We start from the raw sequence: 56741 nt of genomic DNA, 5'->3' as shown, positions 1-56741 counted from the left end.
CTTGACCGCGATGGGTGTGGCTGCCTTGACCGCCTCGACGAAAACCCGGATCTCTGCTTGAACGACCGGCCAGGGACGCGGCTCCGTCGTCGTCCGCTCGTAGTGGGACCCGATCGTCCGTCCGGCGGCCGAGTTGACGATCCGCACGGCACCCAGGACCTCGTACGCCATGGAGTCGAACGCGAAGTCGTCTTGCGGGTCGTCCGTCTCCGAGGCCCACAGCTCCAGCGCCCGGGCCAGTTCGGCCACAGGAAACGACGGCTCGGCGAAGATGACGTCCCGGCCTTCGCGCACGGAGAAGTCGGCTTCCACATCCGGCAGGAAATCTGCGCCCGTCAACGACCCCAGGCGGTGAGCGGCCCGCAGGAGCTCGATACGACCCGGCAGATCGGGTGCGCCCACGGTGCCGAAGTGCAACATCGCCGTTGGCTCGTCTGCGGCCTCCACCATAGCCACCATGCTCCCTCGTCACCGGCAGGCAGCAGGAGCTGCTCGTGCCGGATCATCTCAGACGGGAGCACCCCGTTGGCCACGGCTCCTCACACCCCCCGCGCCACCCCACGCCCAGCCTCGACCCGCGGAGCCCCGCCGCCGCCCGCACGCCCCCGCAGGAACACCTTGATGATCTCCTCGATCACCAGCAGGCTCAGCGCCAGCGCGATGCAGATACCCCATTGCCGCCCGTCGAGCTCGGTCGTACCGAAGACCGTCTCGAGCAGCCCGATGGTGGTCACCGCGACGATCGCCAGCAGCGCCAGGCCGTAGCGCCGTAGCTGGGCGGCGCCGGGTATGGCGTCGCGGTCGAAGATCGTGCCGAGCTGGTCGCGGGAGAGCAGGCCCGCGACGACGTGGAAGAGCGACAGCGTCGTCAGCAGCATGGTGGCCGCGACCACGGCGCCGGCGTCGGCCCCGATCTGGTACGCCCAGAGCGAGCCGGCCGTCATGACGGCGCCCTGCACGCAGAGCCGCACCCAGGCCGTCCTGGACAGGACCGGCGCCCCGACCGGACGCGGGGGCCGGCCCATCAGGCCCTTGGTCGGCTGGTCGAAGCCGAGCGCGATGGCGATCGGGATGTCCACGACCATGTTGAGCCACAGGATCTGCAGCGGGTCCAGCGGCGTGCCGGCCGCGATGTTCAGGATGCCGGCGAGCAGGAAGATCGCGATATAGGCGACCAGCGTGGACATCTGGAAGCGCAGGTACTTCACGAGGTTGTCGTAGAGGCTGCGTCCGTAGGAGACGGCGCTCACGATGGTCGCGAAGTTGTCGTCCGTCAGGATCATCACCGCGGCCTCCTTGGAGACCTCGGTACCCGTGATGCCCATGGCGACGCCGATGTCGGCGGCCTTGAGCGCGGGGGCGTCGTTGACGCCGTCGCCCGTCATCGAGACCACGTTGCCCGAACGCTTGAGCAGCTGCACCAGCCGGATCTTGTCCTCGGGCGCCACGCGCGCGATCACCCCGATGTCGTGGAGCTGGGCCAGCAGCTCGTCGTCGGTCAGGTCCGCGAACTCGTTGCCCGTCAGGGCGCGACCCTCGATACCCAGCTCCTTGGCGATGGCGGCGGCGGTGGAGGCGTGGTCGCCAGTGATCATCCGCACCCGGATCCCGGCGGAGCGGCACTCGGCGATCGCCGCTCGCGCCTCGGGCCGCGGAGGGTCGACGATGCCCACCATCGCGAGCAGCGTCAGGTCGGTGACCAGGGCGATCAGGTTCCTGCCGCTCACGCGCGCCGCCTCGAACGTCGCGTGGTCGATGTCCCGCTGGGCCACGACCATCACCCGCTCGCCGGAGTTCGCCATCCGGTCGTTCGCCTCGAGCGCCAGGCCGCGGTTCTGGTCGGTGACCGGCACGACGGTGCCGTCGGGGGACCGGTAGGCGGCGCCGCGGCCGATCAGCACGTCAGGGGCGCCCTTGACGTAGCAGCGCACCACGGGACGTCCGGCGTCGTCGGCCATCTCGTGGAAGGTGGCCATGAACTTGTACTCGGAGTCGAACGGCACCTCGGCGACGCGCGGGAAGTCGCGCCGGGTGGCGTCGATGTCCAGGCCGCCCTTGGCACCGAGCACGATCAGCGCACCCTCGGTGGGGTCGCCGATCAGGCTCTCGCCGTCGAGCACGGCGTCCGCGCACAGGACCATGGGCAGCAGGTACGGGTCGAGGTCGATGCGCGAGCCGCCCACGTGCCTGATCTCGCCGGTGGTGCCGTACCCCTCGCCCGTGACGGTGAAGGCGTTCTGCCCGGGGATCGCCAGCTCGCGGGCGGTCATCTTGTTCAGCGTGAGCGTCCCCGTCTTGTCCGAGCAGATGGCCGACGTCGACCCGAGCGTCTCCACCGCGGGCAGCCGCTTCACGATCGCGTGGCGACGCGCGATCTCGCGGGTGCCCATGGAGAGCAGGGCCGTCACGACGGCGGGCAGGCCGGTCGGGATCGCGGCCACCGCCAGCGCCACGCCGGTGATGAACAGCGCGTCGAACGACTCGCCCCGCACCAGCCCCAGCACCACGACGAAGACCAGGGCCACGGCCGCGATGGTCGCGATGATCTTGGACAGGCCGTCGAGCTGCTTCTGCAGCGGCGTCTTGTCCGTCTCGGTGCCGGCCAGCAGGTTCGCTATGTGGCCGATCTCGGTGTTCATACCCGTCGCGGTGACCACCATCTCGCCGCGGCCGCGGGTGACCGCGGTGTTCATGTAGGCCATGCAGGTGCGGTCGCCCAGCGGGACGTCGTCGCCCGCCACCGGGTCGGTCGACTTGCCGACCGGGAGGCTCTCCCCGGTGAGCGCGGCCTCCTCGATCTCCAGGGTGGCGGCCAGCGTGATCCGGCCGTCCGCGGGCACGCGGTTGCCCGCCTCCACCAGGACGACGTCGCCCGGCACCAGCTCCCCGGCGTCGACCTCGACGGCCTGCCCGTCACGCCGCACCCGCGCGACCGTCTTCATCATCTTGGCCAGCGCGGCGACGCTCTCCTCGGCCTTGGCCTCCTGCCGCAGGCCGATGACGGCGTTGAACAGCGTCAGCCCGGCCAGCACCAGCGACGTGCCGACGTCGCCGGTGACCAGGAGGTTCACCACCGCAGCGACCAGCAGGACGATCTGCATGAAGTCGCGGTACTGGCGCCCGAACGCTTGGATCGGCGACTCCTTCTTGGCCGCGGTCAGCTGGTTCGGCCCGTACATCTGGAGCCGCCGGCCCGCCTCGGCAGGGGCGAGGCCCTGCACCACGTCCACGTGGAGCCGGTTGGCGACCTCGATCGCGTGCGTGGACGCCGGGTCCACCGCGATCTGACCCACGGTCCGCGACATGGTCGCCTCCAGCGGCGCTCCTGTGGGCGTACCCCGGGGCAGGGCGGCGCCTCGTCCGCAAGGCCACGATGGCGGACGGCGGCTCGCGGGACCTCCCCCGAAACGGGCGACCGTGGTCCGAACCTGAGGATCTGGGGTTCCACGGCGGTCTGACCTGGGGTGACGCACGGGTGAGAGGGCCGGCGTGCGCCATGGGCACGTGCCACGATCGGTACAGGCCGCGCGCACCCCGGCCCTGGCAACGACGCCACGGACTCCGGAGCGGCTGCGGTGACGCTGACCCCAGGAGGCATCATGCGTCGGACTGCAGGTGCGAGCATCGCGGCTGGTGTCCTTGCCACGGCGTTGCTCGCCGGGGCGCCGGCGTCCGCCGCTTCGGGCGACCCGGCCTTCGGCTGGAGCTCCCCGGAGGGGGAGGTCCATCGGGACGTGGCGGTCTCCGGGTCGGGCCGCGTGTTCAGCGTGAGCCTGCCCGGGCCCGGCGCACAGGAGCAGTCGTGGCTCGAGCACGGCCGCTGGCTCGAGTGGTCACGCTTCGACGTACCCGCCAGCTCCCAGGGTGGCGTGATCGCGGGGCCGGGGAACTACGCGATGGCGGTCACGGGAAGCGTGTCCTGGCTGTTCAACGGGACGGGCTGGGACGGCCCCGTGACGATCACCGCGCAGGACGTCGCGCGGTCGAAGCTCGTGGGCAACAAGGACGGCGACGCCGCCCTGCTCTGGAGCGCTCCGGGCGGACGGTCGTACCTGAGCCGGCTGGACCGGGGCGGCACCTGGGTCACCCGCCGCGTCCCCTCGGTCCTGGTGGACGCGCCCAGGGACGTGGCCATCAACAACGCGGGCAAGGTCACCGTGGTCTGGGCGGCGCCGAAGGGGACGACGGCGGAGATCCGGCGGACCGTGATCCAGCCCGGGGCGACCACGTGGTCTCCTTCAGTCGCACTGGGCACCGTGGACCACCCCAGGCCGCGGCTCCGGCTCGTCACCGAGGGCGGCGGGAGGGAGACGCTGCTCGCGCGCGACACGCTCTGGCGCCAGTCGACCAGCACCACGATGCCGACGTACCAGTTCCGCACGAGCAACCGCGCGGAGCTCGCCGCCGGCGACTCCCTCACGCGGCTGGTCTGGGCGGGGACGGTCGGTGACGAGCACCGGTTCTACACGCGCTCGGCCGGGACGAGCTGGGGGCCTCGGACCCTGGTGTGGTCGTCGGAGGGCCCCTCGGACTGCCCCGAGAGCCCCTGGTTCGGCGTCGGCATGGTGCCGAGCGGGCGGTCCTACGTCGCGGTCGCCGTCCGGACCGACGTCGGCGAGACGACCGAGGTCTGCGGAGGCCCGTTCGCCACGTTGGTGACCCTTGACCGGTTCGACGGCTACCTGAACAGGGCCGGCCTCGACACCGCGCTGCAGACTACGCCGTACCAGATCGTGGGCGGGACGAGCGGCCCCGTCGTGGTGGAGTACGAACCGGGCAACTGGACGGTCGACTGGAGGATGCAGTTCCACGACCGCTGACGGCGCCGACGCCGGGCGCAGAGCCCACGAGAACCGCCACCGGCAGCGGAGGAGCAACGTTCGGTCGAATGCCTCGCTCAGTCGAACGCCGCGACCAGCCGCACGCCCTCGGACCCGAACCTGCCCGCGAGTGCGCGCATGACAGCCAGCACATGGCCCCACGGGGTGCCGTCGCCGAAGTAGGAGCCGAGGGTCACCGGTCGGTACCGATAGGTCGCGCCATCGTGCTCCCACGCCGCCGCTGCGGCTGGGGTCAGCGCGGCCGACACGGCGGCCGGTCCGGCGAAGTCGATCACGTCGGGTGTCCAACCGCGCGGTAGGAGCATCGTTCGGTACATCGGCGAGCCGTCGTTCGACTCGAGGTAGCCGACGACGTGCCCGAACGGTTTGTCCGGGTCGAGCGCAGCCAGCTCGTCCCACCCGATCCAGGAGGCGATCAGCTCTCCGGACTCGATGTAGACCTGGAGATCGTCGCGGAGGGCACCCGAGACGTCGTCGGGCAGCCCGCGCGCCGGTGCCAGAGGCTTGAAGCCGTAGCTGTTTCGGATACCGAAGAGGTAGGCGTAGCCCGGATAGGCGCCTGCCGGGCCGCCGTCCTCGAGGAGTGGGTACAGATCGAGGGCCGTGAACCACGGCTCGCCGTCGTACCAGTCGCTGTTCGCACCCGGGTGCCGAACCTCGATGGCGCCGTAGATGTCAGTGACCACCCGCGAAGCGTACGCACTGACGGGGTACCTGAATGCGCCCGGGTTGACCACAGCACTTGCTGCCAAGAGCCGGCCCGGCGTGGCAGCAACTGCTGTGCTGAACCGATGTCCGGTCCAGCGACGCGGGCACGAGATCTCAACGGGTCACGAGGGACCGGTTGTCAGATGTCGTAGGTCGGAGAGTGATTTAGTCTCTGACCTGTGAAGACACCTCGGTTTCGGGTGGGAGTTCCACACTGGTTACACGAAGCAACGAGTCGACGGCCTTCCGTGTGCGCTTGGCTACTACCCAGTGCAGGAACATGTCGTGCGTGACGGCGGGGGAGAGGTCGCGATCTTCGACTCCGCGGGCAAGGACGCCGAGCTGTTCCACTACGCCGCCGACGGCGCCCCCGACTCGGTCAGCTCGCGATTCCTAGCCCGGACCCGCATGTGGTTCGACAGCGTATGGAGCACTCTCGGCACCGAGGCGGCAGACGGGTGACAAAGGCCGCCGCAAACCTCGCCGCAGTACCCGGAGTGTTGCTGAACTTCGACGGACCTATAACTCCACTCATGCCTGCACCGGAAGGTGAGCAGGCGGCCGACGACGCCCGGACAGCGATGCGCCGGGCGGGGGTCGAGGTTCCCGACGACGTCGCCAATTCGACGGATCACCTCGCCGTTCTGCGAGCCGCAGCCGAGCTCGGTCCCGCCGTGGCGCGTGCCGTGGAAGACGCGTGCATCGCTGCCGAGATCCGTTGCGCCAGGACCGCCGTTCCCACGGTCGGCGCACATGACTTCCTCTGGCAGACGCTCCGAGATGATCAGCGTGTCGTCATCGTGAGTAACAACGCCCCCGAGGCGATCGACGCGTACCTAGACCGCTGGGAGCTCAATTCGCTGATGATTGCGGTACTTGGTCGACCCCGCTACCAGCCCGACCTGATGAAGCCGAACCGCTTCGTTGTCGACGCCGCACTCGAACTGCTCAACCTCGATGCCGCAGACACGGTGCTCATCGGCGACACCGTGCCAGACATGCAGGTCGCTCGCACAGTAGGCACCCGTGCCATCGGGTACGCGAAGCATCCTGAACGTTCCGGGGCTCTGGCCGAAGCCGGAGCCGACGCGGTGGTGCTCTCGATGAGCGAACTGCTCGACCCGGAGCGGTGACACTGCCGAATTGACCTCTTAGAGATCAAGCGCGCCGCTTCGCGGCGCGGCCGACGGGGACCCGCGACGGGGACCTCTGCGCTCTGGGCGCTGCGCGCCCTACGCGCATCCCCGACGCACCCCGCCGGCCTAGAAATCTTCGATGCTGACTCCGAGTCGTTCTCGCTCCGCGAGGGCGCGGTCTCGCGGAAGCCATTCGATCTCATAGCGGCCGACGTGGCTGTGCTTACGGCCCGTCTTCATCCCGGAGCCATCCGGCCAGTCGAAGTAGCCCACACGCATCTCCGCCACGTAGGTCCACGGCGCGTAGTCCTCGACCGAGTCCTCCTTCGTCCCGTCGCTCCACACCACCACGAGCCATATCCACGGCTGACGGCCGCCACGGGTGGTGAAATAGCCCAGCGAGGACGCCACGTGACCGACCGGCTCACCGTCGCGCGGCAGAACCACCAGCCCGTTGTGAAACAACTCCAATTCCGGCCCAAAGTCAGGCTCGGGCCGCGGCTCTACCCGAGGCGTGCGGCGGAACCACATACCGACCTCCCTGCTCCAGATTTCAACGCCTCCGGCGGACACCTCAGGAATCAAGAGGATCGAGGGAACCGCGATCCACCTGGGAAATTACACACGAGTTACACAGGAACACGAGAAACGGCGGCCGACGCCGCACAACGTCGCGAGACGTAAGTGCAGGTCAGCCGCCGTTTCGGGCATCTCAGCAGGTCACGGGGGACCGGCTGTCAGATGTCGTAGTAGAGCTCGAACTCGTGCGGGTGCGGCCGCAGGCGGATCGGGTCGATCTCGTTCTCGCGCTTGTACGCGATCCAGGTCTCGATCAGGTCCTCCGTGAACACGTCACCGGCGGTGAGGTACTCGTGGTCGGCCTCGAGCGCGTCGAGCACGCCGTTGAGCGACGTCGGGACCTGGGCGATCTGAGCGTGCTCCTCCGGGGGCAGCTCGTACAGGTCCTTGTCGACCGGAGCCGGCGGCTCGATGCGGTTCTTGATGCCGTCCAGGCCGGCCATCAGCATCGCGGAGAACGCCAGGTACGGGTTCGACGACGGGTCCGGCGCGCGGAACTCGATGCGCTTGGCCTTCGGCGACGTACCCGTGATCGGGATACGGATCGAGGCGGAGCGGTTACGGGCCGAGTAGACGAGGTTCACGGGAGCCTCGAAGCCGGGCACCAGGCGGTGGTACGAGTTCACCGACGGGTTGGTGAAGGCCAGCAGCGACGGGGCGTGCTTGAGCAGGCCGCCGATGTACCAGCGAGCCAGGTCGGACAGGCCGCCGTAGCCCTTCTCGTCGTAGAACAGCGGCTCGCCGTTCTTCCAGAGCGACTGGTGCGAGTGCATGCCCGAGCCGTTGTCGCCGAAGATCGGCTTCGGCATGAACGTGGCCGACTTGCCGGCCTCGAACGCGACGTTCTTGATGACGTACTTGAACTTCATCAGGTCGTCGGCGGCGTGCAGCAGGGAGTTGAACTTGTAGTTGATCTCCTGCTGGCCGGCGGTGCCCACCTCGTGGTGCGCGCGCTCGACGGAGAGGCCGACCTGGCCGAGGGTCTTGACCATGTCGTCGCGCAGGTCCGCGAAGCGGTCGCTGGGCGAGGTGGGGAAGTAGCCGCCCTTGTACCGGGTCTTGTACCCGAGGTTGCCACCCTCCTCCTCGCGGCCGGTGTTCCACGCGGCCTCGACGGAGTCGATGGAGTAGTAGCTCTCGTTCGACGCGGTCTTGAAGCGCACGTCGTCGAAGACGTAGAACTCGGCCTCGGCACCGAAGAAGACGGTGTCGGCGATGCCGGTCGACTTGAGGTAGGCCTCGGCCTTGGCCGCGATGTTGCGCGGGTCGCGGGCGTAGGCGTCACCCGTGAACGGGTCCACGATCGAGAAGTTCACGATCAGGGTCTTGGCCTTGCGGAACGGGTCGATGTACGCCGTCGCGATGTCCGGCACGAGCTTCATGTCGGACTCGTGGATCGCCTGGAAGCCACGGATCGAGGAGCCGTCGAACATGAGGCCCTCGCTGAAGGCGTCCTCGTCGAACTGCTCGACCGGGATGTTGAAGTGCTGAGTGACACCCGGCAGGTCGATGAACCGGACGTCGACGAACTCCACCCCCTCGTTGCGGGTGAAGGCAATCGCCTCCTCGGCGTTGTTGAACATCTGCGCTCCTTGCTCGCTCGATAAGTCCAGGGGGAGTCCGTCGCACGACGCCGAACGGCTGGGCAGGCTTGCACGCGGATCGCCACGAACCTAAGGGCAGGTGGTTTCTCTCGGGTTACTGATTGTTGCCGGAGTGTTTCTCACGCCTCTCGACCGTGTAACCGTGGGGAGATGTGCTGGTGCTAGCTCCGGCAGCGTTATCACAGCGTGCCAGAACTCACATGCCGCGGCCCGGCGGCGTCCGTCCATCGGACGGCCGTCGAGCGCGCAAAGGGGCGCCTCCCGTACGGGAGGCGCCCCCTTCGAGGTCAGGCCGTTCGACTGCCCGACGGCGTCCGCGGCCGGGCTGGTGCCGGCCGAGCGCCGGCCGGGTGCCGGTCAGCGACCGCGCATTCCCTTGCGGTCGGGGCGGGCGCGGGTCGGGTCGATGCCCTTGGGGATCGGCAGCTTCATGCCGCCGATCGCCTTGAGGCGCTTGCTGATCTCGGCCACCTCGGCCCGGGTCAGCGTCGACTTGAGCCGGGTGACGGCGCGCGCGACCTTGGTCAGCGGCACCTGCCCCTCGCCGTCGCCGCACTGGATCACGGTGACCGGCACGTTGGACAGGATGCGGCTGACCCGCTTGCGCTCCTGGTCGAGCAGCCGCGTCACGCGGTGCGACGGACCCTCGGAGACCAGCACGACGCCGGCCCGGCCCACACCCCGGAACACGAAGTCCTGGTTGCGGGCGTCGACGGCCACGGGCTCGTCCTCGAACGTCCACCCGCCGCGCACGGTGCCGAGCGCGGCGCGAGCCGCGCCCGGCTGACCGGCGATCTGCGTGTAGGCGGCCTTCTCCGCGCTGCGCGACAGCACGAACATCGCCGCCAGCACGCCGAACGGCACGCCGATGACGAGCGCGTAGACCCACGGGCCCGCGAGCACACCGATGAGCAGCGCCACCGCCACCACACCGACGAATGCGGCGAGCATCCACCAGGTGACGAGCGGGTTCTGCTTGCGGGTCATCTGGTAGACGTCCCACAGCTGGTGATACCAGCGGCGCTTCTTGGGCTTCTTCTGCTTGGTGACGGACGCGTCGTCGCGCGCTTCGCCTCCGGACGAGGTTCGGGCCATGGTCATCGATTCTAGTGCGCTGCGAGGGTTCGGCGTGCCGGGTCAGCGCGCCAGCAGGCTCGCCGCCTCCTGGCGGGAGGTGGTGGGCTGTGCGAGGTGCGAGAGCGCCTCGGGGATCGCGCGGCCGTGCTTGGTCATCGCCTGGCCCCACAGGCGGCCCGCGCGGTACGACGAGCGCACCAGCGGCCCGGCCATGACGCCGAGGAAGCCGATCTGCTCCGCTGTCTCGGACAGCTCCACGAACTCCTCCGGCCGCACCCAGCGGTCCACCGGGTGGTGGCGCAGCGACGGGCGCAGGTACTGGGTGATCGTGATGATGTCGCAGCCGGCGTCGTGCAGGTCCTGCAGCGCCTGCTTGACCTCGTCGACGGTCTCGCCCATGCCGAGGATCAGGTTGGACTTGGTGACCAGGCCGGCGTCGCGGGCCCGGGTGATGACCGAGAGCGACCGCTCGTAGGTGAACGCCGGGCGGATCTGCTTGAAGATGCGCGGCACGGTCTCCACGTTGTGCGCGAGCACCTCGGGGCGGGACTCGTTGACGGCGTCGAGCAGCTCGGGGATGGCGTTGAAGTCCGGGATGAGGAGCTCCACGCCGGTGCCGGGGTTGAGCGCGTGGATCTGGCGGACGGTCTCCGCGTAGAGCCAGGCGCCGCCGTCGGCCAGGTCGTCGCGGGCGACGCCGGTGACGGTCGAGTACTTCAGGCCCATGGTCCGCACGGACTCCGCGACGCGGCGCGGCTCGTCCTTGTCGAAGTCGGCGGGCTTGCCCGTGTCGATCTGGCAGAAGTCGCAGCGGCGTGTGCACTGGTCACCGCCGATGAGGAAGGTGGCCTCGCGGTCCTCCCAGCACTCGAAGATGTTGGGACAGCCGGCCTCCTCGCAGACCGTGTGCAGGCCCTCACCCTTCACGAGCGATTTCATGTCGCGGTACTCGGGTCCCATCACCGCCCGGGTCTTGATCCACTCGGGCTTCTTCTCGATGGGCGTGGCCGAGTTGCGCGCTTCGATGCGCAACATGCGTCGGCCTTCAGGTGCGATGGTCACGCAGATCCCTCCCAGGTCAGCGGGTTCGCCCAGCCTAAGCCTCGGGCGACCGGCGTCGCGCGGCCGTCCCGGAGGCGGCACGTGTCGTTCGTCACGTGCTTGGGTGAGCGATGGGTCACGCCGTCGCGGCGACGGCCTCGGACGGCGCGGCGTCCCGCGCGAGCAGCGGCGAGAGGCGCTCGATCAGGGCCGCCTCCAGCAGGGGCCGGACCTCGTCGACCGTGACCCGCCGGCCGGCCTCGGCGGTCAGCGAGGTGACGTCGGCGTCCTCCGCCGGGATGCCGCACGGCACGATGTGGTCGAACGCGGCCAGGTCGGCGTCGCAGTTCAGGGCCAGGCCGTGCATGGTCACGCCCTTGGCGACGCGCGCCCCGATGGCGCACACCTTGCGTTCGAGCCGGGGGTCCGGCACGTCAGGGGAGTCGGCGGCGACCCAGACGCCGGAGCGGCCCTCGACCCGCATGGTCTCCACACCGAACGCGGCGCACACGTCCATCACCGCCTGCTCCAGCGTGCGGACGTACTCGACGACGTCGAACGGCTTGGCCAGCTTGATGATCGGGTAGGCCACGATCTGGCCCGGCCCGTGCCACGTGATCTTGCCGCCACGGTCGACCTTGATGACCTCGGTGCCGTCGGTCGGGTACTCGTCGCGGTGCGTGCGCGCGCCCGCCGTGTAGACGGACTCGTGCTCCAGGAAGAAGACGGTGTCGGCCAGGTCCTCCGCGCGGACGCCCTCGTGGGTGCGTCGCTGCAGGTCCCAGCCCTCGTGGTACTCGACGTGCCCGGTGAGGTGTCGGATGTCCATGGCCGCAAGCCTAGACCCGCCCCGCAGCGCCGCCGCCGGGCCGCCGCGAGACCTCCGTCAGCAAGGACAAGCTCCGTCAGGACGCCGGGAGGGTCTCCGCCGGGCAGCTCGTCAGGACGTCCTCCATCGCGTCGTGCTCGGCGGGCGTGACCCACAGCTCGTACTTGGCCTTGACGGCGATCTGCCGGGCCACGTACTCGCAGCGGTAGGCCTGGTTCTCCGGCAGCCACTCGGAGGCGTCCTTGGCGCCCTTGCCCATGTTGGCGGGGCCGTCCGAGGCCACGAGGTTGAGCGGGTCGTTCGCGATCGAGACGCGCTTGTCCTTGTCCCAGTCGGCCGCGCCCGTGGTCCACGCGTTCATCAGCGCGACGACGTGGTCGATCTGCACGTCACCGGAGTTCTCGCCGCGCTCGAACTCGATGGTCTCGCCCGTGTACGGGTCGTCGAGCGTGCCGGAGGCCACCTCGCACGAGTCGCCCTCGGTCAGCACGAAGTCGTCGAGGTCGCGCTGGAGCATGTCGTTGCGGGTGTCGCAGCCGTTGTCGTCGGCGTCCTGCCAGGCGCTGCCGAAGTCGGACTCGCGGTCGTAGCCGTCCTCGGTGGCGGCGTCCTGCACCGTCAGCGTGTCCAGCGTCGCGAGGGCCGAGCCCTGCGCGCCCTCGGCAGGGGCGACGTCGTCACCCAGGGACTTGACGACGAAGTTGCCGGCGAGCACGAGCGCCGCGACGGCGATGAGCACGAGCTGCAGGGTCTTACGGGTCTGGCTGGACTTCTTGGCTGTGGCGGACACGAGCCCCTCAATCTGTCGGCCGTTGGTCCGGACCGCAGATGGCCGGACAAAGTCTAAGAACGTGCGAAACGTACCTCTTGCCCCAGTCTGCCAGAGTTGTGTTACGGGGATTAAGCGGCTGACCAGTAATCTCGCGTCGCTGCGTCCCGCGGGGCACGATGGGGCCATGGCACTTCGGATCGGGATTGTCGGCTACGGCGGCGCGGGCAGGCAAATTCACGCTCGGCTGGCGCGAGCTGCGGGTATGTCGGTAACGGCGGTCGTCGCGCGCGACTCGGGACGGCGCGTCCAGGCGGCCGGTGACTGGCCCGGCGCGCGGCTCTTCAACGACCTGCCCTCGATGCTGGCGGAGCCAGGTCTCTACGACCTGGTCGTCATCGCCAGCCCCTCCTCCCTGCACGCCGAGCACGCGAACGCCGTCTCCGTGGCGGGCAAGCCCTTCGTGCTGGACAAGCCGATCGCGACGACGGCGGCCGAGGCGCGCCGGGTGGTGGCCGCGGCGTCGTCGTCCGGCACGCCGTTCACCGTGTTCCACAACCGGCGCTGGGACCCCGAGCAGCTCACGCTCAAGGCCCTGCTGGACCGGGGCGACCTCGGCAAGGTGCACACCTTCGAGCGCCGCTGGGAGCGCTGGCGGCCCAAGCCCCAGCAGCGGTGGAAGGAGAACGACGTCGTGGGCGGCGGGCTGCTGCTCGATCTCGGCCCGCACCTCGTGGACTCGGCCACCCAGCTGTTCGGACCGGTGGTCTCGGTGTACGCCGAGACCCGCTCGCTCTCGACGCCCACGGAGGACGACGTGTTCCTCGTGCTGCACCACGCCGCGCCGGGCACCAGGCCCGGTGTGGTCCCGGGGCGCGCCGCGGCCGCCGACGTCCTGTTCGGCGTGGAGCCGCCGGCCAAGGGCGTGGTCTCGCGGCTCTGGGCGGGCTCCCTGGTCGGGGCGCCCGGCCCGCGCACACGCGTGCTGGGGGACGGCGGTGCGTACCTGGTCAACTCGTTCGAGGGCGACGCCTCGCCCTTCGACGTGCTCGACGGCGACCAGCCCGAGGGCACCCACGGCTGGCTCACCCGCGGCCGCGAGCGGACCGCCGTGCCGCAGCCCCGGGGCGGGCACGGCGACTTCTACTCCGCCGTGGCCGAGTGGCTCGCCGGCGAGGCCGACGTGCCCGTCGATCCCGCCGACGCCGTCCGGACCGCAGAGGTCCTGGACGCGGCACGCGTCTCGGCCAAGGAGGGGCGGCTCGTCGACGTGTGATTCCCTGCGTGCACCCAGGAGTTCACCCACAGGGCGTCGAATTCGGCAAATCCTGTGGATAAAGAGCGGGCTCCGATTCACGGAGTTCTCATGAACGGGTGCACTACATCGAATCCGCGGAACTGGTCCGCGTAGCCGTCCCCACCGAGGCCGCGGCACGGGAACTTCTGGTGCGCCGCCTGGACACCCTCGCGACACTGGACCACCCCCATCTCGTGCCGCTCATCGCCATCTCGCCGAACGGCCCGGACAACCTCGACGTCCGGCTGTCCCGGACGGGCGCGGTCGACCTGCCGACCGCCGTCGGCTCGCGCGGCCCCCTGACCGCCGCCGAGGGTGCCGGGATAACCGTCGCCATGGCGCAGGCGCTCGCCGCGCTGCACAGCGTGGGCCTGGTCCACGGCGGCGTGCGGCCCACGGACGTGCTGCTGCGGAGCGACGGCAGTGCCGTGCTGCGCCCGCGCGTCACGCTGCCGGACCACAGTGACGACCCCGTCGACGTCACCTCGCTGGCCACGCTCGTCGAGTCGGTGCTGGGCTTCCCCGGCCCGAGCCTGGACTCCAAGGCCGACCAGGCACTGCGGGCCGTCCTGGCCCGCGCCCGGGCGGAGGACCCGCGCGACCGGCCCGAGCCGGGCACGCTCGCGGCGCTCGCGAACGACGCCGTGAAGCCGGAGCCGGTGCGGCTCCCGGATGCCTCCGCCCTCGTCTCGGCCGCCATCAGCGGTCCCGTGCCCATCGCCGGTCACGTGCCCCTCGGCGCGCACACGCCCTCGGCGTGGCGCTCCGCCGCCAAGACCCTGACGGGGTCCATCGCCGCGGTCGACGCGCGCTCCTGGGCGCCCGGCGGGCGCCGCCGGGCGACGATGCCCGTCACGGGCCGGGCCGCCGGCGCGCGACCGGGCGCGAAGGGCGCCGAGCCGCGCGTCACCGCGGGCTCCGTGCTCGCGACGGTCATGATCGTCGCCGGCGTGGTCACGGGGATCACGGCGGGGGTCGTCGCCCTGCCCGAGGCCTTCGGCGGCGAGGAGCCCGCCGTCGCGGCTCCCTCGCCCGAGGCCTCCGCCCCTGTCTGGGGCGGCATCAACCCGGTGAGCAACGCCAAGGACCCGGCAGGTGCCGCGGTCGAGCTCACCGAGCGCCGCCTCGCGCTGCTGGCGGGCGCCGTCTCCGACATCAGCACGGTCAACCTGGAGGGCTCGCCGGCCTACCTGGCCGACCAGCAGATCCTCGAGGAGCTCAAGCAGAACCGGTCCCAGGTGGTCGGCGCGTCCGCGGAGGTGGAGTCCATCGAGGTCGTGACGCAGGGCCCCGGTGCCGCGTCGGCCGTGCAGAGCGCGACCACGGCGTCGCGCAAGACGGTCCAGACGTCGGACGACGCCGAGGGGCAGTCGTCCGGCAAGAAGGTGCCGATCGAGGCGATCGTGCGGATCCAGTACACGATCACGGCGCACCGGCAGGTGTCCGCCGACGGCGAGACGGCGGTGCCCGCGTCGGAGGAGTCCGCCGACCTGACCCTGGTCTGGACGCCGGGCGGCTGGCGGGTCAGCGAGGTCCGCTGACCCCGGCGCGGCTGAACCGGCGCGGCTGAACCGGCGCGGCTGAACCGGCGCGGCCGAACCGGCCGTGCCGGGCCGGCCGTGCCGGGCCGGATCAGCGCGCGACGACCCAGCGCGCCGCCTCCTCGGGGGCGGCGTGCGTCCAGGTGAAGCCGGTGCGGCTCAGCACCGCGGGGACCACTCGCTGGGAGGCCACGAGGTCGCCGGCGAACTGCCCGAGCGCGATCCGCAGGGCGAACTTGGGCACCTTCAGGACCGCCGGCCGGTAGAGGGCCTGGGCGAGTGCCCGGGTCAGGTCCCGGTTGGTGGTGGGCTCGGGCGCCACGGCGTTGACGGGGCCGCGCACGTCCGCGCCGATGACGTGGCGGATCGCCGCGACCTCGTCGGTGAGCGTGATCCAGCTCCACCACTGCCGGCCGCTGCCGAGCGGGCCGCCGACACCGAGGCGCAGGAGCGGCAGCAGCCTGCCGAGCGCCCCGCCCGACGGCGCGAGCACGATGCCGCTGCGCAGCCAGACGACGCGGGCCCCGGCGTCGGCGGCGGGCGCCGTGGCGTTCTCCCAGGCCTTGACCAGGCCCGCGAGGAAGTCGTCCCCGCGTGTCGACGCCTCGGTCAGGACCTCGTCCCCGCGGTCCCCGTACGCCCCGACCGCCGACGCGTTGACCAGCACGGGCGGGCCGTCCAGGCGCGCGATCGTGCGGGCGAGCAGGCTCGTGGTCGTGGTGCGCGAGCCCAGGAGCTTCTGCTTGTAGGCCGGGGTCCAGCGGTGGTCGCCGATCCCGGCCCCGGCCAGGTTCACGACGGCGTCGGCGCCGTCCAAGGCGGCCGGGTCGAGCTCGCCGGTGCGCGGGTCCCACGGCACGTGCCGGACGCCGGACGGCGCGGCCGCCTCGGCAGCGCCTGACGACTCGGCCCCGCGCCGCACCAGCCGGCGCACGCCGTGCCCTCGGGTCACGAGGTCCGCGACCAGCGCGGAGCCGATGAGGCCGTGCGACCCGGCCACGACTACGTCCATGCCGCGAATCTAGCCTGCCCGACCGTGCCGCACCGGCGGGGCACACACGGCTGTGGCCGGTCCCGAACCCGGAACCGGCCACCACCCGCTGCTGCGGGGTCGACGTCAGGTGCGTGCGCTACCCGGCCGACCCGTCGGTCCTCGTCAGAGACCGACCTCGGCCTCGAACGCGCCCTCCTCGATTCGGTTCTTGATCGCGGTGAGGAAGCGCGCGGCGTCCGCACCGTCGACCAGGCGGTGGTCGTAGGACAGGAAGATGTAGGCCATCGAGCGCACCGCGATGCTCTCGTTGCCCTCGGTGTCGGTCACCACGACCGGGCGCTTGGTGATGGTGCCCGTGCCCAGGATGGCCGCGTGGCCCAGCGGCACGATCGGCGTGTCGATGAGGGAGCCGCCCGAGCCGGTGTTCGTGATGTTGAACGTCCCGCCCGAGAGCTCGTCCGGCGTCACCTTGTTGGCCCGGGTGCGCGCGCCCAGGTCCTGGATCTGCCGGGCGATGCCCGCCAGGTTCAGGTCGCCCGCGTTCTTGATGACCGGGACCACGAGGCCACGCTCGGTGTCGACGGCGATGCCGACGTTCTCCGAGCCGTGGTAGGTGATCTCACCCTTCTCGGTGTCGATCGTGGCGTTGATCTTCGGGTACGCCTTGAGCGCCTCGACGGCAGCCAGCGTGAAGAACGGCAGGAAGGTCAGCTTGGCGCCCTCGCGCGCGGCGAACGACTCCTTGGCCTTGGCCCGGAGCTTCGCGACGCGGGTGACGTCCACCTCCAGGACCGTGGTCAGCTGGGCCTGCGACTGGACCGCCTCGAGCATGCGCTCGGCGACGATCTTCCGCAGGCGCGACATCTTCTCCGTGGTGCCGCGCAGCGGCGACACCTCGAGCTTGGTCGCGGCCGGCGCCTTGCTCGCGGCGGGCGCGGCAGCGGCGGCGGGCGCCGGAGCGGCCTTGGCCTCGGCGGCGGCGAGCACGTCCTCCTTGCGGATGCGGCCACCGACACCGGTGCCCTTCACCTCGGCGACGTCGACGCCCTTCTCCGCGGCGAGCTTGCGCACGAGCGGGGTCAGGTACGAGCCGATGGTGCGACCGCCCGCGGCGGCAGGCGCCGCGGCGGCGGGAGCCGGAGCAGCAGGCGCCGGGGCGGCGGGAGCCGGAGCGGGCGCGGCGGGAGCAGGCGCGGCCGGTGCCGGAGCGGGCGCCGGAGCAGCAGGGGCCGGAGCCGGAGCGGCAGGAGCAGCGGCGGCAGGAGCCGGGGCGGCCGGAGCGGCAGCCGGGGCGGCCGGAGCAGCGGCAGCCGGAGCGGCGGCGCCGGAACCGACGCGGGCCAGGATGGCCCCGACCTCGACGGTCTCGTCCTCCTTGACCAGGATCTCCTGGAGCGTCCCCGCGACGGGCGACGGGATCTCGGTGTCGACCTTGTCGGTCGAGACCTCGAGCAGCGGCTCGTCGACGGCGACGTCGTCACCGACCTCCTTGAGCCAGCGCGTCACGGTGCCCTCAGTGACCGACTCGCCCAGCGCGGGCAGCGGCACGTCGGTGCCGCCACCGGCCGGAGCCGGAGCCGGGGCAGGGGCCTCGGCTCGAGCCTCAGCGGGGGCGGGCGCGGGCGACTCCGCCACGGGCGCCTCGGCGGGAGCGGCCTGGGCCGGCTCGGGGGCGGGGGCCTCCGCTGCGGCGGGCTCGGCGGCGGGGGCCGCCGGGGCGGCACCGGAACCGGAGCCGTCGCCGATGACGGCGAGGGTGGCGCCGACCTCCACGGTGTCGTCCTCCTGGACGAGGATCTGCTCGAGCACGCCGGCGATCGGCGACGGGATCTCGGTGTCGACCTTGTCGGTCGACACCTCGAGCAGCGGCTCGTCGACGGCGACCTCGTCGCCGACAGCCTTGAGCCAGCGGGTGACAGTGCCCTCGGTGACGGATTCGCCGAGGGCCGGCAGCTGCACGTTCTCAGACATGACCTGTGGGGTCTCCTTTGTCGTTATGGTCAGTTGTGGGCGTGCAGAGGCTTGCCGGCCAGTGCCATGTGTGCCTCTCCGAGTGCCTCGTTCTGGGTGGGATGTGCGTGGACGAGCGAGGCGACGTCCTCGGGGAACGCCTCCCAGCCGACGATGAGCTGGCCCTCGCCGATCAGCTCGCCCACACGCGAGCCGATCAGGTGCATACCGACCACGGGTCCGTCCTTGCGGCGCACCAGCTTGGCGAAGCCCTGGGTACCCAGGATCTTGCTCTTGCCGTTGCCCGCCAGGTTGTACTCGATGGTCTCCACCCCGTCCGGGCCGTACAGCTCGGCGGCCCGTGCCTCGGTGACGCCGACCGACGCCACCTCCGGCTCGCAGTAGGTGACGCGCGGGATCGTCGCCTCGTCGATCGGTGCGGGCGAGAGGCCCGCGATCTGCTCGGCCACGAAGATGCCCTGCGCGAACCCGCGGTGGGCCAGCTGCAGGCCGGGCACGATGTCGCCGACGGCCCAGACCTGCCCGCCGGCCGGCGTGGTGACGCCGGTGCGGAGCAGCTCGTCGGTCAGCACGAACCCGCGGTCGACGCGCACACCGGCGGCCTCGTAGCCGAGGTCGGCGGTCCGCGCTCCGCGCCCGACGGCGACGAGCAGCAGCTCGGCGTCGAACGTGGTGCCCGACTCGAGCTCGACCTGGACGCCGTCGTCGGACTGCTTGGCCTGGGCGAAGCGCTCGCCCAGGGAGAACTTGATGCCACGCTTGCGGAACGCGCGCTCCAGCGCCTTCGAGAGGGCGACGTCCTCGTTGGGGACGAGGTGGGGCAGCGCCTCGACGATCTGCACGTCGGCGCCGAACGACTTCCAGACGCTGGCGAACTCCACGCCGATCACGCCGCCGCCGAGCACCACCACGGACTTGGGCACGGTGTCGAGCGTGAGCGCCTGGTCGGAGGTGAGGACGCGGCCGCCGAGCTCCAGGCCGGGCAGGGTCCGGGCGTACGAGCCGGTCGCGAGCACCACGTGGGTGCCGGTGTAGCTGCTCGTCGCGCCGTCCGCGGCGGTGACCTCGACGACGCCCGGGGAGGCGAGCGTGCCGTGCCCCTCGACGACGGTGATCTTCCGCGAGGCGATGAGCCCCTGCAGGCCCTTGTACAGGCCGGCGACCACGGAGTCCTTGTAGGCGAGCACGCCGGGCATGTCGATGCCGTCCAGCGAGGTGCGCACGCCGAACTGCGCGCCGTGCGCGGCGGCGTCGGCCACCTCGGCGGCGTGGAGCAGGGCCTTGGTGGGGACACAGCCCACGTGCAGGCAGGTTCCGCCGAGCTTGCCCTCCTCCACGAGGGCCACGCTCAGGCCAAGCTGTGCCGAGCGGAGCGCGGTGGCGTAGCCGCCGCTTCCCCCGCCGAGCACGACGACGTCGAACGTGGTCGGGCTGTCATGCGTAGGCACGTGCTGGCTCCTCGTTGACTCTGCGGAGGTGACCGCGTTGGCTGCGTCGGCTGCGTGGGTTGTCGCCGCATGCCATCTTGACACTTCAGCGGGCGTGGCCCCAATCGTGTACCGGGCTTGTCGGGTGTGACCGTGGCGACATTGACGCTCCGGCGGCCCTGTGACAGGACGGCCCGCGAGCAGAAGGTGCGAGTTTCCTGCGATGTGCGTGGAGATGCCTAGGACAGCGCCGGTCTCGCTAGTACCCTCGGTGCATGCCCCGCCAGTCCCGTAGCTCGCTCGCGCGCTTCTTCCAGCGACGCTCCGCACCCGGTAGCGCCGCGCGTCCCACTGGTAACGACGCGCGCCGCCAGACCCTGGCGCACCTCGGTGAGTTCATCGCTTCGCGCGTCGGGGTCGAGGCCTACGTGGAGCCCCCGACCACCGACATCCCCAGCACCATCCTGCTCGTGGCGAGCACCGGTGAGTGGACGCGCCGCCGGGTGCCCGACGAGCGCACCGCGTTCGACATCGCGAACCAGCTTGGGGTGCCGGTGTACAACGTGCGGTTCACCGGCTACCCCCAGCGGATGCGCGACTGGAACAGCGCCCAGCGCAGGAAGTAGCTACTTCGCGGCGGCCCGGCCCTCGACGAAGCCCAGCAGGGTGCGGACGCCGACGCCGGTGCCGCCACCGGACGTGTACCCGTGCGCGCCGCCCTCGTTGAAGGCGGGCCCGGCGATGTCCAGGTGCGCCCACGGGTGGTCGCCCACGAAGGTCTGCAGGAACAGGCCGGCGTTGAGCATGCCGCCCCAGCGCGGACCGGAGTTGGCGACGTCGGCCACCTTGGACTTGATGTTGGCCTTGAGCTCCTCCGGGAGCGGCATCGGCCAGAACAGCTCGCCCGAGGCGTCGGCGGCGGCCTTGACCTCGTCGCGCACCCCGTCGGTGCCCATGACGGCGGACGTGCGGCTGCCGAGCGCGACCATCTGGGCGCCCGTGAGCGTGGCGATGTCGAGCACCACGTCGTGGCCGTCCTCGACGGCGGAGACGAGGCCGTCGGCCATGACGATGCGGCCCTCGGCGTCGGTGTTGAGCACCTCGACGGTCTTGCCGCCGTAGATCGTGATGACGTCGGCGGGGCGCTGCGCGTTGCCGCCCGGCATGTTCTCGGCGAGGCAGAGGTAGCCGGTGACGGCGACCGGGAGGTTCAGCTTCGCGGCGGCGATCACCGTGGACAGCACGGCGGCGGCGCCGGCCATGTCGGACTTCATGGCCTCCATGCCCGCGGCCGGCTTGATCGAGATGCCGCCCGAGTCGAACGTGATGCCCTTGCCGACGAGCGCGACCTTCGCGTCCGGCTTGGCCGGCGCGTAGGCGACCTTGACCAGGCGCGGGCCGCGCGACGAGCCCTGCCCCACGGCCGTGAGGCCGCCGTAGCCGCCCGACGCGAGCTGCTTGTCGTCCAGCACCGTCACCTTGACGTGCTTCACGTCCTTGGCCGCGGCCTTCGCCGCGTCGGCGAACGTGGCCGGGTACAGCTCGTTGGGTGCGGTGTTGACCAGGTCGCGGGTGGCGTGGACCGCCGCGGCGAGGATCTCGGCACGCTCGGCGGCCAGCTTGGCCTTCGCGTTCTTGTGCAGCGGGGTGAGGATCTCGATCGCGGCGACCGGGTCCTTGCCGTTCTTCGCGGCGTCCTTGCCGCTGCTCTTCGCGTCCTTCGCCGTGCCGTTCCCGGTGGCCTTGGCCGTGTCCTTGCCGGCGGTGCGGTAGCGGTTGAAGGCGTAGGCGCCCAGCAGCGCGCCCTCCGTGACGGCGGTGATCTCGGCGTCGTCGGACGCCGGCAGGGCGATCGCGGCGGACTTGAGGCCCGCCAGCTCGCGGGTCGCGGCGCCCGCCGCGCGGCGCAGCGTCTCGGCGGCGAACGTGCCGTCCTCGGCGCGCTCACCCAGGCCCGTCAGGACGAGGACGTCGGCGGCGAGCTTGTCGCCGGCCGGGATCTTGCGCACCTCGTCGCGGGCGCCGGTGACGCCGAGCTGCGGGGCGAGCGTCTCGAGCTGCGTCAGGAGGTCTGTGGGGAGCTGGTCGGACACGACGGCTACGCCGTCCGACGTCTGGGCGGTCGCCACCACGAGCGCTTCGGCCTTCACGGCGGTGGGATTCTTGCTGGAGAGGGTCACGTCGGTCACGCAGCCGATGGTATCCCGGGCCTCCGACAGCCGGGCCGGGCCCCATCGAGGCGCAGGTCACGCACGATCCGATTGCCGCCCCCCAGGGAGCGCCCGGTAGTCTGCGGGACGTGATCCCTGCCCTCCTGCTCCTCGTGGTCGCGCTCTGCGTGGTCCTGGCCGGGTGGGCCGGCTGGTTCGTCGCCCGCGACCGCGCGGTCATCCTGAACCAGCTCTGGGGCGGTGCCGTCATCGAGTTCTTCCTGCTCGTGCAGGGCGTCGTCGCGATCGTGCAGGGTGCGGGCGGGGGCGGTGCGAGCGACCCGGTGCTGTTCTGGGGCTACTTCGCCACCACCCTCGTGATCCTGCCGGTCGCCGCCGCGTGGGCCTTCGCCGAGCGCACCAGATGGAGCTCGGTGGTGCTGCTCGTGGCCTCGCTGACGGTGGCCTTCCTGGAGTGGCGCATGTGGCAGATCTGGACGGGGGCCTGATGGCGATGACGGAACGGACAGCCGGACGACGGACCGGGCGGGGCTTCGGCCGCGTCCTGGTGACCATCTACGGGATCCTCGCGTTCGCCGCCCTCGGCCGCTCGTCCTACGAGCTCGTCGTGAAGTTCGGCGAGGCGCCCGTGGCCTACACGCTCTCCACGCTCGCCGCGGCGGTGTACGTCGTCGCGACGTTCGCGCTCGCGATCGGCACCCCCGCCTGGCGCGTGACCGCGTGGATCACCGTCGGGATCGAGGCGGTCGGCGTGGTCACGATCGGGGCGCTGTCGCTCGCCGACCCGGACGTGTTCGGCGAGTCGACCGTCTGGTCCGGATTCGGCCAGGGCTACGGTTACGTGCCCCTGGTCCTGCCCTTCGTGGGCCTGTGGTGGCTGTGGCGGACGTCGCGCAGCACGTCCGAGGAGAGGACTGCATGAGCTGGCCGTACTCGTTGTTGTTCAACGGCGTCTTCCGCCGGATGGACCCGGAGCGTGCGCACGAGATCGCGTTCTCGCTGATCGAGCGCGCCGGGAGGGTGCCGGTCCTGCGGGACGTCGCGCAGGGCGCGCTCGCCCCGTACCTGGGCCAGCGCGCCGGCGGACCGGGCAGCGTGCGGCTCTTCGGCCGCGTGGTGCCCGCGCCGTTCGGCCTGGCGGGCGGGTTCGACAAGAACGCGCGCGCCGTCCGGGGCCTGACGATGCTCGGCTTCGGGTTCGTCGAGATCGGCACCGTGACCGCCCGCCCGCAGCCCGGCAACGAGAAGCCGCGCATGTGGCGCGAGCTCGACGTGCGGGGCGTGCGCAACCGGATGGGCTTCAACAACGAGGGCGCGGCCGCCGCCGCGGACCGGCTGCGCGCGCTGCGCCGCACCGCCGCGGGCCGCGCGATCGTGGTCGGCGCCAACATCGGCAAGTCCAAGGTGACGCCGCCCGAGTTCGCCGCCGCCGACTACGCGACGTCGGCCCGGCTGCTGGCCCCCTGGGCGGACTACCTCGTGGTCAACGTGTCGTCCCCGAACACGCCGGGCCTGCGCGACCTGCAGGCGACCGAGTCGCTGCGGCCCATCCTGGAGGCGGTCCGCGCCGCCGCGGACGAGGCCACCACCGGCACGGCCGCGGGCAACGGCACGGGCCGCAGGATCCCGCTCCTGGTGAAGATCGCCCCCGACCTCGCGAACGAGGACGTCGACGCCGTCGCCGACCTCGTGCTGGAGCTGGGGCTGGACGGCGTGGTCGCCGTCAACACGACCATCGGCCACGACCGCGGCCCGGGCGGGCTGTCCGGCCCGCCGTTGCTGGGCCGGGGCATCGAGGTGGTCGCGCGCCTGCGCGAGCGGCTCGGCACGGGCCCCGTCATCATCGGCGTGGGCGGCATCACCCGGGCCGACGACGTCCGCGCGTACCTGCGCGCCGGAGCCGACCTGACCCAGGGGTACACATCGTTCGTCTACGAGGGGCCGCTGTGGGCGTCGGAGATCAACCGCGCCCTGACCCGGTCGGCCGGCTCGACGGCTAGTGGGAGGTACGAGTGATCCGTCCGCAGTGGGAGTGGGCCCTGGACGACGCCGAGGGGCGTCGCCTGAGCGAGCCCGTCACGCCCGTCTTCACCGCGCAGTACGACGCCGAGCAGTGGCTCGGTGAGCACTGGCGCGAGATGGCCGCGGCCGGCGCCGTGCAGGCGAGCCTGCTGCACGACGGCACGCAGGCCGCGCCGGGCGTGGAGCTGCGGATCCCCTGAAGCCGCAGCTCACGGCACGGGCTCGCTGCCTGCGTAACGAGTTGAGCGTTCATGGCCCGGGCAGGACCGCGCGCGACTCGGTGAGCGCGATTTCGGCGACCGTCCGGTCGCCGGGCTCCAGGTCGGCCGCGGCGAGGTCCGCGAGCCTGGCATGTGCCGACCGCGCCGCCTCCTCGTCATCCGTGCGCACGTACAGCTCCACGAGGTAGGCGAGCGCCGGCGCCAGCTCGGTCACCGGCACGCCGGACGTCGCCGGGTCCCCGGTGCTCGCCGCGCGCCGGAGCGCCCCCGCCAGGATCTTGCGCGCCTGCGCCGGGTCGTCGTGCGAGTCCGCCAGCACGACGGCGGCGTCCAGCGCCCGGGCGACCGGCCCGGCGTCCGGCGTACTGGTCCACGGAGCGGTTTCGCCGTCCCTGGTGGCGGGACCAGCGGTCCCGTCCGCCTCGGGCACCGCGACCCGGGTGACCCGCACCCAGTTCCCGGCGGGGTCGATCAGGCTGAACCCGGATAGGCCCGCGTTGTTCGCGCGCCGCCGCGGCCGCGTGATCCGCGGAAGGCCGGTCACCGGCACCCGGCCGTACCGTTCCCGCAGGCCCGCGGCGAACAGGGCATGGAGGGGCTCGGTGTCAGGGACGGCGACGGCACACGTCGAGTGCGACAGCTCGGGGTCCCAGTCGGGCATCCCGTAGTAGTGCAGCGCGATCCCGCCGAGCTCCAGGGCGACGTACGGGTTGGGCCGCCGCTGCCGGTAGGTCACCGTCAGCCCCAGGCCGGTCCAGAAGTCCGCCATCTCGTCGATGTCCCCGCAGGGCAGCATCGGCACCATGAAGGCGGCGGCAGCGACCGCGTCGATCGGGGCGGGACTGTCCGAGTCGATCATCACTTCAGCCTGCCAGACGGACCCACTTCTTCAGGGACTAACCGGGCCGGGACGTCGCGCGGGCGGCCGCCCGGTCGGGCGACTCGTCAGCCGACCAGACGTCCTGCGGCGTCCTGTCCCGAAGAGTGACAGGGGTCTCGCGGAACCCGAACCGGTCGTGCAGCCCACGCAACGGGGCAGGGGACCACCAGCTCGCGCGTCCGGTGAGGCGCAGGGCGGCAGGCACGAGCACACCTCGGATGAGCGTCGCGTCGACGGCCACGGCCAGTGCCATCCCGATGCCGAGCTGCTGCATGAACGACACCTCGCTGGACGCATAGACGGCGAACGACGCGGCCAGGATGAGTGCGGCGGCCGTGACGAGCGGTGCCGAGCGCGCAATCCCCACGGGTACTGATGCGACGACGTCACTCGTGCGGATGTACTCCTCCTGTACCCGGGCCAGCAGGAACACCTCGTAGTCCATGCTCAGTCCGTAGGCGATGCAGAACATCAGCAGCAGGATGCTCGGCTCGACCACACCGGTGGGTGTGAACCCCAGCACGCCCGCGAGCGCGCCGTCCTGGAAGCCCCAGACCACGACGCCGAACATGACCGACAGCGAGAGCAGGTTGAGGACCATCGCGGTCAGCGGGGCGACGACGCTACCGGTCATGAGGAACAGCACGACGAACGTCACGGCGAGGACGAGCACCGCCACCAGGGGCAACCGGTCGACGATGCCGTCGCGATAGTCCGTGAGCTCCGCGGGGTACCCGCCCACGACGACGTCGAAGGGAGCCGTCGTGGCGCGTACCTCCCGGACCAGCCCCACGGGGTCGTCCGCCAGGCGCTCGCTGGTGGGCAGGACTGCGAGCCGGGTCGCGGAGCCGGAATCGAACCTCTCGGCACCGAACGGTCCGGCCGGGCCTACCCGGGCACCGTCCGCGAAGGCGCCGGCGGCCGAGTCCACCCGGGCGACGCCAGGGATCTGCGACAGCGAGGCCGCGTACCCGTGGACGAGGGTGGTGCCGCTCTCGTCGTCGTCCCCGGCGCCCGAGGCCGCGGGCGCCACGACGAACAACGCGTCGGCATCCTCGGCGGCGAAGCCACCGCGGATCGTGTCGTACATCGCGCGTACCGGCTGGCCGTCGTCGTTGAGCACGCGGTCGTCGGGCGAGCCGAAGGTCAGCCCGAACGTGGGGGCGCCGAGCAGGACCAGCACGAGGAGTCCGGCGCTGCCGGTGGCGACCGGTCGCCGCATCACCGTGGAGGAGACGCGGAACCAGAACCCGTCCTCGACCCGGGTGGCCGTGGCCGACCGGAGCATCCGCGGGCCGGCCAGACGGAGCATCGCGGGCAGCGCCACCGTCGCCCCGAGCACCGCGCAGAGCACGACGGCGATCCCCGCGTAGGCGAAGGACGACAGGAACGGGAAGGGGAAGACGAACAGCACGGCCAGGGCGGCGGCGACGGTCAAGCCGCTGAACAGCACCGTTCGCCCGGCACCGGCCACGGTCCGGCGAACGGCCTCGTCGGCGTCCTGTCCCGCCGAGATCTCCTCGCGGTAGCGGTAGATCATGAAGAGGCTGTAGTCGACCCCGAGGCCGATCCCCATCACGAGCGAGACGTTCGCGGCGAACGTCGAGACGTCCGTGAAGGTCACCACGAGCCGGAGCAGGGCGAGGCTGCCGGCCGCCGCGAACAGGCCGACCGCGAGGGTGACCAGGGCAGGTACGAACCGCCGGTAGACGAGCCACAGGAGCAGCAGCGCCAGCGGGACGACGATCAGCTCGGCCCGCAGGAAGTCGGTCCGCGCCTGACCCGCGACGATCCGGAAGATCTCGTCCCCACCGCCGAGAGTCACCTCGACGTCACCTCCGCTGAACCGCTCGACGACGTCGGCCTGCAGGGCGGGCAGCACCTCGCCCCGCACGTGGTCGGCGTCGCCGGGCACCCAGGCGAGGACCAGGGCCTGCCGCCGGTCCACCGCGGCGAGGGTCTCCGGGCCGCCGGGGCTCCAGTAGGACCACGCGTCGCCGACGCCTGGAAAGGCGGCGACAGCAGCGGTGAGGTCTTCGCCCAGGGTGGCGACCGTGGCGTCATCGACCGTGCCGGAGGCCGGCGCGACCAGCAGAGCGACGTTGGGGCTGCCGGTGCCGAACCGCTCGGCCAGGAGGGAGCGCGCGGCCGCGGACTCCGATCCCGGTGCCTCGTACCGGTTGAGGGACAGCGAACCGACCGTGCTCGCCGCTACCGCGAACGACGCCAGCAGGACGAGGGCGGCGGTGACGAGGACCCGCCAGGGGCGGCGGGTGACGAGGTGACCGAGCACGTGGGCTCCTGGGGTCTAGGCTGAATGCGAGCGATGACTCGCATAAGAATGCGAGCGATCACTCGTGTTTGTCAACAGTAAGGTGGCCGCATGGAAGACCAGCTCGATGTGGAGGTTCGCGACGGAGCGCCCGCGGCGCCACGCAAGCGCCAGGCTCGGGGAGAGCGGCGGATCGCAGAGATCCTCGCGGCGGCGGCCAGGGTCCTCGCGGCCCAGGGCTACGAGCGGACGACGACCAACGCCATCGCGGCCGAGGCCGGGATCTCGCCCGGCTCCCTGTACCAGTACTTCCGCAACAAGGACGAGATCACCGCGGAGCTGGCCGCGACGTACGCCGCAGGCCTCCGCGCGGCCCACGACGCCGCGTTCGACCTCGCGGACGTGGCGCACCTGTCGCCGGGGGAGACGATCGACCGGGTGATCGACCCGATCCTCGCCTTCAACCTGGCCAACCCCGGGTTCAAGGCCCTGCACGCGCGCCCCGACATGCCACCAGGTCTCGCGGCCGCGGCACGGCCCATCCACGAAGCGCTGCTGGGCCGCGTGATCGGGCTCCTGGGGACGCGGTTCCCGCAGCGGTCGGCCGTGGAGCTGAACCTGGCCGCGCAGTTGATGATCCAGGTCTTCCAGGCGTCGATGCCCTCGATAACGGCTGCCGAGCCGGCTGACCGTCCGGTGATCGTCACCGAGGTGAAGCGGATGCTGAGCGCCTACCTCAAGGAGCTGGCGGGGCGTTGACTCCTCGCGACCCGTCCCCAGGCCCGGACCAGCCGCGGCACGGCGTCGGCCAGCTCGGCGGGGGACCGCGTGAAGGTGAGCCGCACGCGGGACGCCGAGCCGGTGCTCTCGGGGCTGAAGATCGGCCCGGCCGCCACGAGCGCGCCCTCCGCGGCGGCCGCGGCGGCGAACGCCTGGGCGACCGGCCGGCCCAGGTCCACCCAGCAGAACAGCCCGCCCTGCGGCGTCGGCACGTCCCAGGAGGGGAACGCCTCCCGGAGCCGGTGGACCAGGAGGTCGCGCCGCTCGCGCAGCATCCGGCGCCGGCCCGCCATGACCTCCTCGTGGCGCCCGAGCAGCTCCACCACGGCGAGCTGTTCGAGCACCGCCGTCGCGATGTCCGCCGACTGCCGCGCCCGCGCGAGGTGCGAGATCACCTGCGGGTGCGCCCTGACCCAGCCGACGCGGAGCCCGCCCCAGAACGCCTTCGAGGCCGACCCCACCGTCACCACGTGCGGCGACGTCCCGTCCCCGGCGAACGCGGGCGGCAGCTCGACGTCCGACAGGTTGAGCTCGACGAGCGTCTCGTCACCCACGACGGTGACGCCGTACCGGTCGGCGATCTCCCGCACCGCCGCACGCTCCCCGGAGGACATCACGGACGCCGTCGGGTTCTGGAAGTCCGGCACGAGGTACACCAGCCGCGGCCGGGCGCGGCGCACCGTGGAGGCCAGCAGGTCGACGTCGAGCGGCCCCGTGGGCACACCGACCACCCGGCCCCCGGCGTCGCGCATCGACTCCATGGCGTGGAAGTAGGTGGGCGACTCCACGACCGCCCGGTCACCCGGGTGCAGGTGGGTGTGCGCCAGCAGCGCGATCGCCTGCTGGGCGCCGGTGGTCACCAGGATCTCGTCGGCCGTGGTCGGCACGCCGCGCTCGCGGTAGCGGGCGGCGACGGCCTCGCGCAGCGGCGTGAGGCCGTGCGGCTCGTACCCGCCCGAGTCGAGGTACGCGGGCAGGCGCTCCAGGGCCCGCGCGAAGGCCTCGTGCAGCTCCGGTGGCGCGGGCGGTGTCGCCTGCCACAGGTCCAGGTGCCCGACGCCGGACGGCAGGCCCGCGGGCGTCACGGCCCGCAGGGCGTCGTCGGCCACCGGGGCGTCGCCGCCGGCCGGCCCGCCGGGGGCGGGATCGGCGCTGCGCTGCGGCAGCGTGGCGACCGTGCCCGACCCGACGCGGCTGACCGCGAAGCCCAGCTCGCGCAGCCGCGCGTACGCGCCCGACGTCGTGGTCCGCGACACCTTGAGCGTCGCCGCGAGCTCGCGTTCGCTGGGGAGGCGGGTGTTGGGGGCGAGCGTGCCGGACAGGACGGCGGCGCGCAGGGCGTCGGCGAGGGCCACGTACGCCGGCCCGCCCGCGTGCCACGAGCCGAGCAGGCGGGCGGTCGTGGCGGGGGAGAGCTGGCGCAGCACGGTCGGGGTCGCGGCGGACATAGGGGCCACTCTTGCGCGATTGGCCCTGGATGACAAGGCCAATACTCCCGCACCATGGGCACATGACGACGACCACCGGCCGCCCGGCCGAGCCTGCCCCCGAGACCGCGGCCGTGCCCGCACCCGATGTGACCGCCACCGAGATCGCTGCCGGCGCGCCCGGTGCCCCCGGGCTGATGCGCCCGGTGCGCCGCGGCGTCCAGCTCCTCCTCGGGCTTGTGGGCTTCGGCGTCGCGACCGCGATGATGCTCCACTCGGGCCAGGGCGCGATGCCGTGGGCCGTGCTGGACCAGGGCATCGTGGACCGGACCGGGCTGGCGTACGGCTGGGTGGTGCTCGGCGTCGGGCTGCTGGTCATGCTCGCGTGGATCCCGCTGCGCCAGAAGCCGGGGATCGGCACGATCGCCAACATCATCGTGATCAGCCTCGTCATCGACCCCTCGCTGTGGGTGCTCGAACGACTGCTGCCCGAGCCGGCGCTCCCGACCGGGATCGCGCTGGCGCTGGGCGGGACGGTCCTGCTCGGGGTGAGCACCGCGGCCTACGTCGGGGCCCGGCTCGGGCCGGGGCCGCGCGACGGCCTGATGACCGGCATCGTGCAGCGCACGGGCTGGCCCGTGTGGCTGGTGAAGACCGTCATCGAGGTCACGGTGGTCGTGGTCGGGGTGCTGCTGGGCGGCACCTTCGGGTGGGCCACGGTGGTGTTCGCCTTCGGGGTGGGCCCGGTGGTTCAGGTCGCCGCGCGCTGGCTGGCGCCGCGCGGGCTCGTGGGGTGATCACGCGGCCCGGCCTCGCCGTCGGCCGGTAAACCTGCGAGCCTCGGTGACCGTGGTGGGGGACATGAGCACCGACACCGAAGAGGCCGGGCACGCCACCGTCCGCGTGGCCCGGGCCCGTGACGACGACTTCGTCGCGTTCGTCGAGACGGCCGGGTCCTACCTGTACCGCACCGCGTACCTCCTGTCCGGGGACATCCACCGGGCCGAGGACCTGGTGCAGACGGCGTTCGAGCGCACCTACCGCGTCTGGGACCGGGTACGGGACCGCGAGCCGCGCGCCTACGCCCGGCGCGTCCTGGTGAACCTGCGCATCGACACGTGGCGGCACACCCGGCGCGAGGTCGTGCCGGGCGACGACCGTCTCCCGGTGGGCACCACCCCGGACCGGGCCGGCGAGGTGGAGCTGCGGGACGCGCTCGTCCGCGCCCTCGCGCGGCTCGCGCCGCAGCAACGGCGCGTCGTGGTGCTCCGGCACCTGCTGGACCTCTCGGAGGCGGACGTCGCCGCCGAGCTCGGTCGGAGCGTCGGCACGGTCAAGGCGACCAACGCCCGCGCGTTGGAGCGGCTGCGCGGCTTCGTCGCCGAGGCGGAGGCGGCGGACCTGGACGTCGTCGACGCGCCCGCCGTGGACGCCGCCGCGGTGCTGCGGGGCAGCAAGGCGGCGCTGCGCCGTCGTCGGGCCGCGCAGGGCGCGACGACGGGCGTCGCGGCCCTCCTGCTGGTGTGGTTCGTGGCGGGGCCGGTGCGCGTGCCGGGCCTGGGGGAGGTCGCCCTGCCGGGCAGCGAGTGGTTCCGGGAGGTGACCGGCATCGAGCGGCTGCTCGAACGACGCGACGACGCGGCCCCCGGCCCGGGCCGGACCACCGCGCCGTCCGGCTCCGCCGAGGTGGAGCCGCTGCTCGAGACGTTCGCCGTATCGGGTGACGGGACCGCCACGGCGACGCTCGCCGAGGACGGCTCGTACTTCATGGTGAAGACCTTCCCGGGTGGTGAGGAACCGGGAGCGCCCGAGGGCGCCGGCAACTCCGTGGTCGACATGGTGGACATCCAGGAGGACGGGATCCCGCACGCGGGCGAGTGGGTGGGATCGGGAGCGGTCGACGGTCGCGACGCCGTCATCCTCGCGGCGGTGCGCCAGGGGGAGCGGCTGGCCTGGGCCGAGTCACCCGTGCTCGACGGCGACCCGGGCGTGTGGGCGATCCGCACCTACGAGACCAAGTCAGGACGAGGCGTCGTCACCGTGACGGAGCACGGTGCGTCGGACCACTCGGCGGACGGTGTCTCTCTCGGTGACCCGTGGGTCGGCCTCACGGTCGGACGGGTCGCCTGGCTGACCGCAGTGCCAGGCCCCGACGGCGAGCTCATGCGGACCCTCTCGACGACGGCGGTGGACGACGAGGACGGGGAGGACCCCGAGCAGGTCGTCGCCACGGGTGTCCGCACGCTCGCGACGCACGACGACGAGCTGGTGGCAACGACCGCGGAGCGGGGCTCGGACGGCACGATCCGGTACGCCATCACCTCCTCCCGGGACGACGGGCGTACCGAGACCCTCCGGCCCGCCACCCCGCCCGCGTCCGGGTCCGGCGACGACTGGGGTCGCCGGCTCGCCGTGTCCGACCAGCTCGTGGCCTGGAACGACGGCGCGGCGGTCCATGTGCTGGACCGCGCGACGGGCCGGGAGCGGGTCTTCGAACCGGCTGTCGCCGGGAACACCGTGACCTCGCTCGACGTCTCGGCGGGTGACGCGGTGTGGAGCACGACGGGGAACGAGGGCAGCATCGTCCACCTGGTCGCCGACGCGGTCGGCGACGGGCAGCCCCAGGTCCTGGACCGCTTCCGGGTCCAGGGTGACCACACGGTGTCAGCGGCGGTCGCGGGCGACCTCGTCGCCTGGCACGTGGAGGACCCGGGTACCGGCACGGCGTCGCTGTACCGGGCCAGGTTCACGCCCTGAGCGCCGGGACCGGGCCCCGGTCGGCGTCCTGGGCGCACGTGGTCGTTCCGGTGCGTGAAAGTGGGTCAAAGCGATTCGACCGTTGTCATAGGGTGATGCCATGGTCAACTACCGGTACCTCGGCAACAGTGGTCTCAAGATCTCGGAGATCACGTACGGCAACTGGCTCACGCACGGCTCGCAGGTCGAGAACGACGTCGCCTCGGCGTGCGTCCGAGCCGCCCTCGACGCCGGCATCACCACCTTCGACACCGCGGACGTGTACGCCAACACGGTCGCGGAGCAGGTGCTCGGCGACGCGCTGCAGGGCGAGCGCCGCGAGTCCCTGGAGATCTTCACCAAGGTGTACTGGCCCACCGGGCCCAAGGGCCCCAACGACACGGGTCTGTCGCGCAAGCACATCCTGGAGTCGATCAACGGCTCCCTGACGCGGCTCGGCACCGACTACGTCGACCTGTACCAGGCGCACCGCTACGACGTGGAGACGCCGCTGGAGGAGACGATGCAGGCGTTCGCCGACGTCGTCCGCCAGGGCAAGGCCCTCTACATCGGCGTCTCCGAGTGGACCGCCGACCAGATCCGCGCCGGCGCCGCGCTCGCCAAGGAGCTCGGCTTCCAGCTCATCTCCTCGCAGCCGCAGTACTCGATGCTGTGGCGCGTCATCGAGGACGAGGTCGTGCCCGCCTCGAAGGAGGTCGGCGTCTCGCAGATCGTGTGGTCGCCGATGGCGCAGGGTGTGCTCTCGGGCAAGTACCTGCCGGGCCAGGCCGCTCCGGCCGGCTCGCGGGCCACGGACCAGAAGGGCGGCGCGCAGACGATCAGCCGCTTCATGAGCGACGAGACCCTGACCGCCGTGCAGAACCTCAAGCCGGTCGCCGACGAGCTGGGCCTGTCCATGGCGCAGCTCGCCGTGGCGTGGGTGCTGCAGAACGACAACGTGGCCGCCGCGCTCGTGGGCGCGTCCCGCCCCGAGCAGGTCGCGGAGAACGTCAAGGCGTCGGGCGTGACCATCCCGGCCGAGCTGCTCAAGCAGATCGACGAGGCCCTCGACGGCGTCGTCGAGCGCGACCCGGCCAAGACCCTCGAGGGCATGCCGAAGAAGCGCCTGGCCTGACCGCTTCCTATCTGCCGAAGTAGAACTGTGGCGAGATAGAACGCTGGCAACCGCCAGGTTCTACCTCGCCACGGTTCTATCTCGGCGGACCGGGGATCACTCCGGGTAGTTGCCGCGCTTCTTGCTCATCGGCTTGGGCAGCCGCGACCGGCGCAGCTGGTAGGCGCGCGTGACCGTGTACATCACGAGGCCACGCGGCACCTCGCCGAACTTGGCCGTCAGGCGCTTCTTCAGCGAACGCCACAGCAGCCACACGTCGACGATCGTCAGGAACAGGAACCCGTACAGGCCCAGCATCACGAAGATGCTGAGCTGCGGGTACTGCGTCGTGAAGAACGTCGCGAACAGGAAGATGAACGCGACCGGCAGGAAGAACTCGCCCAGGTTCCAGCGCGCGTCCACGAAGTCGCGCACGTACCGGCGCACCGGGCCCTTGTCCTTGGCCGGCATGTACCGCTCGTCGCCGGTCTGCATCGCCTGGTAGGAGCGCTCCCGGTCGACGCGCGACTTCTCGCGCTGGGCCTTGCGGGCGGCCCGGCGGTCGTCCGGGACCAGGGGACGCTTGTTCGCGGCCTGCGCGACGTTGCGCTTGGGCGTGGGCCGGCCCTTGCCGGCGGCGGCGCCCGACGTCGTGTCGGACGTCGGCGTCACCTCGTCCGGGGAGTCGCCCACGGGGGTCACACCGTCTGGAGTCGAAGTCTTGCTGCGGGAGAACACCCTCCCAGCCTAATCGCTCCCGGCGGCGGCCGGTTCCGAGCCGTTAACGTGGGGCCGTGACCACCGATACCACCGCGGCCCTCCGGGCCCGCGTCACCGAGCTGTTCCCCGCCCTGCAGGCCGACCTCGAGGCGCTCGTGCGCATCCCGAGCGTCTCGGCCGCCGCGTTCGACCAGACGCACGTGGCCGCCAGCGCCGCCGCCACGGCGCAGCTCCTGCGTGACGCCGGTCTGCCGGACGTTCAGATCCTGTCCGCCCCGCGCCCCGACGGCACGCCCGGCGCGCCCGCCGTCGTCGCGCGCCGGCCCGCGCCCGAGGGTGCGCCGACCGTGCTGCTGTACGCGCACCACGACGTGCAGCCGCCGGGTGACCCCGCGACCTGGGACACCGAACCGTTCGAGCCCACGCAGGTGGGGGAGCGGCTCTACGGCCGCGGCGCGGCCGACGACAAGGCGGGCATCGCGGCCCACCTCGGCGCCCTGCGTACCCTCGGCCTGCCGGAGGGGGCCGACCTGCCCGTGGGCGTCACCGTGTTCCTCGAGGGCGAGGAGGAGTCGGGGTCGCCGTCGTTCCGTGCCTTCCTGGAGCAGTACCGCGACCTGCTCGCGGCCGACGTCATCGTCGTGGCCGACTCCACGAACTGGAAGGTGGGCGTCCCCGCCCTCACGACGTCGCTGCGCGGCCTGGTCGACGGCGAGATCGAGCTGCGGGTCCTGGACCACGCGGTGCACTCCGGCATGTTCGGCGGCGCGGTGCTGGACGCCGTCACCCTGATGTCGCGCCTCGTGGCGACGTTCCACGACGCGGCCGGCGACGTCGCGGTCGAGGGCCTGGTCACCGCGCCCGAGCCCGAGGTCGACTACTCCGAGGCCGAGTTCCGCGCCGACTCCTCGCTGCTCGACGGCGCGGAGCTCGCGGGCACCGGCACGCTGTCGGGACGGCTCTGGTCCAAGCCCGCGCTGTCCGTCATCGGCATGGACGTGACCTCGGTGGCCGAGGCGTCCAACACGATCGCGCCGCGCTGCGCCGCGAAGATCTCGCTGCGGCTCGCGCCGGGCCAGGACCCGGTTGCGGCCGATGCCGCCCTCGCCGCCCACGTGGCGAAGCACGCGCCGTTCGGCGCGCAGGTCACGTGGCGTTCGGGCGAGCAGGGCAAGCCGTTCCTCGCCCCGGGCGACACGGCGGCGATGCGGGCGGCCCGCGCCGCCTTCACCGAGGCGTGGGGCACTCCGCCGGTCGACGTCGGCGTGGGCGGGTCCATCCCGTTCATCGCCGACCTGCTCGAGATCTTCCCGGACGCCGCGATCCTGGTGACGGGCGTCGAGGACCCGGACTCGCGGGCGCACGGCGCGAACGAGTCGGTGCACCTGGGCGAGCTGAGGAACGTCGTCCTGGCCGAGGCGCTGCTGCTGACCAAGATCGGCGAGGGCCTCTAGCCCGTCCCGCCGGTTCTTCCTCTTCCTGCTAGTTCTTCGTGGCGGGCTCGCGCGGTGCCACATCCATCGCGCGGGCCCAGGCCGCGACGTCCTCGGGGAGCTCGGGGGAGGGCAGGTCCTGCCCGGTCGCGTCCCGGACGACGTCGAGCGCCGAGATCCGGTTGCCCTTGCGGTCCAGGAACCGGCTGGCGACGATCCCGCGGGCGCACAGCTTGTCGCCCCGCGTGAAGACCTGCTCCAGGTAGAAGACGCGCTCGTCCCAGCCCAGGATCCGGGTCGTGATCTCGAACCGCTCGAACGGCTGCAGGGAGCGCCGGTACTTGATGGTCGACGCCGCGACCACGGGGGCCCAGCCCTTCTCCTTGGCGATCGGGAACATGCCGAGGTCGGCGATCTGGTTGTTCCGGGCCACGTCCATCATCTGCAGGTACGTGCCGTTGTTGACGTGCAGGTACGAGTCGAGGTCCAGGGGTCCCACGCGCATCCGGGTGACCGACGGGTCGAGCAGGGTCTGTCCGGGGCGGGCCTTGCGCGGGAAGAGTCCGGTCCAGGTGAGCTGGAGCATGCGAGCCATGCGTCGAAGGTTATACCGGGAACCGGCAGTATCAGATACCTTGTCCGGCACCTGGCCGGGCGCCGGTCCGGGCCTGCGACCGGGCACGCGACCGGGTATCGCCCCGGCGGTCGATCAGGCCGTGCCGGACGGCGTCGCCGGGTGCTGGATCGCATTGCGCACCAGCCGCCCCACGGCCGGCGTCTCCAGGCGGTCAACCAGGTGGAGCGCCATGTCGATGCCCGAGGAGACGCCCGCCGAGGTGATCACGTCGCCGTCGTCCACGTACCGCGCCTCGGTGTCCACGAGCACGCTCGGGTCCAGCTCGGTGAGCTCGTCGTAGTACTCGTGGTGCGTGGTGGCGGGCCGTCCTGCCAGCAGCCCGGCGGCCGCGAGCGGCAGGGCACCCGTGCAGACGCTCGCCATGATCGGGGTCTGCTTGCGGATCTGGCGCAGCCACTCCAGGTGCCCCGGCTCGGCCAGCAGGGGCCGGGTGCCCAGGCCGCCCGGGTAGACCAGCACGTGGAGCGGGCCGACGTCGTCCGCGCCGTGCGCCGGCAGGATCCGTAGCCCTTTCGCGAGCCGCACGCCGGAGCCGTCCCAGGAGAACGTGCTCACGGTCGGTCGCAGCTCCTCGGAGTGGAACCCCCACTCCGCGAAGACCTCGAAGGGCCCGACGACGTCGAGCTCCTCCGCCCCGTCGAAGACGAAGATCCCGATGCGCAGCCCGCCGTTGCCGCTCACACGCTCAGCCCAGTCAGCCCGGTCAGATTCCGGGAAGGGCCAGCATCTGGTCGAGCGCCACGCGAGCCCAGTGGGCGTCGTCGGCGTCCACGACGATCCGGTTGACCATGCGCCCCTCCACGAGCGACTCCATGGCCCACACCAGGTGGGGCAGGTCGATGCGGTTCATGGTGGAGCAGAAGCACACCGTCGAGTCGAGGTAGTGCACCTGCTTGTCCGGGTGCGCGCGGGCGACCCGGCGCACCAGGTTGAGCTCCGTGCCGATGGCCCACGCGGAACCCGGCTCGGCCGCCTCGAGCTGCTTGATGATGTACTCGGTCGAGCCGACGTAGTCGGCGGCGGTGACCACCTCGTGCTTGCACTCGGGGTGCACCATCACGTTGATCCCGGGCACCGCCGCGCGGATGTCGGTGACGTTCTGCTCCGAGAAACGGCCGTGCACCGAGCAGTGCCCGCGCCACAGGATCATCCGGGCGTCGCGCAGCTCCTGGTCGGTCAGGCCGCCGTTCGGCTTGCGGGGGTCGAAGACCACGCAGTCGTCCAGGGACATCGCCAGCTCCAGCACCGCGGTGTTGCGGCCCAGGTGCTGGTCGGGCAGGAAAAGGACCTTGCCGGTGCCGTCGATGCCGCCCACCTGGTCGAACGCCCAGCGCAGCGCGACCTCCGCGTTGGAGGAGGTGCAGACGGTGCCGCCGTGGCGCCCGGTGAACGCCTTGATGGCGGCCGACGAGTTCATGTAGGTGACGGGGATCGTCGAGTCCGCGACGCCGACGTCCTGCAGCACGGCCCAGGCCTCCTCGACCTGGCCGATCGCGGCCATGTCGGCCATGGAGCAGCCGGCGGCGAGGTCCGGCAGCACGACCTGCTGCGCGTCGGAGGTGAGGATGTCCGCGCTCTCGGCCATGAAGTGCACGCCGCAGAACAGGATGAACTCGGCCTCGGGGCGGGCCGCCGCCTCGCGCGCGAGCTTGAAGGAGTCGCCGGTCACGTCGGCGAAGTCGATGACCTCGTCGCGTTGGTAGTGGTGGCCCAGGACGAACGCGCGGCTGCCGAGGGCGGCCCGTGCGGCGCGGGCCCGGTCCACCAGGTCCGGGTCGCTCGGTGCGGGCAGCTCGCCCGTACACTCCACGCCGCGCTCGGAGGCCAGGTCACGCCCCTGGCCGAGCAGCAGCAACGGGGACGAGGCGGGCTCGGAGAAACCGGAGTAATCAGCCAGCAGGGTGCTCACGGTCACCATCATGACACGCGGTGGTGACACGTTGACCGGACGATGCCACGATGCCTCTCGTGCACGTGCTGCTGCTTGCCGAGACCTTGCCCGACGCCGAGCGACTGGCCTCCGCGTGGCATGCCGCCGCGCCGCACGCCGGCACCGAGGCGCGGGCCGTCCGGGTGCCCGCGGCTGCTGCCGTGTCCGCCGCTGGCCCGGGCGCTGCGCCGGGTGCAGGGTCGGGCGCCGAGCACGACGACGGCGCGGGCCGCGGCGTGCTCCTGGCAGGCCCGGCGATCCCGGTCGGCCGGCCGGCCGCCGCCGGGCCGCAGGACGTGGGGCCTGCCCACCCCGGGCCGACCCCGCCCGGCCCGGCCCCGTCGGCCCTGCCGCGGGCGGAGCAGGCGGCGCTGACCGACGCCGCCGCGCGCGCCGACGTCGTAGTGGCGTACGTCACGCTGCTCGACGGCGAGGGGCTGCACCGGGGGGTCGTCGTGGAGGCGGCGGCCGCCGCCGCGCCGCACGCCGTCCCCGTCGTCGTGCTCACCGGGCGCAGCCAGGTGAGCAGGCGGGAGTGGTCCACGGCGGGCCTCAGCGGGGTGCACGAGGTGGCGGACGACGACGTCGCGCGCGTGGCCCGGACGTGGTCGCCGGGCTGGGCCCGGTGACCACGCGGGTGACGGCGCGCACGTGGGACGGTGATGGGATCGGGCGAGACCTGGGCGTACGATCTGAGAACAGACCGGGACGCGGGAACAGACGGACCAGCTCATCGGTTGGCAACGTTCAAGGATCGACTACCGGTATGTCGAACACGATCGGGAGATGACATGACCGACACCACCACGGACATCGCAACCCACGGCGTCAACGTCACCGACGTCGCCGCGGGCAAGGTCCGTAGCCTGCTCGAGCAGGAGGGCCGCGACGACCTGCGCCTTCGCGTCGCGGTGCAGCCGGGTGGCTGCTCCGGGCTGATCTACCAGCTCTACTTCGACGAGCGGGTGCTCGACGGGGACGCTCTGCGCGACTACGACGGCATCGAGGTCGTCGTGGACAAGATGAGCGTGCCGTACCTCGAGGGCGCCACGATCGACTTCAAGGACACGATCGAGCAGCAGGGCTTCACGATCGACAACCCGAACGCCGGCAGCGCATGCGCCTGCGGCGGGTCGTTCTCCTGATCGAAGCTCGCTGAGCGCAGTCTCGGCACGACGGGCCGGTCACCTCAGGGTGACCGGCCCGTCGTCGTCTCCGCGCGTCTCCCGGAAGGGCGGGTCAGGCGAGCCGGACCGTGACGGCCCAGCCGTCCCAGTCCTCGTCGCCGGCAGCGCCCGCGGTGCCCGCCTCGCCGCCGCCGACGGCGCCGCGGTCGACGTCGCCCCGTGAACCCGCCCTGTGCTCCGTGGTCCCCACGTGCTCGTGGCCGCGCATCCGGCACCACGCGGGCACGTCGTGCCTCGCCGCGGGGTCGGTCGACAGGACGGTCAGCTCCGTGCCCGCGGGCAGGTCCTTTGCGGCCGCGGCGAGCCGGATCACGGGCAGCGGGCAGCGCAGCCCGCGGGCGTCCACCAACGTGTCAGACACACAGGTCACTCTAGTGACCTGTACGCCTGACACCGTGCGGGTGGGGTGTCAGAGGCCGCCGACGCCCAGCATCTCCCGGACCTTCGACACCGCGCCCGGGAGCACCGCGCAGAAGCGGTCGACCTCGTCGGCCGTGGTGGACCGGTCCAGGGCGATCCGCACGTTGCCGTGCGTGAGCACGCCCATCGCCGCCAGCACGTGCGACGGCTCCAGCGTGCTCGCGGTGCACGCTGAGCCCGAGCCGACGGCGAACCCGAGCCGGTCCAGCTCCGTCACGAGCGCCTCGCCGTCCACGTAGAGGAACGAGAACGTGGCCACATGGGGGAGCCGGTCGTCCGGGTCGCCCACCACCTCGACGTCGGGGATCTGTGCCACGGCGGCGCGCACGCGCTCCACGAGCGCCCGGCGCCGCGTCTCCTGCGCCATGCGGTCGGACTCGACCGCCTGCAGTGCCACCGCGGCGGCGAACGCGAGCGGCACGCTCACGCCGCCCGGGGCCCACGGGTCCTCGTCCTCGGGCCCGACGGGCGTGGTGCGCACCCGCTGCCGGACGGCGAGGACGCCGACGCCGGCGGGTCCGCCCCAGTCGGCGGGGTCGGCGGCGAGGAGGTCCCAGGTGCCGGGCACCGCCACGTGGCCGACGCTCGCCCCGGCGTCGACCAGCAGCGGGACGCCGGCTGCGCGGGCGGCGTCGTGCACCGCCTCGACCGGCTGGACCGTGCCCACCTCGCCGTTCGCGTGCTGGAGCGCGGCCAGCGCGACGCCGGGCGCCCGGACCGCCGCGACCATGGCGTCCACGTCGACCCGCCCGAGCCGGTCGACGGGCACGGGACCGGTCGGTGCGCCGGCACCCCCCGCGGCGAGCGTCGCCGCGTGCAGCACGGCAGCACGCTCGACGGCGCTGACGACGACCGCGGAACCGGCGCGCCGTCGGGCGGCGGCCGCCGACGCCACCGCCGCGTGGAGGGACGCCGTGTGGCTCGGCGTGAACCGGACCTCCTGGGTCCGCGCGCCGAGCACGGCGGCGATCGCCTCGCGGGCGCCGTCGAGCAGCCGGGCCGCGCGGCGGCCCTCGGCGTGCAGCCGGCGCGGGTCGGCCCAGCCGTCGGCGAGGGCCTGCTCGAACGCCTGCCGGGCGAGCGGGTGCCACGGGGCACGTCCGCCGTTGTCGAGGTGGACCCGCTCGGGGATACCTGGGGTGGCGTGGCTCACACGTCCTCCTGCTGCTGGGTCCTGGCTCGTCCGGCGGCTCACCAGGGGCCCGGTCGGGGCCTGATCTCGGGTTCTGACGGCGGCCCGCGGCGTGCCGCCGCCGTCGTCCACCTGATCCTCGCACCCCCGCCCACCGGTCCGTCGCGGCGATCGTTCTGACACGACCCGGGTGGGTGTCCTGAACAGCGTCGATGTGTGCCCGGCGTGCGGAGTGCGTCACGTTCCCGTGGGGGCCTTCCGGGCATCATCAGGCCCCGGAGCGCGCTAGGCTGCATCCCATCGAGGACGAAGGTTCTGCGTGGAGCTCGGGAGGAAACCGGTGCGACGCGCCGGACGAGACGTGAAAGGCCTCCCTTGCACTCGAAGCCACCTACCCGCACCCGGCGGGCCATCCTGCGTGCGTCGGCTCTTGCCGCCGCAGTCGCAGTGCTGGCCTCCGGCTGCGCAAGTGAATCCGTCCAGCGCGGATACCTGCCCGGCTACAGCGACGGGGAGGTGACTAACCAGACCGAGCGCATCACCGACCTGTGGGTGGGCTCGTGGATCGCTGCGCTCGCCGTCGGCATCGTGACCTGGGGCCTGATGCTGTGGTGCATCGCGGCCTACCGGAAGCGCAAGGACGACCACCAGCTCCCGGTGCAGACGCGCTACCACCTGCCGCTCGAGCTCATGTACACGGCCGTGCCGATCATCATGGTGCTCGTGCTGTTCTGGTACACCGACCGCGACGTGACGGCCATCAAGACCGTCGACGGCACCGCGACCGAGCACATCCAGGTCATCGGCAAGCAGTGGAGCTGGGACTTCAACTACCTCGACGCCGATGTCTACGACTACGGCGAGCACGAGGCGGACCCCGGCAGCGTCACGGCGGAGGACGAGCTCGACGGCGCCGTCGGCACCTCGACGTCCTTCCCGACGCTCTACCTGCCGGTGAACGAGACGGTCGAGTTCACGCTCGACTCGCGCGACGTCATCCACTCGTTCTGGATCCCCGCGTTCCTGTACAAGCAGGACATGATCCCGAACCGGACCAACACGTTCCAGGTCACGCCGACCCGTGAGGGCACGTACGCCGGCAAGTGCGCCGAGCTCTGCGGCGAGTTCCACTCTGGCATGCTCTTCAACGTGAAGGTCGTGTCCGCCGAGGAGTACGACGCCCACATGGCGGAGCTCGAGGCGAAGGGTCAGACCGGCGCGCTCGGCATGGACCTCGCCCGCACCGCCGGCCCGGTCGACAACCCGGCGGAAACTGAGGAAGAGGAGGCTGGGCACTGATGGCCGCAGCGACCACGACCGAGCTGATCCCGGGCCTGGCGCCCGGGAGGCAGACGCTCGGCCGGACCGTCATCAAGTGGATCACGTCCACTGACCACAAGACGATCGGGTACCTCTACCTGATCACGTCGTTCCTGTTCTTCTGCATCGGCGGCCTGATGGCGCTGGCGATCCGTGCAGAGCTGTTCGAGCCGGGCATCCAGATCGTGCAGAGCAAGGAGCAGTACAACCAGCTCTTCACGATGCACGGCACGATCATGCTGCTGCTGTTCGCGACCCCGCTCTTCGCGGGCTTCGCGAACGTGATCATGCCGCTCCAGATCGGCGCGCCCGACGTCGCGTTCCCCCGGCTGAACATGTTCGCCTACTGGCTGTACCTGTTCGGCGGCCTCATCACGGTGGCCGGGTTCCTGACCCCGCAGGGCGCCGCGTCGTTCGGCTGGTTCGCCTACGCGCCGCTGTCGACGACCACCTACAGTCCAGGGTTGGGGGGAGACCTCTGGGTCTTCGGCCTGGCGCTGGCCGGTTTCGGCACGATCCTCGGTGCGGTCAACTTCATCACCACGATCATCACGATGCGTGCGCCGGGCATGACCATGTTCCGCATGCCGATCTTCACCTGGAACACGCTGGTCACCAGCCTCCTGGTGCTGATGGCGTTCCCGCCCCTGGCCGCGGCCCTGTTCGCGCTGGGTGCCGACCGCCGTCTCGACGCGCAGATCTTCAACCCGGAGAACGGTGGCGCGATCCTCTGGCAGCACCTGTTCTGGTTCTTCGGGCACCCCGAGGTGTACATCATCGCGCTGCCGTTCTTCGGCATCGTGTCCGAGATCTTCCCGGTGTTCAGCCGCAAGCCGATCTTCGGCTACACGGGCCTGGTCTACGCGACCATCGCCATCGCCGCGCTGTCGGTGACGGTGTGGGCGCACCACATGTACGTGACCGGCGCCGTCATGCTGCCGTTCTTCGCGTTCATGACGATGCTCATCGCGGTACCGACCGGCGTGAAGTTCTTCAACTGGATCGGCACGCTCTGGCGAGGAAAACTCACGTTCGAGACACCGATGCTCTGGTCCATCGGCTTCCTCGTGACGTTCCTCTTCGGTGGCCTGACCGGCATCATCCTGTCGAGCCCGGCCCTGGACTTCCAGCTCTCCGACTCGTACTTCGTGGTGGCGCACTTCCACTACGTCGTGTTCGGCACCGTGGTGTTCGCGATGTTCGCGGGCTTCTACTTCTGGTGGCCGAAGATGACCGGTCGCATGCTGTCGGAGCGCCTGGGCAAGTGGCACTTCTGGCTGCTGTTCATCGGCTTCCACACCACGTTCCTCATCCAGCACTGGCTGGGTGTGGAGGGCATGCCGCGCCGCTACGCGGACTACATGCCGCAGGAGGGCTTCACCTGGGAGAACCAGGTGTCCACGATCGGCGCGTTCATCCTCGCCGCGTCCACCCTGCCGTTCCTCTGGAACGTCTACATCACCTGGCGCAAGGCGCCCATGGTCACGGTCGACGACCCGTGGGGCTACGGCCGGTCCCTGGAGTGGGCCACGTCGTGCCCGCCGCCGCGGCACAACTTCGCCTCGCTGCCGCGCATCCGCTCGGAGTCGCCGGCGTTCGACCTGCACCACCCCGAGGTCGTCGCGATGGAGCACCCGGAGTACAACCGCGGTGTGCTCGACAACATCTACGGCGAGGCGGACCGGCGCGGTCAGGACAAGCAGGCCCAGCAGCGCGCCGCGCACGGTGGCGGCGAGTCGGGTCAGAGCAGCACGACCATCGTTGACCAGCCGGACGAGGGGACCAGCAAGTGAAGATCGAGAGCCGGCTGTTCCTCTGGGGCACGCCCTTCTTCGTCCTGGCCGGGGTCGTCTACGGTTTCATGACGGACTGGCAGGAGCCGGTCGGCTACCTGGGTATGCCGCTGGTCGGCGCCCTGGTGGCGATGATCGGCGCGTACCTGACGCTGACGGCGCGGCGCATCGACGCCCGGCCCGAGGACGACCCGAACGGCAACATCGAGGACGCCGCGGGCGACCAGGGTGTGTACGCGCCCTGGAGCTGGTGGCCGCTCGCGATCGCCGGTTCCGCCGCGATCTGCTTCCTCGGCCTGGCCGTGGGCTGGTGGGTGCTCTACATCGGCTTCTGCGTGGCGATCATCGCCCTCGTGGGCTGGGTCTTCGAGTACTCGCGGGGCATCCACTCGCACTGAGAACTTCCGCTTCAGCGACCGACCCGGCGTCGGAACGTGCCCTCACCTGAGGGCGCGTTCGGATGCCGGGTTTGTTCGTTTCACCCGCTAATTCACCCGTAGATGACGGGGTGCGGGGTGTCGACCGTGGTGAGATCGAACGTTCGCTGGCCGGTTCCCCGACGCAACCTGTGCGTCGCCCGGAGAGCGGGCAGGAAGGTCAACAGTGCGTTACTCCAAGACGGTGGTGCTGGCGACGGCGAGCGTGCTCGCCGTGGGTCTCGGCGGCTGCGCGGCGAGCTCGAACGGCTCCGCTGACGAGGCAGCTCCCACCGAGTCGGCGCAGGCCCAGGTCGAGCTGACCCAGGCCTCGTTCGTCGAGGAGCTCTCCGCGGCGCAGACCGAGGCGGGCACCGTCCACATGTCCATGGGCTACTCGGGTGCGGGAGCGGAGGAGGCCGGACTGGCGGGCGCTCCCATCGAGGCCGACATCGACCTGGCCGACCCGGCGAACCCGGCGATGGCGATGACGATGGACATCGAGGGCGAGACCGCCGACATGGTCCTCTTCGACGGCGACTTCTACATGAACATGGGCGAGACGACGTCCGGCAAGTTCATCAGCCTGACCGAGGCCGGCGAGTCCGACAACCCGATGGGCATGCTCTTCAAGGGCATGGGGGACGCCATGCGGAGCAGCCTGGAGGACATGGATCCGGCCGCGCAGCTCCAGGGCATGGAGGGGGCCATCACGTCGTTCGAGAAGACCGGCACCGAGACGGTCGACGGTGTCGAGACGGATGTGTACACGCTGCTCGTCGACCCGACCAAGATGACCGGCCCCCAGGTGGAGGACATGCCCGAGGACATGCTGGCGCAGATGGGCGAGATGGAGATCGTCTACAACGTGGACGAGGACAACCTGGCGCGTGCTCTGGCCATGACGATGTCGATCGAGGGCAAGCCCCTGGTGGCCAGCGGTACCTTCTCCGGCTGGGGCGAGCCCGTCGACGTGGCCGCGCCGACCGGCGACCAGCTCGTCAGCATGGACGAGCTGACCGAGGGCATGCTCGGCTGATCCCTTGCGCTGTTGCGCTACCTCGCGGCCTGGGCCCAGCGCTCCAGGGTGGCCTGCGCCGCCCCGGAGTCCACGGCCTGGGCCGCGAGGTCGATCCCGGCGGTGAGGCGTTCCACGAGCGTGCCGGAGCCCGTGCCGGGCAGGGTGCCGTCGGCGACGAGGCCCGAGGCCGCGTTGAGCAGCACGGTCTCGCGGACCGGGCCGGCTTCGCCCGCCAGGACCGCCCGGGCGACGCCCGCGTTGTAGGCCGCGTCCTGACCGCGCAGGTCCTCGACCTTGATGCGCGTCAGGCCGAGGTCGTCGGCGGGGTCGATACGGTGCTCGGTGACCGTGCCGCCCGACACCTCCCACACGGTGGCGCCGGCGGTCGCGGCGAGCTCGTCCAGGCCCTCGTCGCCGCGGAAGACGAGCGCGGACTTGCCCCGCTCGGCGAAGACGCCCGCCATCAGCGGCGCCATCCGCGCGTCGGCGCAGCCCACGGCGGCAGCGCGCGGCTGGGCCGGGTTGGTGAGCGGGCCCAGGAAGTTGAAGACCGTGGGCACGCCCAGCTCCTTGCGGGTCACGCCCGCGTGGCGCATGGACGGGTGGAACGCCGCGGCGAAGCAGAAGGTGATGCCCGCCTCGCGCGCGATCTGCGCGACCCGCTCCGGCGTGTGGTCCAGACGGATGCCCAGCTCCTCCAGCACGTCCGCGCTGCCCGACGACGACGACGACGCCCGGTTGCCGTGCTTCACGACCTGCAGGCCGGCGCCCGCGATGACCACGGAGGCCATCGTGGAGATGTTCACGGTGTGCGCACGGTCGCCGCCGGTACCGACGATGTCCACCGACGGCCCGGGCACGTCGATGCGCACCGCGTGCTCGACCATGGAGTCGGTCAGGCCCGCGAGCTCCTCGACGGTCTCGCCCTTGGCCCGCAGCGCCACGAGGAAGCCGGCGAGCTGGACGGGGGAGACCTCACCGGTCATCACCCGGTCCATGGCCCAGCGGGCCTCCTGCTGGCTCAGGTCCGCGCCGGTCATGAGCCCGGCGAGCAGGCCGGACCACGTGGGTGCCTCGAGGTTCACGCGGTACCCGCCGTCGAGGGGGCGAGCAGGCGCGCGACGGCCTCCTGGACCTTGATGGCGTCGAGCGGGCGCGCCACCACGCCGTCGGCCAGCGACCAGGTCGCGAGCCAGGCGTCCGCCGGACGGCCCGTGAGGACCAGCACCGGGGGGCATTCGTAGATCTCGTTCTTGAGCTGGCGGCACAGGCCCATGCCGCCGGCCTGGTCGGCCTCTCCGTCGAGGACGAGCAGGTCCCACGTCTCGTTGTCGGCCTTGTCCACCACGGCGGCCGCGGTGGCGGCCTCGGCCCATACGATGTCGGGCTCGCCCGCGTGCAGGCGCGGGCCCACGGCGAGGCGTACCTGCTCGCGCACCGTGCGGTCGTCGCTGTACAGGAGGACTCGCGGGCTCGACGTCGCGCTGGGGGAGGGCGTACCGCTCGTGCCTGCGCTGGTCACATCCGTCGTCATGCCGGTCATGCGTCGATCGTGGCACAGACCCCGCCCCGGCGGCAGATTTGTCCGCACCCTTTTCATGGCACTCTGTTGAATCGCGTCAGCAAGAGACAGCCCAGGTAGGGCGTTGAGTGGAGTTTGTGAGATTCGACGCGAGCGTCCGTGACGGTTCGGCGTTCGGGACACCCGAACGTCGGCCATAATGGCTGTCGTGTCGACCGCAACGGCTGCAGCCACCCCCACGCACCAGCACGTGACAGTCAATCGTCCGAACCCGGTCTCGGTCGGGACGATCGTCTGGCTCGCGAGCGAGCTCATGTTCTTCGCAGCGCTCTTCGCGATGTACTTCACCGTTCGGCAGACCATGCCGGCCGAGGAGTGGGCGCTGCAGGCGGACAAGCTGAACATCACCTTCTCCACGATCAACACGATCGTCCTGGTGCTGTCCTCGTTCACCTGCCAGTGGGCGGTCTTCAAGGCTGAGCAGTTCAAGCCGTCGCGCTCCGGGAAGCTCTTCCAGTTCTGGACCTGGGGCATGCACGAGTGGCTGACCATGACCTACCTCATGGGCGCGTTCTTCATCGGCGGCCAGATCTTCGAGTACACCGAGCTGGTGCACGAGGGCCTGACCATCTCGTCCAGCGCGTACGGGTCGGTCTTCTACATGACCACCGGCTTCCACGGCCTGCACGTGACCGGCGGTCTGATCGCCTTCCTCTTCGTGCTCGGCCGCTCCTTCGCCGCCAAGCGCTTCGGTCACCACGAGGCCACCACCACGATTGTCACGTCCTACTACTGGCACTTCGTCGACGTGGTGTGGATCGCGCTCTTCGCGGTGATCTACCTGCTGCGCTGACCGGTCGCGCGGTCGCCCCCGGGCAGCCGCGCCTCACGGCCACGTGCGGTGGCATAGGTTCATAACAGAGAAGCTCAACACTCACAGCGAGACGAGGAAATTTTCGTGAAGGCACTCGCCGCCCGCAGGCATCACCGGCTGGCGCCGGTCGTCCTCCTGCTGCTGGCGCTGCTGACCACGGGCGGCGTCTACGCCGCCCTGGCTCCGAGCACGGCTAAGGCCGAGACCGTCAGCACCGCGGACATCGAGACCGGTAAGAAGCTGTTCCAGGCCAACTGCGCGACGTGCCACGGCGCGAACGCCGAGGGCACCGACGGCGTGCCGTCCCTGGTGGGCGTCGGCGCTGCCGCCGTCGACTTCCAGGTGTCGACCGGCCGCATGCCGATGCAGATGAACGGCCCGCAGGCCGAGGCCAAGCCGCCGCAGTTCGACGCGGAGCAGACCGCGGCGCTGGCCGCGTACGTCGCCTCGCTGGGCGCCGGCCCCGCCATCCCGACCGACGAGCAGGTCGACCCCGCGCAGGGTGACCCCTCGAACGGCATGGCCCTCTTCCGCACCAACTGCGCCATGTGCCACAACGCCGTGGGCGCCGGCGGCGCACTCTCGGAGGGCAAGTTCGCCCCCGCACTCTGGGAGACGTCGGAGCGGAACATCTACCAGGCGATGCTCACCGGCCCGCAGTCGATGCCGGTGTTCAACGACGCGAACATCACGCCGGACGAGAAGCGCGACATCGTGTCGTTCCTCGTCGAGCAGCGCGAGGGTTCGGCCGGCGGTAACGCGCTCGGCGCCCTCGGACCGGTGTCCGAAGGCCTCTGGGCCTTCGTGATCGGCCTCGGCCTGCTCATCGGCGCCGCAGTGTGGATCGGAGCGAAGTCCTCGTGAGCGAGAACCAGAACAACCCCGCCGACACCTCGCACGAGGTGACGGTCACCCCCGAGGCGGGTACCGCCGTCGGGCACCCGGAGCGGTTCCCGGACCCGGGCGTCCCGGAGCACAAGCACCGCCTGACGGACACCGACCCGCGCGCCGCCAAGCGCGCCGAGCGGACCGTCACCATCCTGTTCGTCCTGTCGATCCTGGGCACGGTCGGCTCGATCGTCGCCTACGTGATGGTCCCGCCGGACGGCACGACCTCGGGCGTCCGCCTGTCGACCCTGCTGCTCGGTCTCGGCCTCGCGGTGTCGCTGCTCGGCATCGGCATCGCCGGCATCCACTGGGCCAAGGCGCTCATGGGCGACAAGGAGATGGTCCAGGAGCGGCACTCGCTCGCGACGAACGACGAGGACCGCGCCATCGCGGTCCAGGACCTGAACGAGGGGCTCGCCGACTCGGGCGTCGTCGGACGCCGCGGCGTGCTCAAGGGCGCCTTCTTCGGTGCCCTGGCGCTGTTCCCGCTGGCCATCGCGGTGCCGCTGATCGGCTCCGTGGGCGGCGACTGGAACGTCTCCAAGTTCAAGCACACCATGTGGCGCACCGGTACCCGCCTCGCGATCGACCCGTCGGGCCGGCCCATCAAGGCCTCCGACGTAACCGTCGGCTCCGTCTTCCACGTGGTCCCCGAGACCACGGAGGAGTTCCGCGAGACGCACGAGTGGATCAACGAGAAGTCCAAGGCCGTCGTGCTCATGGTCCGCCTCAACCCCGAGGACCTCAAGGCCGACCAGTCGCCCCCCGGCGAGACCTGGTCGCACGAGGGCATCGTCGCCTACTCGAAGATCTGCACGCACGTGGGCTGCCCGGTGGCCCTGTACGAGCAGCAGACCCACCACCTCCTGTGCCCCTGCCACCAGTCGACGTTCGACATCGCGGACAGCGCGAACGTCGTCTTCGGCCCGGCCAACCGCCGGCTGCCGCAGCTGCCGATCACGGTCGACGACGAGGGCTACCTCATCGCGCAGGACGACTTCGCCGAGCCCATCGGCCCGAGCTTCTGGGAGCGCCTGAAGTGAGCACCGCGACCCACGACACCAAGCCCGAGGCACCGGCCAAGCCGACGACGACCGTCGGCAAGGCCGCGGACTACCTTGACCAGCGCACCTCCATCGGCGTCGCCGTCAAGGAGTTCGCGCGCAAGGTCTTCCCGGACCACTGGTCCTTCATGCTGGGCGAGATCGCCCTGTTCTCGTTCGTGGTGCTGATCATCTCGGGCTTCTTCCTGACGATGTTCTTCGAGCCGTCGATGGCGCTCACCACCTACGAGGGTGAGCACCCCGCGAACATGCACGGTCAGCTCATGTCCGTGGCGTTCGCCTCGACCCTCGACATGTCGTTCGAGGTGCGCGGCGGGCTGCTCATGCGGCAGATCCACCACTGGTCGGCCCTGATCTTCATGGCCTCGATCGTGGTGCACATGATGCGCGTGTTCTTCACCGGCGCGTTCCGCAAGCCGCGCGAGATCAACTGGATCGTCGGCATCCTGCTCATGATCCTGGGCCTGGCGGCGGGGTTCACCGGCTACTCGCTGCCCGACGACGTGCTGTCCGGCAACGGCCTGCGCATCACCGACGGCGTGGTCAAGTCGATCCCGCTGATCGGCTCGTTCATGTCGTACATGATCTTCGGCGGCGAGTTCCCCGGCCACCACATCGTGCCGCGCCTGTTCACGCTGCACATCTTCGTGGTGCCGGGCATCTTGCTGGCGCTCATTGCGCTGCACCTCTTCCTGATGGTGCTGCAGAAGCACACCCAGTACCCGGGCGGCGGCCGCACCGACAAGAACGTCGTCGGCTACCCGGCCCTTCCGGTGTACGTCGCCAAGATGACCGGCAACTTCTTCATGGTCTTCGGCGTGCTGGCGCTCATGGGTGCCACGATGTCGATCAACAACGTGTGGAACTACGGGCCGTTCGACCCGTCGCCGGTCTCCGCCGGCGCCCAGCCGGACTGGTACATGCTGTTCCTGGAGGGATCGCTGCGCCTGATGCCGGGCCAGGGCACGGAATGGGTGATCTTCGGCTACACGTTGCCGCTGAACGTCCTGGTCCCGGCCGTCGTGATCCCCGGCATCCTGTTCACGTTCCTGATCGTCTACCCGTTCCTCGAGGCCCGGGTCACGGGCGACGACCGCGAGCACCACGTGCTGGACCGCCCGCGCAACAAGCCGGCGCGTACCGGCCTGGGCGTCGCGTTCCTGACGGCGTTCATCATCCTGGCCCTCGCCGGGTCGAACGACCTCATCGCGACGCACTTCGCGCTGTCGATCAACGCGATCACCTGGGTGTTCCGCATCCTGTTCTTCGTCGGGCCGGTGTTCGCGTACTTCATCACGAAGCGCATCTGCCTCGGCCTGCAGCGCAAGGACCGCGAGCTGGTGCTGCACGGCCACGAGTCGGGCCGCATCGTGCGCTTCGCCAACGGCGAGTACATCGAGGTGCACACCCCGCTCGACGAGCAGGAGCGCTGGCTGCGCGTCAACTACGAGGCGCCCGCCCCGCTGGCGATCGCCCCGAAGACGGACGCCCGCGGTGTGAAGCGCAAGGGCTACGGCGCCGACAAGCGCTGGCAGGGGCTGTCCCGGTTCTTCTACGAGGACCGCGTCTCGCCCGTGACCCCGGCCGAGGTGGCCGCCGCGCACTCGCACGGCGAGCACGACGAGCTGCCCGGCTCCGAGCGCCAGGCCGTCGAGGCGGGCGCGGGAACCACCTCGCGGGAGCACTGAGCGACCTGCGACACCAAGCGATGGCCTGTGTCTCCTGGTCCGCGTCTGCGGCCAGGGACACGGGCCATTGCCGTCCCGGCGGGCACCACCTCGGCGCACGACCAGGACGGCGTCCCACCCTGCGCACCGTCCGGTGTGCGGACCGATCCTGGAGGTACCTCAGCAATGGCTGTTTACACGCTCCCTGACCTGACCTACGACTACGCCGCGCTCGAGCCGCACATCTCGGGCAAGATCATGGAGCTGCACCACTCCAAGCACCACGCGACGTACGTCAAGGGTGCCAACACTGCCCTGGAGCAGCTCGAGGAGGCCCGCGAGACGGGCAACCTGGCAAACGTCAACAAGATCGAGAAGGACCTCGCGTTCAACCTCGGTGGTCACATCAACCACTCGATCTTCTGGACGAACATGGCACCGGAGGCCGGCGGCGAGCCGACCGGCGACATCGCCACGGCGATCGACGAGCACTTCGGCTCGTTCGAGAAGTTCAAGGCGCACTTCACCGCCGTCGCCGCCGGTGTCCAGGGTTCCGGCTGGGCCGTCCTGGCCTGGGACTCCGTGGGCCAGAAGCTGGTCGTGGTGCAGCTGTTCGACCAGCAGGGCAACATCCCCTTCGCGCTCACCCCGGTCCTCATGCTGGACTGCTGGGAGCACGCGTACTACATCGACTACCTGAACGTCCGCCCGGACTACATCAAGGCCTGGTGGAACCTGGTGTCGTGGAGCAACGTCTCCGAGCGCCTCGCGCGGGCGAAGACGCAGACCGCGGGTCTCGTCGTCGCCTCGGCCTGACCGCCTGACCACAGATCCGGCGCATCCCCGGGAGGTTCCTCCCGTGGGTGCGCCGGATCTGTCATGTCACGTTCCGGCGCCCCGATTCGTCGGCGAGGGTGGAAGCAAAGCTCGGCACGGTGTCTACTGGATGTCAACGGTAGAGCCCGCGCCGCCGAACCCAGGGGTGATGACGTGGCAACGAAGCAGCGTCCGAATGCCGTCGGCAAGGCAGCCGACTACCTGGACCAGCGCACCACCATCGGGGTGCTGGTCAAGGAGCTGGCGCGCAAGGTGTTCCCCGACCACTGGTCCTTCATGCTGGGCGAGATCGCCCTGTTCTCGTTCATCGTGCTGATCGCGTCCGGGTTCTTCCTGACGATGTTCTTCGAGCCGTCCATGGCGCTGGTGCGGTTCGAGGGCGAGTATCCGCCGTCGATGCAGGGCCAGCTCATGTCGGCGGCGTTCAACTCCACCGTGGACATGTCGTTCGAGGTGCGCGGCGGTCTGCTCATGCGGCAGATCCACCACTGGTCCGCCCTGGTCTTCATCGGCTCGATCGTGCTGCACATGTTCCGGATCTTCTTCACCGGCGCGTTCCGCAAGCCGCGCGAGATCAACTGGATCGTCGGCCTGACGATGCTGATCCTGGCACTGGCGGCGGGGTTCACCGGCTACTCGCTACCTGACGACGTGCTGTCCGGCAACGGCCTGCGCATCATCGACGGCGTGGTGAAGGCCATCCCGCTGATCGGCTCGTACCTGTCGTTCCTGGTCTTCGGCAGCGAGTTCCCGGGTGACCAGGTCATCCCACGGCTGTTCACCCTGCACATCTTCGTGATCCCCGGGCTGCTGATCGCCCTGATCGCGCTGCACCTGTTCCTCATGGTGCTGCAGAAGCACACCCAGTACCCGGGCGGCGGGCGTACCGACCGGAACGTGGTGGGCTACCCGGCCCTTCCCGTGTACGTGGCCAAGATGACGGGCAACTTCTTCATCATCTCGGGCGTGCTGACCCTCATGGGCGGCACCATGGCGATCAACAACATCTGGAACTACGGCCCGTACGATCCGGCGCCGGTGTCGGCCGGCACGCAGCCCGACTGGTACATCCTGTTCGTCGACGGCGCGCTACGACTCATGCCGGGCCCGGGCTGGGAGTGGGTCATCGGTGGGTACTCGCTGCCCATGAACATCCTGATCCCGGCCGTGGTGGTGCCGGGCATCCTGTTCACGCTGCTGTTCGCCTGGCCGTTCCTCGAGGCGCGGGTCACCGGGGACCATCGTGAGCACCACGTGCTGGACCGGCCGCGCAACCGACCGGTGCGCACGGCCACCGGCGTCGCGCTGTTCGTCGCGTTCCTGGTGTGCGCCCTGGCAGCGACCAACGACATCATCGCCACGCACTTCTCGCTGAGCATCTTCGCGATCACCTGGGCGCTGCGCGTGCTCCTGTTCGTGGGGCCCGTGTTCGCCTTCTTCGTGACCAAACGGGTGTGCCTCGCGCTGCAGCGCAAGGACCGCGAGCTGGTGCTGCACGGCCACGAGTCGGGCCGCATCGTGCGCTTCGCCAACGGCGAGTACGTGGAGGTGCACACCCCGCTGGACCCGCAGGAGGTGTGGCTGCGCACCCAGCACACCTCGCCGGGGCCGCTGGAGATCAAGCCCGCGACGGACGCCCGCGGCGTGAAGCGCAAGGGCTACCGGTCCGACCGGCGGTGGCACCGGGTGTCGCAGTTCTTCTACGAGGACCGCGTGGAGCCCGCCACGCCCGCCGAGCTCGCGGCTGCCCACTCGCACGGCGAGCACGACGAGATCGAGGCGAAGACGCCCGCAGCCGTCGGGCCCGGGACCAGCGGGCAGGGCACGTCCGGCCCGCGCGCCGCCGGCTCTGCCGGCCCACGGAATGCCGGGGAGGACGCAGCAGGGCCGGGCGAGGAACCGCGGTAGCGGAGCCGAGCTAGTCGTCGAGCCCCAGGGCGAACGCCTGCTCCAGGTCCGCCTTGGAGAACGCGCGGAACGCGATGAGCGTCTCGGTGTTCTGCACGCCCGGCACCTTGTTCACCGTGTCGGAGACGACGCCGGCGAGCTGCTCGTGCTCGGGCACGCGCACGATCGCCACGAGGTCGGTCTTGCCGGTCACGGAGAAGACCTCGCTCACACCATCGATGTTCGCGACCTCCTGCGCGACCTCGGGAATGCGGGACGTCTCGGCGTCGATGAGGACGATCGCGGTCAGCATGCCGTCATCGTATCCACGTGCCGCGGGTTCTCGGGTCCCGGGAGGACGGCGGTTTCGTCCGCGGTCTCGTCCGCCGGGGCCTCCGCATCGGCTGGACCCTCCGCCGCGCCGATCTCCGTCCGCACCCGATCCGACGCCCAGGTCAGGTCGGCGTGCGCCCCCGCCGCGCGCACCGGGCACGCCCAGGTGTCGCTGACGTGGACCAGCCGGACGCCGGGGGCGTCGAGCCAGGCGAGCAGCAGGTCGGTCTCCTCGGGGTGCGCGGCCGGGGCCGGGGCGACGGGCGGCTCGACGTGCTCCGCCGTCGTGCGCAGCGCCGACACGAGGGGGAGCGGGCTGGCGCCCGGGGCCGACACGTCGGTCGCGGCGAGTCGGCCGTGCTTGATCACCACGATCTCCCAGCCGCCGGGCTTGCCCGGGGCGTCGCCGATGCCGGACGGCCGCGCGGCGACCAGCTCGGCGCAGGCGGCCAGGGGCCCGAGCCGCTGGGCCCGGTGCGCGCCCTGGACGAAGGCGCGCAGGCGCCGGGTGACCTCGCCCGCCTCCTCGTACCGTTCCTGGTGGGCGAGCGTGGCGATCCGGTCGGAGAGGGCCCGCACCACGGGAGCAGGGTCGCCGGTCAGGGCGTCGCGCGCGGCGTCGGCCACGTCGGCGTAGGACGCGTCGGGCGCCTCCGTGGCCACGCACGGCGCCGAGCAGCGGCCCATCCCTGCCAGGGCGCACGGGCTGCCGGGGCGCTTGTTGACCAGGGGGATGCGGGCGGTGCACTGCCGCAGGTTCAGGGCGTCGTGCAGGGCGTGCACGGCCTCCTGGGCGGTGCGCCGGGACCCGAACGGGCCGATGTGCGCGGCGCCCGCCACGACGCCGCCCACGACCGACAGGCGCGGGTAGGCCTCGTCGGTCAGGCGCACCCACGAGTGCCGCTCCGGGAACTTGGAGCGCCGGTTGTAGCGCGGCGCGTGCTCGGTGATCAGCCGCAGCTCCCGCACCTTGGCCTCCAGCGGCGTGGCGCACGCGACGGGTGTGACCCGCCCGGCGATGCGCACCATCTCCGTGATCCGCCGCCGCTTCTCGGCGGCGGTGAAGTACGAGCGGACGCGCTTGCGGATGTTGACGGACGTGCCGACGTACAGCACCTCGTCGCCCGGCCCGCGGAACAGGTAGACGCCGGGCGACTCGGGCAGGCCGTCGGCCAGGTGCCGCTTGCGGCGCACCTCGGGCGGCACCGGGTCGGCCGCCGTGGCGAGGTCCTCCAGGTGCGTGACGCCCATCGGCGCGAGGCGCTCGAAGAGCGCGTGCAGCACGTCGACGGTCGCGCGCGCGTCGGCCAGTGCCCGGTGGTCGGGGGACACGGTGGCGTGGAACAGGTTCGCCAGCGTGGACAGCTTGTGGTTGGGCGCCTCGTCCCGCGTGACCAGGCGGCGGGCCAGCGGCACCGTGTCCACGACGGTGAACCCGGGCCACGGGTAGTCCAGCCGGGCGCACATCGCCTTGAGGAAGCCGACGTCGAACGGCGCGTTGTGCGCCACCAGGACCGTGTCGTGCGCGAACTCCAGGAAGCTCGGCAGGACCAGGGCGATGTCCGGCGCCGTGGCGACCATGGCGTTCGTGATGCCGGTCAGCCGGGCGACGAACGCCGGGACGGGCTGGCCCGGGTTGACCAGCGACTGGAACTCGCCCAGCACCTCGCCGCCGCGGACCTTGACCGCGCCGATCTCGGTGATGCCGCCCTCTTTGGCGTTGGTCCCCGTGGTCTCCAGGTCCACGACGACAAAGGTCACGTCACGCAGCGGCGTGCCGAGCTCCTCGAAGGTGGCCTGGTAGGCCGACTGCTGGACGGATGCCGCGGTGCTCACGGCGTGCACGCTAGCGCGTGCCACTGACACTCCCGGGCACCGCGGCGGCAGCGGTCCGTCAGTGCCAGGTCTCGCCGGTGAGCTGCTCGTAGATCTCGACGTACCGCGCGCGGGTCTCCTTGACCACGTCGTCCGGGATCTCGGGGCCCGGGTAGGTGCGGTCCCAGCCGGTCAGGGTCGAGGACCAGTCGCGCACGAACTGCTTGTCGTAGGACCACTGGCCACGGCCCGGCTCGTACTCGCTCGCCTTCCAGAAGCGCGAGGAGTCCGGGGTGAGCACCTCGTCGGCGAGGGTCAGGACGCCGTCGGCGTCGAACCCGAACTCCAGCTTCGTGTCGGCGATGATGACGCCCCGCTCGCGGGCGATCTCGGCGCCGCGGTCGTAGA

At 71.3% G+C, this 56741-nt stretch carries 54 protein-coding genes (2 of these 54 only partly in view); 27 read left to right on the top strand and 27 right to left on the bottom strand.

Annotated features, from left to right (window positions below):
* Positions 1-450, bottom strand: the 5' portion of a protein-coding gene (locus tag ACIPN7_RS13610) for a hypothetical protein (protein WP_400542662.1). It extends 177 nt beyond the left edge of the window; only the first 450 of its 627 coding nucleotides appear in the window; its start codon is at positions 448-450; its stop codon lies beyond the left edge, outside the window.
* 89 nt (positions 451-539) lie between these two features.
* Positions 540-3305, bottom strand: coding sequence for a cation-translocating P-type ATPase (locus tag ACIPN7_RS13605; RefSeq protein ID WP_400542659.1), 2766 nt, complete (start codon positions 3303-3305; stop codon positions 540-542).
* 294 nt (positions 3306-3599) lie between these two features.
* On the opposite strand from ACIPN7_RS13605, the gene ACIPN7_RS13600 reads away from it, so the two are divergent.
* Positions 3600-4820, top strand: a complete 1221-nt coding sequence (locus ACIPN7_RS13600; RefSeq protein WP_400542656.1) for a hypothetical protein — start codon at positions 3600-3602, stop codon at positions 4818-4820.
* A 77-nt stretch (positions 4821-4897) separates the two neighbouring features.
* Here ACIPN7_RS13600 and ACIPN7_RS13595 read toward each other — a convergent pair whose 3' ends face one another.
* Positions 4898-5527 (bottom strand): hypothetical protein, encoded by a 630-nt coding sequence (locus ACIPN7_RS13595; RefSeq protein ID WP_400542654.1) that lies wholly within the window; start codon positions 5525-5527, stop codon positions 4898-4900.
* Between the two features lie 307 nt (positions 5528-5834).
* Between ACIPN7_RS13595 and ACIPN7_RS13590 the strand changes: the two genes are divergently transcribed.
* Positions 5835-6011 (top strand): hypothetical protein, encoded by a 177-nt coding sequence (locus ACIPN7_RS13590; protein ID WP_400542651.1) that lies wholly within the window; start codon positions 5835-5837, stop codon positions 6009-6011.
* 71 nt (positions 6012-6082) lie between these two features.
* Positions 6083-6682: an HAD family hydrolase gene (locus tag ACIPN7_RS13585; protein ID WP_400542648.1), complete on the top strand. Its 600-nt coding sequence runs from the start codon at positions 6083-6085 to the stop codon at positions 6680-6682.
* A 129-nt stretch (positions 6683-6811) separates the two neighbouring features.
* Here the strand turns inward: ACIPN7_RS13585 and ACIPN7_RS13580 are convergent, their stop codons facing one another.
* From ACIPN7_RS13580 to ACIPN7_RS13555, 6 genes are all read right to left on the bottom strand, one after another.
* Positions 6812-7216, bottom strand: a complete 405-nt coding sequence (locus tag ACIPN7_RS13580; RefSeq protein ID WP_400542646.1) for a hypothetical protein — start codon at positions 7214-7216, stop codon at positions 6812-6814.
* 206 nt (positions 7217-7422) lie between these two features.
* The gene (gene glnA, locus ACIPN7_RS13575; RefSeq protein WP_400542643.1) at positions 7423-8847 is read right to left on the bottom strand and encodes a type I glutamate--ammonia ligase; all 1425 of its coding nucleotides are present in this window, start codon (positions 8845-8847) and stop codon (positions 7423-7425) included.
* A 378-nt stretch (positions 8848-9225) separates the two neighbouring features.
* Positions 9226-9963 (bottom strand): DUF4191 domain-containing protein, encoded by a 738-nt coding sequence (locus ACIPN7_RS13570; protein WP_397397268.1) that lies wholly within the window; start codon positions 9961-9963, stop codon positions 9226-9228.
* A gap of 42 nt (positions 9964-10005) precedes the next feature.
* On the bottom strand, positions 10006-11007 hold the full coding sequence (gene lipA, locus ACIPN7_RS13565) for a lipoyl synthase (protein WP_400542640.1): 1002 nt from the start codon (positions 11005-11007) through the stop codon (positions 10006-10008).
* A 115-nt stretch (positions 11008-11122) separates the two neighbouring features.
* Complete coding sequence (lipB, locus tag ACIPN7_RS13560; protein WP_400542637.1) at positions 11123-11815, bottom strand: lipoyl(octanoyl) transferase LipB; 693 nt, start codon at positions 11813-11815, stop codon at positions 11123-11125.
* 76 nt (positions 11816-11891) lie between these two features.
* Positions 11892-12605: an HNH endonuclease family protein gene (locus ACIPN7_RS13555; RefSeq protein ID WP_400542634.1), complete on the bottom strand. Its 714-nt coding sequence runs from the start codon at positions 12603-12605 to the stop codon at positions 11892-11894.
* A gap of 166 nt (positions 12606-12771) precedes the next feature.
* On the opposite strand from ACIPN7_RS13555, the gene ACIPN7_RS13550 reads away from it, so the two are divergent.
* Together ACIPN7_RS13550 and ACIPN7_RS13545 are read left to right on the top strand one after the other, a co-directional pair.
* Positions 12772-13860 carry a Gfo/Idh/MocA family oxidoreductase gene (locus tag ACIPN7_RS13550; protein ID WP_400542632.1) on the top strand — a complete coding sequence of 363 codons (1089 nt, stop codon included), beginning with the start codon at positions 12772-12774 and terminating at the stop codon, positions 13858-13860.
* Between the two features lie 98 nt (positions 13861-13958).
* Positions 13959-15422: a hypothetical protein gene (locus ACIPN7_RS13545; RefSeq protein WP_400542630.1), complete on the top strand. Its 1464-nt coding sequence runs from the start codon at positions 13959-13961 to the stop codon at positions 15420-15422.
* A 91-nt stretch (positions 15423-15513) separates the two neighbouring features.
* On the opposite strand, the gene ACIPN7_RS13540 is transcribed toward ACIPN7_RS13545, so the two are convergent.
* The 3 genes from ACIPN7_RS13540 to lpdA all read right to left on the bottom strand — a co-directional run bounded on the left by ACIPN7_RS13540 (position 15514) and on the right by lpdA (position 19835).
* Positions 15514-16434 (bottom strand): TIGR01777 family oxidoreductase, encoded by a 921-nt coding sequence (locus tag ACIPN7_RS13540; RefSeq protein ID WP_400542627.1) that lies wholly within the window; start codon positions 16432-16434, stop codon positions 15514-15516.
* A gap of 144 nt (positions 16435-16578) precedes the next feature.
* Positions 16579-18387, bottom strand: a complete 1809-nt coding sequence (sucB, locus tag ACIPN7_RS13535) for a 2-oxoglutarate dehydrogenase, E2 component, dihydrolipoamide succinyltransferase (RefSeq protein ID WP_400542625.1) — start codon at positions 18385-18387, stop codon at positions 16579-16581.
* A gap of 29 nt (positions 18388-18416) precedes the next feature.
* On the bottom strand, positions 18417-19835 hold the full coding sequence (gene lpdA / locus ACIPN7_RS13530; RefSeq protein ID WP_400542622.1) for a dihydrolipoyl dehydrogenase: 1419 nt from the start codon (positions 19833-19835) through the stop codon (positions 18417-18419).
* 254 nt (positions 19836-20089) lie between these two features.
* On the opposite strand from lpdA, the gene ACIPN7_RS13525 reads away from it, so the two are divergent.
* Positions 20090-20440 carry an oxidoreductase gene (locus ACIPN7_RS13525; protein ID WP_377229795.1) on the top strand — a complete coding sequence of 117 codons (351 nt, stop codon included), beginning with the start codon at positions 20090-20092 and terminating at the stop codon, positions 20438-20440.
* Here ACIPN7_RS13525 and ACIPN7_RS13520 read toward each other — a convergent pair whose 3' ends face one another.
* On the bottom strand, positions 20441-22003 hold the full coding sequence (locus ACIPN7_RS13520) for a leucyl aminopeptidase (RefSeq protein WP_400542619.1): 1563 nt from the start codon (positions 22001-22003) through the stop codon (positions 20441-20443).
* A gap of 110 nt (positions 22004-22113) precedes the next feature.
* On the opposite strand from ACIPN7_RS13520, the gene ACIPN7_RS13515 reads away from it, so the two are divergent.
* Genes ACIPN7_RS13515 through ACIPN7_RS13500 form a run of 4 tightly spaced genes read left to right on the top strand, consistent with a single transcriptional unit; the run spans position 22114 to position 24207 of the window.
* Entirely contained in the window at positions 22114-22473 is a 360-nt protein-coding gene (locus ACIPN7_RS13515) for a hypothetical protein (protein ID WP_400542616.1), read from the top strand.
* A 5-nt stretch (positions 22474-22478) separates the two neighbouring features.
* Positions 22479-22907, top strand: a complete 429-nt coding sequence (locus ACIPN7_RS13510) for a hypothetical protein (RefSeq protein WP_285104306.1) — start codon at positions 22479-22481, stop codon at positions 22905-22907.
* Positions 22904-24001: a quinone-dependent dihydroorotate dehydrogenase gene (locus ACIPN7_RS13505; RefSeq protein WP_400542613.1), complete on the top strand. Its 1098-nt coding sequence runs from the start codon at positions 22904-22906 to the stop codon at positions 23999-24001. The genes ACIPN7_RS13510 and ACIPN7_RS13505 overlap by 4 nt, the downstream gene beginning before the upstream one ends.
* Positions 23998-24207, top strand: coding sequence for a hypothetical protein (locus tag ACIPN7_RS13500; RefSeq protein WP_400542610.1), 210 nt, complete (start codon positions 23998-24000; stop codon positions 24205-24207). The genes ACIPN7_RS13505 and ACIPN7_RS13500 overlap by 4 nt, the downstream gene beginning before the upstream one ends.
* Before the next feature lie 49 nt (positions 24208-24256).
* On the opposite strand, the gene ACIPN7_RS13495 is transcribed toward ACIPN7_RS13500, so the two are convergent.
* Both ACIPN7_RS13495 and ACIPN7_RS13490 read right to left on the bottom strand, forming a co-directional pair.
* The gene (locus ACIPN7_RS13495; protein WP_400542607.1) at positions 24257-25087 is read right to left on the bottom strand and encodes a hypothetical protein; all 831 of its coding nucleotides are present in this window, start codon (positions 25085-25087) and stop codon (positions 24257-24259) included.
* Positions 25088-25124: 37 nt separating this feature from the next.
* Positions 25125-27401, bottom strand: a complete 2277-nt coding sequence (locus ACIPN7_RS13490) for an MMPL family transporter (RefSeq protein ID WP_400542604.1) — start codon at positions 27399-27401, stop codon at positions 25125-25127.
* Between the two features lie 90 nt (positions 27402-27491).
* On the opposite strand from ACIPN7_RS13490, the gene ACIPN7_RS13485 reads away from it, so the two are divergent.
* The gene (locus ACIPN7_RS13485) at positions 27492-28139 is read left to right on the top strand and encodes a TetR/AcrR family transcriptional regulator (RefSeq protein ID WP_400542601.1); all 648 of its coding nucleotides are present in this window, start codon (positions 27492-27494) and stop codon (positions 28137-28139) included.
* Here ACIPN7_RS13485 and ACIPN7_RS13480 read toward each other — a convergent pair.
* A complete protein-coding gene (locus ACIPN7_RS13480; protein WP_400542598.1) occupies positions 28112-29608 on the bottom strand; it encodes a PLP-dependent aminotransferase family protein in 1497 nt (498 codons plus the stop codon). The two genes, ACIPN7_RS13485 and ACIPN7_RS13480, sit on opposite strands and share 28 nt — an antisense overlap.
* Before the next feature lie 62 nt (positions 29609-29670).
* Between ACIPN7_RS13480 and ACIPN7_RS13475 the strand changes: the two genes are divergently transcribed.
* From ACIPN7_RS13475 to ACIPN7_RS13465, 3 genes are all read left to right on the top strand, one after another.
* Entirely contained in the window at positions 29671-30384 is a 714-nt protein-coding gene (locus tag ACIPN7_RS13475; protein ID WP_400542595.1) for a YitT family protein, read from the top strand.
* A 64-nt stretch (positions 30385-30448) separates the two neighbouring features.
* Entirely contained in the window at positions 30449-32344 is a 1896-nt protein-coding gene (locus ACIPN7_RS13470) for a SigE family RNA polymerase sigma factor (RefSeq protein WP_400542592.1), read from the top strand.
* A gap of 100 nt (positions 32345-32444) precedes the next feature.
* On the top strand, positions 32445-33458 hold the full coding sequence (locus ACIPN7_RS13465) for an aldo/keto reductase family protein (RefSeq protein ID WP_400542589.1): 1014 nt from the start codon (positions 32445-32447) through the stop codon (positions 33456-33458).
* 96 nt (positions 33459-33554) lie between these two features.
* Here ACIPN7_RS13465 and ACIPN7_RS13460 read toward each other — a convergent pair whose 3' ends face one another.
* On the bottom strand, positions 33555-34139 hold the full coding sequence (locus tag ACIPN7_RS13460; RefSeq protein WP_400543258.1) for a DUF3043 domain-containing protein: 585 nt from the start codon (positions 34137-34139) through the stop codon (positions 33555-33557).
* 92 nt (positions 34140-34231) lie between these two features.
* Here ACIPN7_RS13460 and ACIPN7_RS13455 point away from each other — a divergent pair, with 92 nt between their 5' ends.
* Complete coding sequence (locus tag ACIPN7_RS13455; protein ID WP_400542586.1) at positions 34232-35611, top strand: dipeptidase; 1380 nt, start codon at positions 34232-34234, stop codon at positions 35609-35611.
* Positions 35612-35639: 28 nt separating this feature from the next.
* Here ACIPN7_RS13455 and ACIPN7_RS13450 read toward each other — a convergent pair whose 3' ends face one another.
* From ACIPN7_RS13450 to nadA, 3 genes are all read right to left on the bottom strand, one after another.
* Positions 35640-36185 carry an acyl-CoA thioesterase gene (locus tag ACIPN7_RS13450; protein ID WP_400542583.1) on the bottom strand — a complete coding sequence of 182 codons (546 nt, stop codon included), beginning with the start codon at positions 36183-36185 and terminating at the stop codon, positions 35640-35642.
* Between the two features lie 114 nt (positions 36186-36299).
* Positions 36300-36908: a DJ-1/PfpI family protein gene (locus ACIPN7_RS13445; protein WP_400542581.1), complete on the bottom strand. Its 609-nt coding sequence runs from the start codon at positions 36906-36908 to the stop codon at positions 36300-36302.
* Positions 36909-36930: 22 nt separating this feature from the next.
* Positions 36931-38145 carry a quinolinate synthase NadA gene (gene nadA, locus ACIPN7_RS13440; RefSeq protein WP_400543255.1) on the bottom strand — a complete coding sequence of 405 codons (1215 nt, stop codon included), beginning with the start codon at positions 38143-38145 and terminating at the stop codon, positions 36931-36933.
* A gap of 41 nt (positions 38146-38186) precedes the next feature.
* Here nadA and ACIPN7_RS13435 point away from each other — a divergent pair, with 41 nt between their 5' ends.
* Both ACIPN7_RS13435 and erpA read left to right on the top strand, forming a co-directional pair.
* Entirely contained in the window at positions 38187-38786 is a 600-nt protein-coding gene (locus ACIPN7_RS13435; protein WP_400542578.1) for a hypothetical protein, read from the top strand.
* A gap of 162 nt (positions 38787-38948) precedes the next feature.
* Positions 38949-39302, top strand: coding sequence for an iron-sulfur cluster insertion protein ErpA (erpA, locus tag ACIPN7_RS13430; RefSeq protein WP_400542575.1), 354 nt, complete (start codon positions 38949-38951; stop codon positions 39300-39302).
* 94 nt (positions 39303-39396) lie between these two features.
* On the opposite strand, the gene ACIPN7_RS13425 is transcribed toward erpA, so the two are convergent.
* Together ACIPN7_RS13425 and ACIPN7_RS13420 are read right to left on the bottom strand one after the other, a co-directional pair.
* Positions 39397-39705 carry a sulfurtransferase TusA family protein gene (locus ACIPN7_RS13425; RefSeq protein WP_400542572.1) on the bottom strand — a complete coding sequence of 103 codons (309 nt, stop codon included), beginning with the start codon at positions 39703-39705 and terminating at the stop codon, positions 39397-39399.
* Positions 39706-39753: 48 nt separating this feature from the next.
* A complete protein-coding gene (locus ACIPN7_RS13420) occupies positions 39754-40917 on the bottom strand; it encodes a cysteine desulfurase family protein (protein ID WP_400542569.1) in 1164 nt (387 codons plus the stop codon).
* 354 nt (positions 40918-41271) lie between these two features.
* Between ACIPN7_RS13420 and coxB the strand changes: the two genes are divergently transcribed.
* The 4 genes from coxB (at position 41272) to ACIPN7_RS13400 (ending at position 45464) form a co-directional block, all read left to right on the top strand.
* Positions 41272-42195: a cytochrome c oxidase subunit II gene (gene coxB, locus ACIPN7_RS13415; protein WP_400542566.1), complete on the top strand. Its 924-nt coding sequence runs from the start codon at positions 41272-41274 to the stop codon at positions 42193-42195.
* Positions 42195-44009 (top strand): cytochrome c oxidase subunit I, encoded by a 1815-nt coding sequence (gene ctaD, locus ACIPN7_RS13410; protein ID WP_400542559.1) that lies wholly within the window; start codon positions 42195-42197, stop codon positions 44007-44009. The genes coxB and ctaD overlap by 1 nt, the downstream gene beginning before the upstream one ends.
* A complete protein-coding gene (locus ACIPN7_RS13405) occupies positions 44006-44407 on the top strand; it encodes a cytochrome c oxidase subunit 4 (RefSeq protein WP_285104334.1) in 402 nt (133 codons plus the stop codon). Before ctaD ends, ACIPN7_RS13405 begins: the two co-directional genes overlap by 4 nt.
* Before the next feature lie 205 nt (positions 44408-44612).
* A complete protein-coding gene (locus tag ACIPN7_RS13400; protein ID WP_400542557.1) occupies positions 44613-45464 on the top strand; it encodes a hypothetical protein in 852 nt (283 codons plus the stop codon).
* Between the two features lie 17 nt (positions 45465-45481).
* Here the strand turns inward: ACIPN7_RS13400 and trpD are convergent, their stop codons facing one another.
* The gene (trpD, locus tag ACIPN7_RS13395; protein WP_400542555.1) at positions 45482-46531 is read right to left on the bottom strand and encodes an anthranilate phosphoribosyltransferase; all 1050 of its coding nucleotides are present in this window, start codon (positions 46529-46531) and stop codon (positions 45482-45484) included.
* Positions 46528-46989: a hypothetical protein gene (locus ACIPN7_RS13390; protein ID WP_397397213.1), complete on the bottom strand. Its 462-nt coding sequence runs from the start codon at positions 46987-46989 to the stop codon at positions 46528-46530. The genes trpD and ACIPN7_RS13390 overlap by 4 nt, the downstream gene beginning before the upstream one ends.
* 178 nt (positions 46990-47167) lie before the next feature.
* Between ACIPN7_RS13390 and ACIPN7_RS13385 the strand changes: the two genes are divergently transcribed.
* The 6 genes from ACIPN7_RS13385 (at position 47168) to ACIPN7_RS13360 (ending at position 54206) form a co-directional block, all read left to right on the top strand.
* A complete protein-coding gene (locus tag ACIPN7_RS13385; protein WP_108495698.1) occupies positions 47168-47821 on the top strand; it encodes a heme-copper oxidase subunit III in 654 nt (217 codons plus the stop codon).
* Between the two features lie 105 nt (positions 47822-47926).
* Positions 47927-48706 carry a c-type cytochrome gene (locus tag ACIPN7_RS13380; RefSeq protein WP_400542551.1) on the top strand — a complete coding sequence of 260 codons (780 nt, stop codon included), beginning with the start codon at positions 47927-47929 and terminating at the stop codon, positions 48704-48706.
* A complete protein-coding gene (locus tag ACIPN7_RS13375; protein WP_400542549.1) occupies positions 48703-49773 on the top strand; it encodes a Rieske 2Fe-2S domain-containing protein in 1071 nt (356 codons plus the stop codon). The genes ACIPN7_RS13380 and ACIPN7_RS13375 overlap by 4 nt, the downstream gene beginning before the upstream one ends.
* Positions 49770-51482, top strand: a complete 1713-nt coding sequence (locus tag ACIPN7_RS13370; RefSeq protein WP_400542546.1) for a cytochrome bc complex cytochrome b subunit — start codon at positions 49770-49772, stop codon at positions 51480-51482. The genes ACIPN7_RS13375 and ACIPN7_RS13370 overlap by 4 nt, the downstream gene beginning before the upstream one ends.
* 165 nt (positions 51483-51647) lie before the next feature.
* A complete protein-coding gene (locus tag ACIPN7_RS13365) occupies positions 51648-52277 on the top strand; it encodes a superoxide dismutase (RefSeq protein WP_377229354.1) in 630 nt (209 codons plus the stop codon).
* Between the two features lie 174 nt (positions 52278-52451).
* Positions 52452-54206 carry a cytochrome bc complex cytochrome b subunit gene (locus tag ACIPN7_RS13360; protein ID WP_400542543.1) on the top strand — a complete coding sequence of 585 codons (1755 nt, stop codon included), beginning with the start codon at positions 52452-52454 and terminating at the stop codon, positions 54204-54206.
* 10 nt (positions 54207-54216) lie between these two features.
* On the opposite strand, the gene ACIPN7_RS13355 is transcribed toward ACIPN7_RS13360, so the two are convergent.
* The 3 genes in view from ACIPN7_RS13355 to ACIPN7_RS13345 are tightly spaced (at most 49 nt apart) and all read right to left on the bottom strand, a layout consistent with a single transcriptional unit that may run on beyond the window.
* Positions 54217-54498: an Lrp/AsnC family transcriptional regulator gene (locus tag ACIPN7_RS13355; RefSeq protein WP_253867636.1), complete on the bottom strand. Its 282-nt coding sequence runs from the start codon at positions 54496-54498 to the stop codon at positions 54217-54219.
* Positions 54492-56363 carry a DEDD exonuclease domain-containing protein gene (locus ACIPN7_RS13350; protein ID WP_400543252.1) on the bottom strand — a complete coding sequence of 624 codons (1872 nt, stop codon included), beginning with the start codon at positions 56361-56363 and terminating at the stop codon, positions 54492-54494. Before ACIPN7_RS13350 ends, ACIPN7_RS13355 begins: the two co-directional genes overlap by 7 nt.
* A 49-nt stretch (positions 56364-56412) precedes the next feature.
* On the bottom strand, positions 56413-56741 hold the end of the coding sequence (locus ACIPN7_RS13345; RefSeq protein ID WP_400542540.1) for a phosphoribosylaminoimidazolesuccinocarboxamide synthase. It continues 559 nt past the right edge of the window; only the last 329 of its 888 coding nucleotides appear in the window; the start codon falls outside the window, past its right edge; the stop codon is at positions 56413-56415.

The sequence above is a fragment of the Promicromonospora sp. NPDC090134 genome, from assembly GCF_044746965.1.
Taxonomy (GTDB): domain Bacteria; phylum Actinomycetota; class Actinomycetes; order Actinomycetales; family Cellulomonadaceae; genus Promicromonospora.
Note: the sequence above shows the minus strand (reverse complement) of the source record. Positions and strands in the feature narration are given on the sequence as shown.

Bases quoted from the DNA above. Each gene is read 5' to 3' on its own strand.
- ACIPN7_RS13505 (WP_400542613.1), top strand. From the start codon at position 22,904: ATGAGCTGGCCGTACTCGTTGTTGTTCAACGGCGTCTTCCGCCGGATG.
- ACIPN7_RS13480 (WP_400542598.1), bottom strand. From the start codon at position 29,608: ATGTCCGCCGCGACCCCGACCGTGCTGCGCCAGCTCTCCCCCGCCACG.
- ACIPN7_RS13385 (WP_108495698.1), top strand. From the start codon at position 47,168: ATGGCTGTCGTGTCGACCGCAACGGCTGCAGCCACCCCCACGCACCAG.
- ACIPN7_RS13580 (WP_400542646.1), bottom strand. From the start codon at position 7,216: ATGTGGTTCCGCCGCACGCCTCGGGTAGAGCCGCGGCCCGAGCCTGAC.
- ctaD (WP_400542559.1), top strand. From the start codon at position 42,195: ATGGCCGCAGCGACCACGACCGAGCTGATCCCGGGCCTGGCGCCCGGG.
- sucB (WP_400542625.1), bottom strand. From the start codon at position 18,387: ATGTCTGAGAACGTGCAGCTGCCGGCCCTCGGCGAATCCGTCACCGAG.
- ACIPN7_RS13510 (WP_285104306.1), top strand. From the start codon at position 22,479: ATGACGGAACGGACAGCCGGACGACGGACCGGGCGGGGCTTCGGCCGC.
- ACIPN7_RS13450 (WP_400542583.1), bottom strand. From the start codon at position 36,185: ATGGCTCGCATGCTCCAGCTCACCTGGACCGGACTCTTCCCGCGCAAG.
- glnA (WP_400542643.1), bottom strand. From the start codon at position 8,847: ATGTTCAACAACGCCGAGGAGGCGATTGCCTTCACCCGCAACGAGGGG.
- ACIPN7_RS13600 (WP_400542656.1), top strand. From the start codon at position 3,600: ATGCGTCGGACTGCAGGTGCGAGCATCGCGGCTGGTGTCCTTGCCACG.
- ACIPN7_RS13495 (WP_400542607.1), bottom strand. From the start codon at position 25,087: ATGATCGACTCGGACAGTCCCGCCCCGATCGACGCGGTCGCTGCCGCC.
- ACIPN7_RS13470 (WP_400542592.1), top strand. From the start codon at position 30,449: ATGAGCACCGACACCGAAGAGGCCGGGCACGCCACCGTCCGCGTGGCC.
- ACIPN7_RS13540 (WP_400542627.1), bottom strand. From the start codon at position 16,434: ATGGACGTAGTCGTGGCCGGGTCGCACGGCCTCATCGGCTCCGCGCTG.
- ACIPN7_RS13390 (WP_397397213.1), bottom strand. From the start codon at position 46,989: ATGACCGGCATGACGACGGATGTGACCAGCGCAGGCACGAGCGGTACG.
- ACIPN7_RS13585 (WP_400542648.1), top strand. From the start codon at position 6,083: ATGCCTGCACCGGAAGGTGAGCAGGCGGCCGACGACGCCCGGACAGCG.
- ACIPN7_RS13605 (WP_400542659.1), bottom strand. From the start codon at position 3,305: ATGTCGCGGACCGTGGGTCAGATCGCGGTGGACCCGGCGTCCACGCAC.
- ACIPN7_RS13365 (WP_377229354.1), top strand. From the start codon at position 51,648: ATGGCTGTTTACACGCTCCCTGACCTGACCTACGACTACGCCGCGCTC.
- ACIPN7_RS13355 (WP_253867636.1), bottom strand. From the start codon at position 54,498: ATGCTGACCGCGATCGTCCTCATCGACGCCGAGACGTCCCGCATTCCC.
- erpA (WP_400542575.1), top strand. From the start codon at position 38,949: ATGACCGACACCACCACGGACATCGCAACCCACGGCGTCAACGTCACC.
- ACIPN7_RS13550 (WP_400542632.1), top strand. From the start codon at position 12,772: ATGGCACTTCGGATCGGGATTGTCGGCTACGGCGGCGCGGGCAGGCAA.
- ACIPN7_RS13465 (WP_400542589.1), top strand. From the start codon at position 32,445: ATGGTCAACTACCGGTACCTCGGCAACAGTGGTCTCAAGATCTCGGAG.
- nadA (WP_400543255.1), bottom strand. From the start codon at position 38,145: ATGGTGACCGTGAGCACCCTGCTGGCTGATTACTCCGGTTTCTCCGAG.
- ACIPN7_RS13525 (WP_377229795.1), top strand. From the start codon at position 20,090: ATGCCCCGCCAGTCCCGTAGCTCGCTCGCGCGCTTCTTCCAGCGACGC.
- ACIPN7_RS13475 (WP_400542595.1), top strand. From the start codon at position 29,671: ATGACGACGACCACCGGCCGCCCGGCCGAGCCTGCCCCCGAGACCGCG.
- lipB (WP_400542637.1), bottom strand. From the start codon at position 11,815: ATGGACATCCGACACCTCACCGGGCACGTCGAGTACCACGAGGGCTGG.
- ACIPN7_RS13485 (WP_400542601.1), top strand. From the start codon at position 27,492: ATGGAAGACCAGCTCGATGTGGAGGTTCGCGACGGAGCGCCCGCGGCG.
- ACIPN7_RS13435 (WP_400542578.1), top strand. From the start codon at position 38,187: ATGCCTCTCGTGCACGTGCTGCTGCTTGCCGAGACCTTGCCCGACGCC.
- ACIPN7_RS13570 (WP_397397268.1), bottom strand. From the start codon at position 9,963: ATGGCCCGAACCTCGTCCGGAGGCGAAGCGCGCGACGACGCGTCCGTC.